Here is a 55,168-nt window from a genome sequence, read left to right on the forward strand (position 1 = left end):
CATCGCGCCAGCGTCTCCGCCGCTCCACGCCGGTGATGATCTCCATCCCGCCCCGTCCTTAGCGTCGCCCTTACGAGCGTCACTAAGGTCACCCACCATCAACTCAGGGAAGGCGGCCCTCGCCGGATGGGTACCTGCGGGCCGGGGACGCGGTCGCGTTTCTATCCCTAGCGGGAATCCTAAACGGGTAGGATGGCGCCCGTGCTCCTTCGTTGCCGCGGCGGTTTCGCCAGGTTTCGGAGGGCAGGGACTCCGGTGTTGCGTTCGGGTGTTTGGCAGCCTCTGGTCGATAGCCGCCTATCCGCTTCGGAAGGTGAGGCAGGGCAAAGCGGACCCTCCCTGCTGAAGGTCTCGCGATGGATGCCCTGCCGATGGCATGCGCCCCCAGTAAGTCCGCGGGCGCCGCACAAACACCATCAGCGCGCGGGCTGCAGCACCGGCGCAGAGGGTGCCGGAGGGTTGGCCTCCAGTTCGGCAATCAACTGCTTCATCTCGCCGATCTCCCGCACCTGGGCCGCGATGATGCTGTCGGCCAGTTGCCGGACGTGCGGGTCCCGGATCCGCGCCCTCTCGCTGGTCATGATGGCGATGGAGTGGTGCGGGATCATCGCCTTCATGTAGGCCACGTCGCCCACCGTCTGCTGGCTCCTGACCAGCCACAGCGACCCTGCGAACACCAGGACGCTGGCGCCGAGGATGGCCATGTTGGCGGTCCGGTTCCGGTACATGCCGAGCATAAACAGCAGCATGATGACGGCCATGGTCGCCCCCATCACGAGGGCCATCCAGGTCCGGGTCTGGCTGTAGAAGACGTGCTCCAGGGCATAGGTGTTCAGGTACATCAGGCCGAACATGACCACGGTCGACACCAGGATCATCAAACCGAAACGTGCGTAGCTCATGGCGAAGCCCTTTCTGGCCGCTGGCCGGGATGGCCCGGCTTCAGCGACAGGTCTCGATTGGCAGGAGCGCGACCGGTGCCCGCAGGCACCGGTCGCATTGGAGGCGGTGAGCCTGGCTAGACAGCCCCCGCTTGAACTCAGGCGATCGGGCCGCCGCTCTCCGGGAAGACGTACCAGGAGCCGAAGTCGCCAATGCCCTCCACGAAGCCCGGCGCCTCGGCGAACATGAAGTCGCTCTGCCGCAGGTCGTCCTTGGCGATGCCCTCGAGGAGGATGGACCCCGCGAAGGTGTCGTCCTCGCCCATGCCCCAGCCGACCAGGGCGCCCCCGGCTGTGTCCTGAATGACGACATCCGCAGGCTGGATGCCCTCCATGAAGGCGATGTGGTCGAAGGCGCCTTGGGCCTCGCCGGTCGCCTCGAAGTCCAGGACCACGTCGTGGCCGCTGTCCATCGACACCATGAAGGCGTCGGCGCCGGTGCCGCCGACCAGGGTGTCGTCGCCCATGCCGCCGTTCAGCATCCCGTGCGCGGCGCCCTCGTCGAGGTAGTCGTTCCCGTCGCCGCCCATGAGCTCGTCGGACTCCGCCCCGCCGAAGAGCCTGTCGTCGCCAGCCTCCCCCGTCAGGCGGTCCATGCCGTCGCCGCCCGCCATGGTGTCACGGTCGTCGCCACCCTGGAGATGGTCGTCCCCGGCCAGGCCTGAGATGGTGTCGTCTCCCGCCAGTCCGAAGATGGTGTCCGATTCCGACGACCCCGTCAGGGTATCGGCACCAGCGGTGCCGCGGAGGACGGCGTTCCCCTCGATGTCGAAACTCAAGGTGCGGTTATCGAAGACGTGGTCGGCCAAAAGGTCGAAGATGGCACCGGCCTGTGGCTCACCGGATACCTCGGGGCCCGCAACGCTGGGCGTCGGTGCCTCGTCGGCTGGGCCGTCAGGCACCCGCAGGCCGGGAGGCAGGTCGGCCGCGTCGCCGAACATGAAGTCGTCCTGCGCCAGGTCCGCCTTGAAGACGCCTTCCAGCAGGACTGAACCCCCGTCCCAACTGACCTGGACCCCATCTGCGGTGTCCGCAAAGGCAAGGTCTGTCCACTGGAGGCCGTCCATGACCGCCAGGTGGTCGAACATGCCGGGACCGGCGGTGAAGTCCTTGATGACGTCGTGGCCGCTCATCCGGCCGATCATGAAGGCGTCCGGGCCGCCTCCGCCAACCAGGGTGTCGTCGCCCATGCCGCCGTCGACGGTGCTGTGCCCCTCACCCTCGTCCAGGTGGTCGTTCCCGGGGCCGCCGCGCAGCGTGTCGGCGCCAGGGCCGCCGTAGAGGGTGTCATTGCCCTCGCCACCTTCGACCTCGTCGTCGCCCATGTTGCCGGAGACCACGTCGGCGCCCGCACCGCCGTGGAGGACATCGTCCATGCCGCCCCCGCCAATGCGGTCGTCGCCTTCGAGGCCCCAGGTGAACTCGGCGCCGTCGGTGCCGCCCAAGGTGTCGGCGCTCTCATCGCCGAAGGTGACGTTGTGGACGTGGCCACCGGCCTCGAAATCGAAGTGAAGCCCGCCCAGCGTGCCGTGCAGGGTGTCAGCCAGCCGGTCCGTGAGGTTCGTGAGCAGGCTGCTGAGATGTTGATTCTGGCTCATGCCGACGCTCCGTCAGAACGTTTTGATCTGCACGGGAAGCGTTTGCTTCCGGTGGAGGTGACAAGGACCGGACCCGCTGTCCGGTCCTTGTCCCGGCGTCAGGCGCTCATCTCGCGGCAGGACGCGGCGCACTTGCGGCACTGCGCGACGCAGTCCTCCATGCCACCCACGGCCTCGCAGCTTTTGGCGCACTCCTCGCAGATCTCGGCGCACTCGGCACAGGTGTGCTTATGGTGGGGCGTGCCGATCAGCATCATGTCGGCAGAGGTCTGGCAGATGGTGGCGCAGGCCATCATCAGCCTGAAGTGATGCGGCTCCACGTGCTTGCCGCCCGCTTCCAGGCAGTGGTTCATGGCCGTGCCCAGGCAGGTGGAGTGGCAGCGCAGGCATTCCTCGATGCAAGCCTGCATGGCGGGGGTCATCTGATGCATCTTTCTTCTCCGTTAGGATGTCCGTGAGGCGGGGTTCGCCAGCCTGCTCGGCAGGTCGGCTGCCCAATTGAGGTGACGAGCGTGGGTGCGGGCGCCCGTTGGACGGAGGGCTCGGCCATGCTCCGCCTTCCGCAGGCCCTGGGGCTCTGCGGAGACGCTCAGGACGCCTTATCGGGGTGGTGGAGAAGGAAGGTCGGAGAAGATGCCCGCGATCGAAGGTGGCGGCATGGCAAAGAAATCGCTGCCGCTGACCAGGAGCGTGACCTGCGGGCTGACCGGCGGCAGGAGGGCAGCGCCGCTCCCGCAGTGCCCGATGACGCAGCAGCCTGGCCGGACGGCATCGCCGTCGCAGTTCGGGCAGCACTTCTTGCCTGCCGTCCTTGCCTTCGCAGCCGGACCAGACATCCGGGCATGGTGGGGAGCGGGCGTGGCGTGACCAGCGTACGCGGACGCCTGGGTGAGGGCCGCAGGGGGGGACGTCGGGGACATGGCGTTATGTGCCACCGCAGGCACAGCAAGGATGGACACGCATATGGCGAGCACCAAAGCAGTCACAGCCTGGATCGCGCTTTCCGTCCAGCGCATCGGTTCATCCGCCCTACGAGCCTTCGCCAGTAAGCGTCCGTCTGCCGGATGGTTTCCTATTCGGCTTGCGAAGAACGCGGCACATCGGAGATTTCCGCACCTGCGCTGCCTCGCTTAACCTCGCTTCGAATGCGACCACGACGCCTGGAGCTGCGGGGCATCGCAGGCCGGATGTCATTGCTGTCGCCTTGCAGCACCGGCGTGCTCGCCCTGGCGGCCGGGGGCGAGCACGCCGATGCCTTCACAGGACCAGGCGGGCCTAATCCTGCAAGCGGACGGCCCGCAGGCGCAGCGCGTTGCCGATGACCGAGACAGAGCTCAGCGCCATGGCCAGGGCCGCCACGATCGGGCTGAGCAGCAGGCCCAGGACCGGGTACAGCACGCCCGCCGCCAGGGGCACCCCGGCCGCGTTGTAGACGAAGGCGAAGAACAGGTTCTGCCGGATGTTGCGCATCACCGCGCGCGACAGGAGCCGCGCCCGCGCGATGCCCGCGAGGTCGCCCTTCACCAGGGTCACGCCCGCGCTCTGCATGGCGACGTCCGTCCCGGTGCCCATGGCGATGCCGACGTCGGCCTCCGCCAGCGCCGGGGCGTCGTTCACGCCGTCGCCCGCCATGGCGACGACCTTCCCCTTGGCGCGGAGCTCCCGGACGATGCGGTGCTTGTCCTCGGGCAGGACGTCGCCCTGGAAGTCCTCGATGCCGAGCCTGCGGGCCACCGCCTCCGCCGTCGTGCGGTTGTCGCCCGTCAGCATGACGATGTGGATGCCGCTGGCGCGCAGGCTCTCCAGCGCGGCGGGCGTGCTCTGCTTGACAGGGTCGGCCACCGCGATGACGCCGCCCGGCCTGCCGTCCACGGCCAGGAAGAGCGCCGTGCCGCCCTCACGCCGGAGCTCGTCGGCCCGGGTGGCGAGACCACCCAGGTCGACACCAAGCTCCTGCATCAGCCGCGCGTTGCCCAGCGCGACTTGGCGCCCCCCCACCGTGCCGGTCACGCCCTTGCCCGTGACGGACGCGAAGTCGGCAGGCTCGCGGAAGGCCATGCCGCGTTCCTTGGCGGCGGCCACGACCGCGGCCGCCAGCGGGTGCTCGCTGGACCGCTCCAGGCTGGCGGCCAGCGGCAGCACCTCGGCCTCGGTCAGGCCGGGTGCCGGGACCACGGCCACGACCTTGGGCTTGCCCTCCGTCAGCGTGCCGGTCTTGTCCACGACCAGGGTGTCGACCTTCTCCATGTGCTCGAGCGCCTCGGCGCTCTTGATGAGCACGCCCGCGGACGCGCCCTTGCCGACGCCGACCATTATGCTCATGGGCGTTGCCAGGCCGAGCGCACAGGGGCAGGCGATGATGAGCACCGAGACGGCCGCGATCAGCCCGTAGGAGAGCGCGGGACTCGGGCCCCAGAATGCCCAGGCGACGAAGGCCAGCGCCGCCACGGCGATGACCGCCGGGACGAAGTAACCGGAGACCGTGTCGGCCATGCGCTGGATGGGCGCCCGGCTGCGCTGCGCCTCGGCGACCATGGCGACGATGCGGGAGAGCATGGTGTCGGAGCCGACCTTGTCCGCACGCATGACCAGCGCGCCGGTGCCGTTCACGGTGCCACCGATGACCTTGGACCCCGGCGCCTTCTCGACCGGCAGGGATTCGCCGGTGACCAGGGACTCGTCCACGGCGCCGCTCCCTTCCAGCACCGCGCCGTCCACCGGCACGCTCTCGCCCGGGCGCACCCGCAGCCGGTCACCGACGCTCACCTCGGCCAGCGGGATCTCCTCGTCCTCGCCGTTTTCCTTGAGGCGCCGCGCCGTCTTGGGCGCCATGTTCAGCAGGGCGCGGATGGCGCCGCCAGTCTGCTCGCGGGCGCGCAACTCCAGCACCTGGCCGAGCAGGACGAGCACCGTGATAACGGCGGCCGCCTCGAAGTAGACGGCGACGGTGCCGTCCATGCCGCGGAAGCCCTCGGGGAAGACGCCGGGCGCGAAGGTCGCGACCAGGCTGTAGAGGTAGGCGGCGCCGGTCCCGAGGGCGATCAGGCTGAACATGTTCAGGCTGCGGTTCCTGAACGACTGCCAGCCGCGCACGAAGAAGGGCCAGCCCGCCCAGAGCACGACAGGCGTCCCGAGCAGGAACTGGACCCAAACGGAGACCCTGGGCGGCACCAGGTGGTGCAAGTCGAGGCCAGGAATGTGCGAGCCCATCTCCAGGACGAGGACGGGCAGGGTCAGCACCAGGCCGATCCAGAACCGCCGCGTCATGTCGGCGAGTTCCTCGTTGGGCGCGGCCTCGGCAGTAATCTCCAGCGGCTCCAGGGCCATGCCGCAGATGGGGCAGTTGCCCGGGCCCTGCTGCCGGATCTCCGGGTGCATGGGGCAGGTGTAGATGGCGGCCTTCTGCGCAGCCGTCGGCGCGACAGCCTTCTCCGGCTTCAGGTACCTGTCCGGGTCAGCCTCGAACTTCGATTTGCAGCCTGCCGAGCAGAAGTGGAAGGCAGTGCCGTGATGTTGGGCGTGGTGCGGCGTCTTGGCAGGGTCAACCGTCATCCCGCAGACCGGGTCGCGCACCAGAGTCTGGTCGTCGTTAGCTGGCGTATGAGCGCCGTGACCATGGTGATGGTGGTGATGCTCTCCCATCTGCGGGACTCCTCCAAGACTGCTGTGCTCGACGTTCGGTGCTCTAGGAGGTGGGGTTTCCCATTGTGGGAAGGTCAAGGGCGCCGATCGGACACCCTGCTGGCCTTGACCTTCCCATAGTGGAAAGCCCCACCTGTTGGACGGTCATTGAGGAGGAGAGCACGATGTACCGCTTCGACGTTCCCGGCATGAAGTGCAGTGGCTGCGCCAAGAAGGTAGAGGGCGCCATCAAGGCCAAGGACACCGCTGCCGAGTTCAGCGCTGACGTGGAGAACAGGCGGGTGACCGTGATCTCCTCGGTATCCCAGACGGAGCTCGCCGCGGCCATCCAGGAAGCGGGCTACGCCAACCAGCCCGTGCCCGCCTGAGCTTCCCGGCAACGAGCTGCGCCGGACACCGTAGCCGGAGCAGGCTGCTCCGGCGACTGTGATGCCGTCCTGCGCCAGCGTCGGCCGGTGCTACATGTGATGCCGGACGTGCGGGTTGCTCATCACCTCGGCCGTCTTCGCACCGTAGTGGTGGTCGGGCTGGATGTAGGCGACGCCGCTCGATTCTCCGCCAGTCGGAACCGGAACGCCGGGGACCGGGTGCGCGGCGCCGGGATCGAGGTAGCGAATCCTCAGGTTTTCCCCGCCCCCGGCAACGGCGACACGCCCGCCACCCACGACGTTCTCGTCATGGCCGGGCGGGTAGACCACGGCAAAGTTCTCGCCCTGCCCAACAACCTCGATGGGCCCGTTGGCGTGCGCTACCGCGGCGGAAGTGCCGATCGCCGCAAACAGGGAGAGGGCGAAAAGCGCGGATTGGAAGCGGGGTGTCATAGCGAGATCCTCAATCAGGTTTGCCGTTTCTCGTCCGGCACCTGGAGAGGATGGGCCGCCACTGTGTCAGCCCGCTTACGCCATCTTATCAATTGGTGTCAGCGGAACTGCACCCCGGCTTCCGTGCGGGGCGGGGCACCCCCGGGGACGCCCCGCCTCCATCTCGTCAGTGGTTCATCATCTGACAGTGCTGCATCATCTGCTGCATCTGCGGCGACAGCGAGCCCTGCTGGGCCTGCGCCCGCATCTGCTGACAGTGCTGCATCATCTGCTGCATGTTCATGCCCCCCATGTTGTGACCCTGCATGGAGCCCATGCTGCCCTGGGCGGCGGACGAGCCCGGCGGCGTCGTGGATGTCGGAGGCAAGGACATCTGAGACGAAGTCGGGGTCGCCGCAGGCGGGCCGCCGGGCTGCGCGCAGGCGGCCACGCCGAGCAGCAGCGTTGCAGCCAATGCGACCTTCCCGATCGCCTTTGAAGTCATTTGGACCATGTGTCCTCCTTGAGATGGCAGGGGTTCGGCAGGCGCCCCGGTCCGCCGCGGCGGGCTGGAGCGACGACGTTGCACGGCGAGCAGGCGTTCACAGGGGGTGACCGGCGCGCCTTGCATGACGTGGAACGGCAGCATGCTTCGAGGCAGCATGTTGCAGTGGAGATGGCGGAAGGTGTGCTCATACGACCTCCAGTCCTCGGAAGCGCATCCAGGGCCGCCAAGCGCCGTCACGTGTGAAGGCGACGACGTCGTAGGTGGATGGCTGCTCTCCCGGTACTTCCATACCCGGAACACCGATCGGCATGGCGGGCACGGAAAGCCCAGCAACGGCTTCGGGCCTTTCCTTGAGCAGGCGCCGAATTGCCGCGGCGGGGACATGCCCTTCCATGGCGTAACGACCAATCTTCCCGGCATGGCAGGAGAGCAGATCCGAGGGTGTGCCGAGCGCCTGCCGGTATGGCCCGACCGCATCCACGACCTTGTCGTCGACCTCGAAGCCCTCGGCCCGCAGGTGCTCGACCCAGCCGCCACAGCAGCCGCATGTGCGGTCCCGCCAGGCTTCCACCTTGGGCGGGCCGCCGCAGGCCGCTGGCAGCAGGGCTGCCGACATCGAGACGAGCATCAGTCCGCGACGGGTGGTGAGAGTGTGCATGCTCGCGCTCCTAGGCTGGCCTGGGCAGGCGGATGCTGGCCCGCAGGCCTCCGCCCGCGAGGTTCTCGAGGGTCACCGACCCGCCATGGCGGCTGACCGCCTGCCGGGCGATGGCCAAGCCGAGGCCCGAGCCGCCGGTCCCACGGTTGCGGGACTGCTCCAGCCGGTAGAACGGCTGGAAGACGCTCTCCAACTGCTCCTCGGGTACCCCGGGCCCCGCATCGTCGACGTGGACCACGAGTTCCCGTCCCAGGTCGGTGAGTGCCACCCGGACTGAGGTGCCGTACTTGACGGCGTTGTCGATGATGTTGGCGAATGCGCGCTTGAGCGCGATAGCCCGGCAGGGCAGGCGCGCCTGGGACGGCCCCTCGTAGCTCGCCGTCTTGCCCATGTCCTCGGCGTCGCCGCAAAGCGTCTGGAGCATCGCCGCGATATCGGCGGAACGGACCTCCTCCTGCTCCTCGTCGCCCCGCAGGTAGGCCAGCGTGGAGGCAATCATGGCATCCATCTCGTCGAGGTCGGCGTCGATCTGCCGTTGCGCCTCGGCGTCGTCCAGGAAGCCCGCGCGCAGGCGCAGCCGTGCCAATGGGGTCCGGAGGTCATGACTGACGGCCGCGAGCGCCTGTGTCCGGTCGGCAATGAGGCGGTCGATGCGCGCCTGCATGCGGTTGAAGGCCTGCGCCGCCTGCCGGACCTCGCGAGGTCCCTCCTCGGGCACGGTGACCGTCTGCCCGGGCCTGCCGATGCGGTCGGCCGCATTTGAAAGTTCCCGCAACGGCCGCGCGATGAGGCGCACCACCAGCAGCCCCAACACCAGGATGCCCAGGGCCATGGCAGTGGTGGAGAGCAGCGTCGCATGCTCCGGCTGCGCTTGCAGCGGGTCGGCGTGGTACCAGAGATGGCTGCCGTCCGGCAGGCTGACCGCGCCTTCAGCCTCCAGATGGCCCGTATGGGGGAGGTCCTGGATGCCAATGGCCCCTGTGGCGGGGCCTGCCTGCCAGCGCACCTGGAACCCCGGTGAAGACAAGGCCTGCGCCACGGCACCGCGGGCATGCGGCGGCACCATGCCGACAGCGCGGGCGGCGGCGCCGACCCGCTCGCTGGTCACCTTCTGCTGCGTGCTGCCAAGGAGGATGTCGCTGCCAGTCTGGTGCAGCCACAAGCTGCCGACATGGAAGGCCATCAGGCCGACCAGCAGCACCAGGATGATGCGGCCAGCCAAAGTGCTGGGCAGCAGCCGCCTCATTGGCGCGTCACCGCTGGCACGAACATGTACCCGGCGCCCCGGACCGTCTTGATGATGGCGGGGCTGTCCGGCAGCGGTTCCAGCTTGCGGCGGAGGCGGCTGACCATCACGTCCACCGAACGGTCGATGCTGTCCGAGATGCGGTTGCGGGCGAGGTCCAGCAACTGGTCCCGCGACAGGACGCGCTGCGGGTGCTCACAGAAGGCCAGCAGCAGGTCGTACTCGCCGCTGGACAGGTCGACCGCCGAGCCGTCGGGCGCCGCCAGTTCGCGCCTTCGCGTATCCAGCACCCAGTCGGAGAACACCATGCGGTCGCCGGTGACCATTCCCGTGCGGGCTGGACCGCCCTGGGCACGTCGCAGGACGGCCCGGATGCGGGCCAGGAGTTCCGGACGGCTGAATGGCTTGGGGAGGTAGTCATCGGCGCCGAGCTCGAGGCCCACGACCCGGTCGGTTTCCTCGCCGCGGGCGGTCACCATGATGATCGGGACCTCCGATTTGGCGCGGAGCATCCGGCACAGGTCGAGTCCCGATTGACCCGGCAGCATCACGTCCAGCAGCACGAGGTCCACTGGGGACAGCGACATGGTGTCCCACATCTCCGCGCCGTTCCGCGCGCCCGTCACCCGGAAGCCGTTCTGGCGCAGGAGCTTGGCGATGAGCGTGCGCATCTCCCCGTCATCCTCGACGACGAGGATGTGGGCCTCGAGGGGGAGCGTACTGCCCCGGCCCTCCCGCTCGCTGTCAGGACTGACCGGCGGCACCGGCGAGGACACCCAGCTTCGCCCGCGCCCTCGGCGCCAGGCCAGGGGCCGATGCAGCTTTCGCTGCGAACTCGGTCATGTCAGCGTCTCCCACCACAATCAGGGCCACCATGCCCAACCCAGTGTGGGGTGTGCATTGCACGGGGTAAACGCCGGGCCGCTCGAAGGTCACCGTTGCCTCGCTGTTGAACGGCACGGTGAGCGGCGGCGCGCCCGCAGGCCAAAGCGACTGAATGGCGGCGACGTTGTGACCCTTGTCGGTGGGCTCGAAGCGGACGGAGCCGCCCACCGGGACCCGCACCAGGGCGGGGTCGTAGGCGAAGGTGTCGCCTGCCGCGGGTCCCCGGTTCAGCTCCCGGACTGTCACGGCGGGATCCGCGGCGGCGGCCGTCCCGGTCATCATCAGCAGCGCGGCGAGGGTCGTGCGGATCATCATGGTTGGCCTCAGAAGAACAGACGGATGCCGGTCATGAAGGTCCAGCCGCCGACATCCTCGCCTTCGTTGCGCGCGTACCGAGCCGTGTCGCCGAGCTTCCGCTCGTAGCCGACGCCGATATACGGTGAGATCTCACGGGTGACCTCGTAGCGCAGGCGCAGCCCGGCCTCGACGTCGTTGATGCCGCTGCCGACGTGAAGTTCGGGCACCTTCTGGAGCGCGAAATTGGCCTCGATGTTGGGCTGGAGCACCAGGCGCTGCGTGATGTAGGCGTCGTAGGACACCTCCGCGCGTGCCGACAGGTCGCCGCGCTCGCTGACAAAACCCTGGAGGTCGACCTCGAACATGCCGGGCGCCAGCCCTTGCAGGCCGATGACGCCGTAGAAGCGGTCCGGCTGGGGACGTATGTCGTAGCGGACACCGGCCTGGAAGTCCCAGTAGTAGCCGACCAGGCGCGAGTAGAGCAGTTGGATCTCGGCACTCTCGACCCGGCCGTTCCGCGCCATCTCGCCCTCGGTCTTCAGCCAAACCCGGTTGACGTCGCCGCCATACCAAGCCTGCCCGTCCCAGCGGCCGATGTTGGGGCCGTCCAGCCCCCAGCCGTACTCCAGCTTCTCGAACAGCACGGCGCCGGTGAACACCTCGTGGCTGAACGGGGGCTCCGTGCTGTGCTGCATCGCCTGCGCGTACGCCGGTGCGGCCTGGAGGGCGGCCAAGCTCAGGACGGCCAGGGCGGCGGCGGTCTGGATGCTCTTGGTCTTCATGGCCATCACCGCGCCGAGACCGACTGCCGCGCCGCGACGACCGACACCTTGCGCATCATCCCGGTCTCCATGTGGTAGAGCATGTGGCAGTGGAAGGCCCAGCCGCCGGGCGCATCCGCTTCGATGTCGACATCGACCGTCGAGCCGGGCTTGATGTTGACCGTGTGCAGCAAGGGGTTCTCGGCCCCGTTGCCGACCTGCGGGATCATCCACATGCCGTGCAGGTGCATCGGGTGGTTCATCATGGTCTCGTTGACGAAGCGGAAGCGGGCCCGCTCGCCGAGATGGAGTTGGATGGGCTGCGCCTGGCTGAAGCTGTTGCCGTTGATGGACCAGAAGTACCGTTCCATGTTGCCGGTCAGCCGGATCTCGATGACGCGGGTGGGCTCGCGCACCGGGTAGAGCGGCTTGGCGGCCCGCAGGTCGCGGTAGGACAGCACGCGGGCGCCCGGCAGGGCGCCGACGTCGTTCACCAGGGGGTCCGGCATCGCCATGCCGCCATGGCCCATGGCACCGTGGTCCATGCCGCCCGTCGCACCGGCGCCCGTCGAACCATGGTTCCTGCCGGGCATGCTGCTGTGGTCCATGCCCGGCATGCCGCCCATGGCGCCATGGTTCATGCCAGCCATCCCGGCATGGTTCATCCCGGCCATGCTCGAGTGTTCCATCCCCGCCATGCTTCCATGGTTCATGCCGCCCATGGAACCTTGCTGCATGCCCGCGGAGCCCCCGGCGGGCACCTGCATGGAGGAGTGGTCCATGCCACCCATGTCCATCGGCGCGACATGGCCAGGCGCGTCCACCTCCGGCAGCGGCGTGCCGCGGTCGAGGCCGCTGGGCCCGTAGTTCACGCCCATGTCGGCCATGGTCAGGACAGGGCGCGGGCGGTGCGGCGGCAGCGGCAGGGCGGGCAGGCCTTCCCGCGTGGCCAGGCTGAACTGCGCGAAGCCCTGGCGGCCCATGGATTCCGCCAGCACCTGGTACTGGCGCCCGTCGCGGGGACGCACCAGCACGTCGAAGGTCTCGGCCGGGGCGATGCGGAACTCGTCCACAGCGACGGGGCGGACGTTGTTGCCGTGCGCCTGGACCACGGTCATCTCGAGCCCGGGGATGCGCACGTCGAAATGCGTCATGGCGCCGCTGTTGATGAAGCGCAGGCGGACCGTCTCGCCCGGCCGGAACAGTGAGGTGAAGTTCTGTGCCGGGGTGTGGCCGTTGACCAGATAGGTGTAGCCGCCGACATCCTCGATGTCGGTCGGGTCCATCCGCATGTCGCCCCACATGATGCGGTCGGAGACGATGGCCGAGCGCGCGGCGCCGTCCGGCGCGCGGCGGAGCTCGCCGACCAGGCTGGCCAGGGTGCGCTTGTTGTAGTTGTAGTAGCCGGGATCGCGCTTGAGGTTGGCGATGACGTGGCTCGGCGTCTCGTCCGTCCAGTCCGACAACTGGACGATGTAGTCGCGGTCGTAGCCGAAGGGTTCCGGCGTCGCGGGGTCGATGACGATGGAGCCGTAGATGCCGGACTGCTCCTGCACGCCCGAATGGCTGTGGTACCAGTAGGTGCCAGCCTGGACGAGCGGGAAGCGGTACTGGTGCGTCCCGCCCGCGTCGATGCCCTGGAAGCCGTCGCTGATGCCCGGCACGCCGTCCTGGCCGCTCGGCAGGATCAGGCCGTGCCAGTGGATCGAGGTGTGCTCGCGCAGCCGGTTGGTGACGTTGATCACCACCTCCTCGCCCTCGCGGAAGCGCAGGACGGGACCCGGGATCTGCCCGTTGATGGACATTGCCGGGCGGCGGCGCCCGGTGATGTTGGCCGTCACGTGCGACAGGGTCAGGTTGAACTCGCGCGGCATCGCCCGGCCGACGGCGGGCTGCGCCAAGGCGCCGGGCGCGGCCGGGAACGCCAGGGCGGCGACCCCGAGGCCCAGGGCCCGCCGCCTGCTCAGCTTGTCATTGGTCATCGTTCGGTCCCCTTGGCCACGTCCACTGCGGGCTGGTCTTGCCGGTCAGCGCGAGAAGGTGACGTTGCCCACCATTCCGGACTCGTAGTGGCCCGGGATGTTGCAGGCGAACTCCAGGCTGGTGGCCCTGGTGAACTTGAAGACCATCTCCCCCGTCTTGCCGGGGTCGACCAGAACGGCGTTCGGGTCATCGTGGCGCATCGCGCCGTGATCCATGCCGCCGTGTCCCATGGCGCCATGGTTCATGCCCGGCATCCTGGAGTGGTCCATGCCAGCCATGGCATCCTTGCTGGTCGCCGACATCATGCCGCTGTCGAACATGGCCCGCATCTCGCGCTGGTGCTGCTGGTGCATGACGGCGGTGCCGATGTTGAACTCGTGCAGGAGCTCGCCAGCGTTGCGCACCCGGAAGCGGACGGTCTCCCCGGCCCGGACCTGGATGCGCTGCGGCTGGTAGCTGTTGTCCCGCATGACGATGTCGATCGTCCGCCTGACGTCCTGGGCACGGCCACGGGTGCCGAATGCCTGGTAGGCCGAGTCCGCAGAGGCAGGCTGAATCTGGGCCGCAGCGATGGCGGCCAGGATGGCGGCCGCGATGGAGGTGGCAAGGCGCATCGGTGAGCTTCCCCGGTCTGTGCAAGCAGGGGCAGGTCGGTGGCCTGCCGCGTGAACTCGATGCGGCCAAGATGGCCTCCGAGTGCGAGCCCGAGATTGCCCAAGTGTGACAAGATATTTCAGGTGAGGGAGCGCAGCGCGGTTCGTGACATGGGCCTGCCCACAGCGGCACGGTGTCCAGCCTGCCACTCAAACCTTCACCGTGAGGGGGACAGATCGCGCTACAGGTGACCGGGCTAAGGCGGGGTTGATCCAGGAAGCGACCTGCCCACCCAATCCCTGAACCTCGACAATCTGGGTGCAGCCAGCCTGGCGGTAGGCTCTGTTCAGGCACCCCCCCTGAAAGTGGAGGAGGCTCAGATATCAACTTGTAGTGACGATTCCGTCGTGTATTTTCCGCGGCCAAGTTCGTCTTCCGACCAAGGTGCAAGGCCGCTGGCTTTGCTGATAACGGCTGAGTCCCTGCTGTCAGGCGCCGTTTGCCCGAGGGTTTAGGGAAACGTCGTCGACGGAGCGCACCTTGTCGCAGCCTATGCCTTATTGGCAGAGCCAGCCGAGATACGATGGAGGGGTCTACGACCTGACCCATCTCCAGCCATGGAACACCACCATCTTGGCGCCCGGCTCACCCGGCCCTGAAGGTTCGGCGGGCAGTGAGAAGGTTCGGATGCCCATTTGCTTCAAGTTCAGCTATCACTGCTGCACGGACAAGGATTCGACAAGGCTTGGCTTGGGAGACCTTGTGGTTGAAAGCGAGCGGCCGGAAGAGAGGCGGCGCCTGTGTCCAGTTCGCTGGTTTGCCAGCCGGAACCTGAAGGAAACGTTGAGAAGCGCCATGAGCGGGCGCTTGGCGCCCATCAACAACTATCAGTGGGTACTCCACACAAAGCTGCCTGGCATTTCGCACACTTGGATCGTTTTCCTGAAGTTCATGCCTGGCCCGCCCAACGGCTGCGCTATCGCTAGCGTGGAAACGTCTTACCTCACCGGCGACCCGATAAAGGGCGGGAGAGAGGAGAACTTCGCGTACATTGCTCATAGGACGCGTCAGACGGGACAGCTCTACGGCGTCAGATAGCCCGAAAAAGCTTTGGGGCCAGACCCGTCGGCCTGACCCCTCCGCAACACTTCCGTGTAAATAGATACCCAATTTGATCCGCGATAGTGCCGCAGATACCTGCTTCCACAGGCTGGGGCACCCGTTAGGATTGAACCAAGTGGCTCAAACCAGCGTTCCAAGTGCAGTCTGAAGGTATGTTCAGTTAGCCTCAGCGTCAAGAGGTGAGGCCCCCAAGCGCAAGTAATCCCCCTTAAACCCGTATGAACGCGGGTACCTGTGGTCCTTGCTTGAACTGCGTCTGCCTCCCCAGGAGAACCACGCGAGCACCATGGCTCCGTTGGGCCTGGGGCGTGGCGCTCGGTGGCTCCGGCGTGGCGACATGCTTGAGTGGCGGCACTTCCCGCTCATCGTCCTGGAGCGCCGTCCCTCCGCCCCGAAGGCGTTCGTGCCGGTCAGGGTGAGCCATGTCGGTTTCTGGGAAGTGGCTTGCACTGAAGGTCCGGCTGCTGTGGGCGCACAGCCGTCATGGCCGGGTCTGGCCGGGCACGGACAGGCCGCTTCCGGGGTAGGCTCGCCTGGGAAGCAGACACCTGCTTCATGCGGCGAAGCACTCCGCATGAGCTTGACTGCGCCAACATATCGGCGATACTCGATATATGGAATCGGAAGACGCCCTCGCGTGCCTTGGCGCCCTGTCACAGTCGACCCGGCTGGAGACCTTCCGGTTGCTGGTGCGCCATGAGCCCGAGGGCCTGCCTGCGGGCGAGGTCGCCCGACAGCTCGAGGTTCCCCAAAACACGATGTCCACGCACCTGGCGGTGCTGACGCGCGCTGGCCTGCTTCGTTCCGAGCGCCACAGCCGGTCCATCGTCTACCGGGCCGATGCCGAGCGCCTGCGGGAGATGATGCTGTTCCTCGTCAAGGACTGCTGCGGCGGACGCGCCGACCTGTGCCAGCCCCTGGTCGCCGACCTGCTTCCCTGCTGCCCGCCCGAGAAGGCCACCCCATGAGCGACGTCACCATCTACCACAACCCGGCTTGCGGGACGTCCCGCAATACGCTGGCCCTCATCCGCAACAGCGGCGAGGAGCCGAAGGTTATCGAGTACCTGAAGACGCCGCCGACGCGGGAGGTGCTGGCCGACCTCATCCGGCGCATGGGCGTCCCGGTGCGCGACGTCCTGCGCCAGAAGGGCACACCCTACGAAGAGCTTGGCCTCGGTGATCCGTCCCTGACCGATGACCAGTTGCTCGACGCCATGGTGGCGCACCCCATCCTCATCAACCGTCCCATCGTGGTGACACCGCTCGGCGCGAAGCTGTGCAGGCCGTCCGAGGCGGTGCTCGACATCCTGCCGAACCCGCAGCAGGGCGCCTTCACCAAGGAGGACGGCGAGAAGGTCGTCGGTGAACCGGGCCACCGCCTGATCTGAGTCGGGCGCCCGCGCCCTCCCATTCCGGGGACCGACGAGCCAAGCCGCTGACCATCGCTGACAGCGGATGGTCCGGCGCGCCCTGACGCCCGAGAGAACACGCCCTTCATGCTGGCCCTGGCCATCTTCGTCCTCACTCTCGTCCTGGTCATCTGGCAGCCACGCGGTATCGGCATCGGCTGGAGCGCCATGGGCGGCGCCGTGCTGGCGCTCCTGACGGGCGTCATCGGCTGGGCCGATGTCCCTGTGGTCTGGGACATCGTCTGGGACGCCACCTTCACCTTCGTGGCGCTGATCATCATCTCGCTTCTGCTGGACGAGGCCGGGTTCTTCCAGTGGGCCGCGCTGCACGTGGCGCGCTGGGGCGGCGGAAACGGGCGGCGGCTGTTTCCGCTTGTCGTGGTGCTGGGCGCGCTCATCGCTGCCTTCTTCGCCAATGACGGCGCCGCCCTGCTGCTGACGCCCATCGTCATGGCCATCCTGCTGCGGCTGAACTTCTCCGCAGGCGCCACGCTCGCCTTTATCGTCGCCTGCGGCTTCGTGGCCGACACCACCAGCCTGCCGCTGGTGATCTCCAACCTCGTCAACATCGTCTCGGCCAACTATTTCGGCATCGGCTTCGACCGCTATGCGGCGGTGATGGTGCCGGTGAACCTGGTGGCGCTGGTGGCAACACTCGGCGTGCTCTGGGCCTACTATGGCCGCCAGGTGCCCGCGAGCTATGCGTTGGACCGACTGGAGCGGCCCGGCGCCGCCATCCGCGACCACCTCGTCTTCCGGGCGGCCTTTCCGCTGCTTGCGGTGCTGCTGCTGGCCTATTTCGTCCTGGCACCGCTCGGCGTGCCGGTGGCGGCCGTGACCGGCGCCGCAGCGCTCCTCCTGCTGGTGCTGGCCGGGCGCTGGCACCGGGGAGGGCAGGGCGCCCTTGTCTCCATCCGCAAGGTACTAGGCGAGGCTCCCTGGCAGATCGTCGTGTTTTCGCTCGGCATGTACCTGGTGGTCTATGGCCTGCGGAACGCCGGGCTGACGGACCATCTGGCTGGCGCACTGGAATGGCTGGCCGGGCATGGCCTCTGGGCCGCCACCATCGGCACGGGCGTCGGCGCCGCGCTGATCTCCTCCGTGATGAACAACATGCCGAGCGTGCTGGTGGGCGCCCTGGCTATCGAGCAGGCGCGGGGCATCCCGCTCGCCATCCGCGAGGCGATGGTCTACGCCAACGTCATCGGCTGCGACCTGGGGCCCAAATTCACCCCCATCGGCAGCCTGGCGACGTTGCTCTGGCTGCATGTGCTGTCGCGCAAGGGCACTACCATCACCTGGGGGCAATACATGAAGGTCGGCCTCGTCATCACGCCTCCGGTGCTTCTGGCCGTGCTGGCCGCCCTGGCGCTTTGGCTGCCCGTGGTGGGTACGCCGTGAGCAACACGACCAAGCGCGCCATCCGTCCGTTCCTGACGACGGGGAGACCCTAATGCCATCCGACCTCGACCTCACGCTGCCCAACGTTGCCGACGACCATCTGCAGATGCCGAATCTCACCCGGCTCGGCATTCCCGGCGCCAGCACGCACCCACCGCGCATCCTGCTGCTCTACGGCTCGCTGCGGGAGCGGTCCTACAGCCGGTTCCTGACGCTGGAGGCCGTGCGCATCCTCCGCCGCCTCGGCGCCGAGACGCGGGTCTTCGACCCCCGCGACCTGCCGGTGGTCGACAGCGTACCCGCCGACCACCCCAAGGTGGCGGAACTCCGAGAGTTGTCCCTGTGGTCCGAGGGCCAGGTTTGGTGCAGCCCGGAGCGGCACGGCGCCGTCACCGGCATCCTGAAGAACCAGATCGACTGGCTGCCGCTGGAGAGCCGCGGCGTCCGTCCGACCCAGGGGCGCATGCTGGCGGTGATGCAGGTCTCCGGCGGCAGCCAGAGCTTCAACAGCGTCAACACCCTGCGCCTGCTCGGGCGCTGGATGCGGATGATCACCATCCCCAACCAATCCTCCGTGCCCAAAGCGCATGAGCAGTTCGACGAGGCGGGACGCATGCTGCCGGGGCCGCTCTATGACCGCGTCGTCGACGTCATGGAGGAACTGGTGAAGTTCACCCTGCTGACTCGTGACATTTCGAGCCACCTGACCGACCGCTACAGCGAGCGCAAGGAGCGGGCGGAGAAGCAGGCCAAGGCGGACTTGGCTAAGCTCTCGGGCGCCGTCGGATAGGCGCTGGAGCTCTCGTGCGGACAGTAGGCAAGAGAGGACAACCTCTGCTCGTGAACGGATAAAGACGTTTCCACTGACACCAAGCCCACGAGAAGGCCGGGCTCAGGTAGCTGACAGGATTGTTGGTGCGGCGCGTTATTGTTAACGAGAGTTAATCTCAGCTACCCGTCCACCGGGAAAGGCCCGCCATGACAAACACGAACTCCGTCACCTATCCCGCCATGCCCACGCTTCGCCGCCGCCACGCGCTCGCGCTGCTCGGCGCGGCTGGCTTTGCCCTGCGGACTGCACCGGCGCGTGCCGCCGCGGTGGAGAAGAGCGTGAAGCTGGCGCCCGGCCTCTGCGAACTGGTTGTCAGCACCACCACAGGCCTTGTGCATGTGGCGAGCACCGGCCCGCGCGGCGCCGACGACGCCAAGATCCTTGGCCTGGATCCGCGTACCCTGGAGGTCCGCTCCACCATCGAGCTCGGCGCGAACACAGCTTTCGGCCTCGGCGTGAACGACAGCACCGGCATGCTGTTCGGCACCGGCACGCGCAAAGGCAGGGTGCTCGCCATTGACCTCCGCACCGGCAAGGTCAAGACGGAGATCGGCGAGGGCGAGAACAACCATCCGCGGCAGGTCGTCGTGGACGAGGCGCGCAACCGCGCCTTCGTCTCCAACTTCGGCTTCCGGGAGAAGCCGAGCGCCGTGTGGGTGGTGGACACGGCTGCCAACACCCTCGCCAGCGTCATCACGGAAGGGCTGGAAGGGGGTATCTCGGGCCTTACCCATGACCCTGCGGGAGACCGGGTCTTCGTGGCCGCCTTGCAGACGAACGAGGTGGTGGAAGTGAGCCTTGCCCGCCGCGCCGGGGTGCGCCGCTTCGCCTCCGGCGGGGACGGGCCAATCAACTTGGCCTTCCACGCCGCCAGCGGGCGCCTGTTCTGCACCAACCAGAAGAGCGGCCAACTGGCCGTGCTGGATGCCGCGTCCGGCCAGCCGGTCAAGGTGCTGGAGACAGGTGCGGGCGCGCTGGCCGTCACCTTCTCGACCGACGGTGCGCTGGCCTATGTCACCAACCGTGGGGCTGGCACGGTCAGCCTGGTGGACACGCGCGCGCTGACCGTGCTGGCGAGCCTGCAGACCGGCACGCACCCGAACACCGTGGCCGTGGATCGGCGCACGGGGCTCGCCTATGTCAGCAACAAAGCCCGCTCGGCGCCGCGTCCTGCCCAGGGCCAGCCTCCGGCCCCGGCGCCCGAGGACCCGAACGGTGACACGGTGAGCCTGATCCGCGCCTAAGATCATGGCCGTTCCGGCGGGCAACCGCTGAAACGGCCCGGAGTGGACACGGCTGGGAAGAGCCGTGTGAACGGTCAGGCGCCAGTGCTGGGACCGAGGGCTTCGATGATGCGGCACTCCGCCACCTTGCCGTGGCGGCACTGTCCGATGAGGGAATCCAGTTCGCGGCGCAGTGCCTGGAGGTCGGCAATCTTCCGGTCCACATCCTCCAGGTGCTCGCTGGCGATGACGTCCACCGCGTCGCAGGAGCGCTCGCGGTCCTCGGCCAAGTCGAGCAGTGTGCGGATCTGATCCAGCGAGAAGCCGAGGTCCCGCGCACGCCGGATGAAGCTCAGGCGGCCAAGGTGGGCCTCGCCGTAGGTCCGGTAGTTCCCGGCGCTGCGGGCCGGGGCCGGGAGCAGCCCCACACGCTCATACCAGCGAATGGTTTCCACCTTCGTCCCGGTCGCCCTGGCGAGAGCGCCGATGTTCAGCAAGTTCTCCAAAGACATCACCTTGACCCTGTAGCGACTACAGGGTCTATATAAGACGTCATCAGTTCCCCGCAACCAGCGGGGACCCACCTGCGAAGGAGGCAAGCGATGGCGAATGGTGACACGGCAGCAGGAACATCGGTCGACCTGCGTTACCGGGTGGAGGGCATGGATTGCTCCGGCTGCGCCCTGAAGATCGAGGGTGCGGTCGAGCAGATCGGCGGCGCCGAGGACATCCAGGTCAACTACAAGACGCAGACCCTGGAGTTCCGCCTGAATGAGGCGACCACGCCACGCTCGGCCGTCGAGGAGAAGATCCGCGGTCTGGGCTACGGTGTCGCGGCCCTGGCGTAACCAACAGGAACAGGATGACAGCCATGGCTGACGGCGGAACGGCTCAACTAGCCCCCAAGTCCAGGGCGGCCCTGCGATACCACGTGGAGGGCATGGACTGCCCGTCCTGCGCCTCGAAGATCGAAACTGCCGTTGGCCGCTTCGGCGGGGCCGAGGACATCCGGGTCAACTACCACAGCCAGGTCCTGGCCTTCCGGCTGGACGAGGCGGCGACCCCGCGTTCGTCCGTCGAGGAGGGGATCCGCAAGCTCGGCTACGGCGTCGCCCCGGTCGAGGCGCCGCGGGTGGTCGCGGGCGAGCCTGGCGCGGTCGCCGCCGACGTACCGCTCGTTCGCCCACGCCAGCCCTGGTGGAAGGGGAAGAAGGCGCGGCTTGCCGCGGCGATCAGCGCCCTCATGGTGGCCGGGTTCGCCGCTTCGCTCGCCGTCCCGTCGCTGGACCACTGGGCCTACGTACCCGCCGCCCTGATCGGGCTCGTCTTTTTCGGCAGGAAGGCCATCGCCGCGGCGCGCGCCGGTTCGCCCTTCAGCATCGAGATGCTGATGTCGATCGCCACTGTCGGCGCCATCGCCATCGGAGCAACCTCCGAGGCGGCCGTGGTGGTGTTCCTGTTCACTGTCGGCGAACTCCTGGAGGGCATCGCGGCCGGGCGCGCCCGCGCGGGGATCGAGGCGCTCGGCGCCCTGGTGCCGAGGACCGCGCTGCGCATCGAAGACGGCACGGCACGGGAGGTGCCCGCCGCCAGCCTCAAGGTCGGCGACCTCGTCCTGGTCCGCCCGGGTGACCGCGTCTCCGCCGACGGCGATGTGGCCGAGGGCGAATCCGAGGTCGACGAGAGCCCGGTGACCGGTGAGTCTATCCCCGTTCCCAAGGCGGAGGGCGCCCCTGTCTTCGCGGGCAGCATCAATGCCTCCGGTGCGCTCCAGGTCCGGGTGACGAAGCCTGCCTCCGACAACACAATCGCCCGCATCATCCGCCTGGTGGAGGAGGCGCAGGACGCCAAGGCGCCGACCGCCCGCTTCATCGAGCGGTTCTCGGCCATCTACACGCCGATCGCAGTTGCCGTGGCGGCCCTGGTTGTCGTCGCGCCGCCGCTTATCGTCGGCGCGGACTGGGACACCTGGATCTACCGCGGCCTGGCGCTGCTGCTGGTCGCCTGCCCCTGCGCCCTCGTCCTCTCGACGCCCGCGGCCATCGCCTCCGGCCTCGCCGTCGGCACCCGGCGGGGCCTGCTGGTGAAAGGCGGCGGCGCCCTGGAGACCATCGGCCGGATCCGCGCCGTCGCCTTCGACAAGACCGGCACCCTGACCGAGGGACGCCCGCGCGTGACCGACCTCCTCGCCCTGTCTGGCTCGGAACGCACGATGCTTGGCCTCGCCGCCGCGGTGGAGAACGGCTCCAGCCATCCGCTCGGCCGCGCCATCCTGGAGCGGGCGGACGCGGACGGCATCCCGCTCCGCCCGGCCAAGGAGTCCCGCGCCATCCCCGGCAAGGCCGTCGAAGCCGTCGTGACCGGCAAGCGCGTGACGGTCGGCTCACCCACCCACGCTGCCGCTCAGGCGCCGCTCACGGCTGACGCAACGCGGACGGTCGCCGAGTGGGAGAATCAAGGAAAGACCGTGGTCGTCGTCTCTGTGGACGGCGCGCCCACTGGCCTGGTCGCGGTGCGCGACGAGCCCCGGCCGGACGCGGCCGCGGGCATCCGGGCGCTCGACGCCCTCGGCGTCGAGGCCGTCATGCTGACCGGCGACAACGTCCGCACGGGTCAGGCCATCGCCGGAGCGCTCGGCCTCAAGGTGAAGGCGGGGCTGCTGCCGGAGGACAAGCTGCGCGAGATCGGCGCCCTCAAGGCAAAGGCGCCCGTGGCCATGGTCGGCGACGGCATCAACGACGCGCCCGCGCTCGCCGCCGCCTCGGTCGGCATCGCCATGGGTGGCGGGACCGACGTGGCCTTGGAGACCGCCGACGCGGCGCTGCTGAACAGCCGTGTCGTGGACGTGGCCGCCCTGGTCGGGCTGTCGCGCGCGACTCTGGCCAACATCCACCAGAACGTGGCCATCGCCCTCGGCCTCAAGGCGGTCTTCCTGGTGACGACGGTGGTCGGCATCACCGGCCTCTGGCCCGCCGTGCTGGCCGACACCGGCGCCACGGTGCTGGTGACCCTCAACGCCATGCGCCTGCTCGGGTACCGCTTCAAGGGCATGGCGCATGGCTGAGGGCCTGCTTAGGGCGCGGCTCGCCTGGACCTGGGGCGCGGGGACGGCCGCGCTGGCCTTCGCGCTGGACCAGGCGACGAAGTGGTGGGTGCTGGCCCATCTCATGGATCCGCCCCGCGTCATCCCCGTCACCCCGTTCTTCAACCTGGTGCTGGCATGGAACCGGGGCGTCAGCTTCGGCCTGCTGTCGGCGGACCACCCCGCGACGCCCTGGCTCCTGTCCTCCCTCGCGCTCGCCGTCATCGCAGGCCTCGTCGTCTGGACGACGCGCGACCGGCGCCCCGGGATGGCGGCTTCGATCGGGTTCATCGTCGGTGGCGCCCTGGGAAACGTCGTCGACCGGCTGCGGCACGGCGCCGTGACGGACTTCCTGGACTTCCACGTGGCTGGCTACCACTGGCCCGCCTTCAACCTCGCCGACAGCGCGATCTTCGTCGGCGTTGCGCTCCTGCTCCTCGTCAGCGGGCGGCGCGAACCGGCGGGCGCGCCGACCTCCGTGGCGCGACCCTGAGGGCGGGACCGGCGTGAACCCGCTCCTCCAGATGTCCGGCCTCCTGACCGCTTTCCTGGCGGGGATGGTTTCCTTCCTCTCGCCCTGCGTGCTGCCGCTGGTGCCCGGCTACGTCTCTTATGTCGCCGGGCGCTCGGTCGCCGCCGAGCGCACCGCGCCGGATCGCCTCGCCACGGTCGGCCTCGGCCTCTGCTTCGTCCTGGGCTTCGCGACCGTCTTCGTGGCGATGGGCGCGGGCGCCTCGGCGCTGAGCCAAGCCCTGCTGCGCTACCGCTACGAGGCTGGGATCGTGGGCGGGGTGGTCGTTATCCTGTTCGGCCTGATGACTGCGGGTGTTCTGCGATTGATGCCGTTACAACGCGACCTCCGCTTCATGCCGACTCTCAGCGGCGGCACGCCGCTCTCCGCCTACGTGCTCGGGCTGGCCTTTGCCTTCGGCTGGACGCCCTGCATCGGTCCGGTGCTGGGCGCCATCCTGGCGCTGACCGCCACCAGCGAAATCAGCCACCTCGGCATCATGCTCCTGGCCGCCTATGCGGCCGGGCTGGGCGTGCCCTTCCTGCTGGTGGCCGCCTTCGCCGACGCCTTTCTACGCGGCCCGTTCCGCAGCCTGCGACGCGTCGGGCGCGTTCTTCAGATCGTGGCGGGTGGCATCATGGTGGCGATGGGGGTGGCAATGATTACCGGCCACCTGACTGACTTCGCCATCCTGATGCTCCAACTCTTCCCCTGGCTCGGGAGCATCGGATGAGCGGCGCCGCGGATTCTAAGAAGCGCGCCTAATACGCCGTCAGCCACACCGCGAAGCATGCAACTCCGCCCGGCTGGGTTTAGCGCTCCTCGGCCCTCGCCGGGTGCGCCCTTGCCGAAAGACATCGTGCTCGGTGTCCCAAGGTGGCCACCATCGCGGCTTCCGCGACACCGCGCAAAAACAGGGAGAACAGAATGCCGTCTCAGCCGATCGTACGGGGCTTTTACGATGATCAGACCGGAAGCGTCTCCTACGTCGTGGCGGATCCGCAAACAAAGAAATGCGCGGTTATCGATCCCTTGTTAAGCTTCGACCGCAATTCATGCAGCCTTGCGACCCAGCCAGCCGACGAGATTGCCACCCATATCCGGGAGCGCGGACTGATCCCGGAATGGGTGCTCGACACCCACCCGCATGCTGACCACCTTTCTGCCGTCGCCTACCTGGGCGAGCGCCTTGGCGTGCCAACAGGCATTGGCGAACAGACCCTCGCAGTTCAGGCGATCTGGTCGGACATCTATAACATCCCCGATCTCGAGGTCGGTGGCCGCGACTATTGGGACCACATGTTTGCAGATGGTCACTGCTTCAATCTTGGCGCCTCGGAAGTGAGGGTGATTTTTTCCCCAGGCCACACCGCGGCCTCGGTCACCTACGTCGTTGGCGACGCCGCGTTCGTGCATGACACCCTCTTCATGCCGGATGCGGGCACGGCACGAGCCGACTTCCCTGGTGGTAACGCGCGGGCCTTGTACCGCAGCATCCAGAGCATCCTCGCGTTGCCACCGACGACACGCCTCTTCACCGGCCACGATTACCGTCCGGGCGGGCGCGAACCGCGTTGGGAGTCCACCGTAGCGGAGCAGCGGGCAACCAACATTCACCTACGGGACAGCGGCGGAGAGGACGGGTTCGTTCGGCTGCGGGAGGAACGTGATCGAACGCTTCCTCTGCCAGCGATGATGCTCTTTGCATTGCAAGTGAACCTCCGCGGCGGACGTCTGCCGAAGCCGGAAGCGAATGGCACCTCATACCTGAAGCTGCCGATTGACCGCTTTCGAACGAGCGCTGCCAGGGCGATGGACGCAGAATGATCGGCCGGTTTTGGACGGCCTCTCCGAAGCGGCCAGCGATCCCAGCATTGAGCTCACGGTCATCTTGGGCCGTGCATCTGGGTGGCGGTGCTGAGGTCTTTCCAATGTACGAAAGGCGCCCGTCACCTCGTAGCACGCGACATCTTGATGGCCATGGGCGCCGCGCCGGTCCGCTATTTCAGATCCGGCACCCCCTGAACGTATCGGTACGGTCTTGGCTCGGGAGCATCGGATGAGCGACGACGACGACCTGCCCAAGGACCTCGCCCACATCACGCCCGCCTACCGCCGGGCGCTCTGGATCGTGGTCGGCCTCAATGTCGGTTATGGCCTGGTGGAGATGGTCGGCGGCTTCATCTCCGGCAGCCAGGCGCTCAAGGCGGACGCCCTCGACTTCCTCGGCGATGGCCTAATCAGCTTCCTTGGCCTGCTGGCGATCGGCTGGAGCCTCGCCTGGCGTGCCCGCTCCGCCCTCATTCAGGGCCTGTTTCTTGCCGTGCTTGGCGTGGGCGTGCTCGCCACCACCGGCTATCGGGTGCTGGTGCTGAACCAGCCCGAGGCCGAGCTCATGGGCCTCTTCGGCGCCGTCGCGCTGGTGGTGAACGTGGCCTCCGCAGCGGTCCTCATGCCGCACCGCGAGGGCGACGCCAACGTCCGGGCCGTCTGGCTGTTCAGTCGCAACGATGCCATCGGCAACCTGGCCGTGGTGGTCGCGGCGGGCCTGGTCTGGTGGACCGAAACTGCGTGGCCAGACCTCGCCGTGGCGTTCGTCATCGCCGGGCTGTTCCTGCAATCCGCCTGGGCAATCATCCGTGATGCTCGTAGCGACCTTGATAAGGCAGGCCAGGGAGAACAGCAGTCCGACCGATAGCCGCCATCAACTTATCAGCTTGCCTGCTTGGTGGTGCATGCAACAGGCATGATGATAACGGCGCTGCCCATCGTTGCTGCCCTTGGCAGGAGCAGCAGGTGGGCAGGCGCCACAGCGAGGGCGCGGCTTCCTGGGGTATGGCACGGCGGCTTGCGCCGGGGCCCGGCCAGCCGGTGCACCTTCCTGGAAGACCTTTCCGTTCCGGTCCTTGCAAAGCGGGCTGCCTGCTGCGGCTGGCGAGCCTAACCACGTCACCACACCCGCGGCGTGACATCGGTTGCCCGCTCACCACGGAGGAGCCGACAACTTGGCCATCACCCGCACCGGCCTGGAAGAGAACCAAGTCGCCATCTACTTCGCCGCCGTCGTGGCGGGCGCGATCGCGGCCGTCGCCGCGCCCGGCGCGGCGTGGGGGGCGGTCATCAACCCCGCCCTCGCGGCCCTGCTGTACGTGACCTTCCTCCAGGTGCCGCTGGCGGACCTGCGAAGGAGCCTGGCCAACGGGCGCTTCCTGCTGACGCTGCTGGCGGTGAACTTCGTTGCCGCGCCCCTGGTGGCGTTCGCCCTGGCTTCCATGCTGCCCGGCGAGCAATGGGTGCTGCGCCTGGGTGTCCTGATGGTGCTGCTGGCGCCCTGCATCGACTACGTGGTCGTGTTCACCCACCTCGGCCGCGGGGACGCCCGCCTCATCCTGGCGGCGACGCCGGTGCTGCTGGTGGCGCAGATGCTGCTGCTCCCCGTCTACCTCGGCCTGTTCATCGGCGAGCGGGCCATGGCGATGATGCAGCCCGGTCCCTTCATCGAAGCCTTCGTCTGGCTGATCGCCGTGCCCCTGGCTCTCGCCGCGGCCACTCAGGCGTGGGCGGCGCGCTTCGGCGCCGGGAAGGCGGTCGCGGACGCCATGGGATGGCTGCCCGTTCCCCTGATGGCCGTGGTGCTGTTGGTGGTCATCGCGGCCGTTGCCCCGAACGTGGCGGCCCAGGCAGGCTCCGTCGCCATGCTGGTGCCGGTCTACGTCGCTTTCGCCGCGCTGATGCCGGTCGTAGGTAGCGTCATCTCCAGGTATGCGGGCCTGGAGGCGGGCGCGGCGAGGGCGGTCACCTTCAGCGGCGGCACCCGGAACTCCCTGGTCGTCCTGCCGCTGGCCTTCGCTATCCCGGAAGCCGGTGCGCTGCTGCCTGCCGCGGTGGTGACGCAGACGCTCGTCGAACTCGTCGCCATGCTGGTCTACATCCGCTGGGTGCCGAGGCTGGTGCCCGCCAACCCCGGCCTTGCTGCGGAGTGACGGTCATCCCGCCGTTGCCGACCACGCGGGGAAAGGGTCAGCCAGCCGCTGGCGGCGGATCTTCCGCGTGGCAACAACCCTTCCCGTCCACCTGGACAGGCGGGCACGGCACCGTGCCGTAGGAGCAGAACACACAGCAGTCGCCCTGCTTGGGCCGGAGCAGCGTTCCGCAGCCGGTGCAGTCATAGAAGTACTGGCAGGCATCGGTCGGCATTGTCTCGGTTCTCGCCGTGCCGCAGTGCGGGCAGGTGATTGTCGACTCCAGGATCATCGGGTCCTCACACGTACGCATAACCGAGCACCAACAGGATGATCCCGACCGCCAAACCTGCCGGAACGACAAGCCGGAGGGCTGGGTTGGGGGAGCAGGCGGAGCCCGGCTCGCAGGCAACCGCTGCCCGCTGGCGCCAGAGCAGGACCGCTCCGCCAGCCAGGCACGCGGCTGCGGCGGCGAGCAGGATCGTGCGGTACGGCCCCAGAAGGACCGCCAGCCCGAAGAGCCAAGCGCTTCCCAGCCCGAGGGAGCCAAGAAGCATCGGCAGCGCACAGCAGGAGGCCGCACCGAAGGCTGCGGCGATGCCCGTCGTCGTCAGCACCATCGCACCGGCTTCCTGGACCGCCCCATGTGCCGGGGTAGCATTCACTTGGGTGTCGGACACGGTCGGCCTCCTTGTCTCAGCTATGCAGCCTACCTACCGTCTGTAGCGACTACAGACTCAAGTCCTTTCTGAGGAGGCGCATGGGATGGGGCAGAGCGGCGTTGCCATCGGTGAACTCTCGCGGCGGACGGGCTGCAACATCGAGACGATCCGCTATTACGAGCGGATTGGCTTGCTTCCAATACCGGCCCGCCGGGGGCGCTACCGCCTCTTCGGTGAGGAGGACATCAGGCGGCTGAGGTTCGTGCGGCGCGCGCGGGAGCTTGGCTTCACCCTGAACGAGGTGGGCGCGCTCCTCGAACTTGGTGCAGGCGCCTGCACCGAGGTCCATGGCATCGCCGCAGCACACCTCGCGGATGTCCGCTCCCGAATTGCCGACCTCCAGGCGATGGAGCGTGTACTGGATGGTGCCGTGCAGCAATGTCAATCCGGGGAGCAGGCCACATGCCCACTGATTGAGACCTTGTCGGGAACAGCGGCCACTACCTAGGCGCAGCGCAAGGAGGGCCATGGGCTAGCAGTCGATTGCTGTGAGTGGTCGTGGCGGCCATTGCGTCGGGCATAGCGGCCAAATCGGCAGCGTCGCCAAGCTGATCTGCATTTGCTGATGCGGAGGCTGGTTCCCACCATGCCGAGTACCGCCTTCGCCAGTTTGCTGGCGAAGGATGTCAGGGGGAAGGCCCTTACTCCACCTCGGGTGCCGTCTCGTCACCGTCCCCCAAAGCCAACTGCATCAGCACAGTATCCAGCCATCGCCCGTGCTTGCGGCCAACCGAGCGCAAGGTGCCGATCGGCTGAAATCCGAACGCCTTGTGCAGGCGGATGGACGCCTCGTTCGCGCTGTCGCCGATGACGGCCACCATCTGCCGGTAGCCGAGTGCGGCGCACTCCTGGATGAGGGCCTCGAGCAGGCGGCGGCCGATGCCGCGCCCTCGGGCCTCCTCGCTGATGTAGACCGAGTTCTCGAGTGTATTCCGGTAGGCAGGCCTGGGCCGATAAGCGCCCGCGTAGGCGTAGCCGAGCACGCGACAATCGGTGTCCTCGGCCACCAGGTAGGGCAGCCCGCGTTCGGTGATGGCGATGCGTCGCTGCCGCATATCTTCGGCCGTCGGTGCCTCTGTCTCGAAGGTGGCGGTGCCATGGAGCACGTGGTGCCGATAGATGGTGGCAACAGCGTCCATGTCGGCCTCTCTGGCAGGCCGGATGGTCACCTCGGCGGGCTGATTGGTGAGGGCGGTTGTGATCAGTTCAGGCACGGGAACCTCGTTTTCTTGGATGGAGGATGACTGTCAGGAACGCCGGAGCGCATTGGGCACGAGTGCCAGCACCATCAGGATGTTCAGCATCGCTGCCCCGCACAGGATAGCCAGCGTCGCCTGCGTGCCGAAGCTGTCCAGCAGCCAGGCGCCGAGAAAGGGCGAGGCTGCCTGCGCGATGAGGGTCGGCATGGCGATGCGGCCCATCAGCACGGCGTAGCCCTCCTTGCCGAACAGGGCCAAGGGCACCGTGTCGCGGGCGATGGAGCGGACGCCACTGCCCATGCCGTACATGACGATGCCTGCGGCCACGACGCCGGGCGCACCCACCAGCATGCCCAGGCCGACCGCCACCAGCACCGCGGACGCGACCAGGCTCCAGATGGGATGCGCCTTCTTGCCGAACAGCATCTCCAGCACGCGGGCGCCGACCTGCGCCGGGCCGATCAGCGTGCCCAAGGCGACGGCCGCCGCCAGCGCCAGCCCTTGCGACTGCAGCAGTGTCAGCAGGTGGACGGAGATGACGGTCATGATGACCGCCGCCAGGGTGAACCCCGCTGCCAGCACGACGAAGGCGTAGCGCTGGCCCGCCTGCACATGGCCTGGCGCCACGGCAGCCTTGGCGGCCGTGGGTGCCGCAGCGGGCTTGGCCAACTCGCGCGGCACGCCGAACAGGTAGAGCGGCAGCACCACGGCGAGGTGGATGGCGGCGTAGGTCAGGCAGGCGCCGCGCCAGCCCAGGTGGTCAACCAGGAAGGCACTGAGCGGCCAGCAGACCGTGCTGGCGAAGCCGCCGAACAGGGTGACGTGGGTGATGGCCGAGCGCGCCTGCTCGCCACAGAGACGCCCCAGCGTCGAGAATGCCGGGTCGTAGAGCCCGGCCCCCATGGCCAGCCCGAGCACCACCCAGGCGACTACGAACACCGGCAGGCTCGGCGCCAGCCCGAGCAGCAGCAGGCCCGCGGAGAGCAGGACGGCGCTGGCGGCGAGCACGGGGCGGCCGCCGTGCCGGTGAATCAGGTGGCCGATGCGCGGCGAAGCCAAGCCGGACACCAGCATGCCAATAGACAGGGCGCCCATGATCCAGGTGAGCGGCCAGCCGGTGTCCGCGGCAATCGGTCCGGCCAGGACGGCTAGCAGGTAGTAGGAGGAACCCCAGGCAAGGATTTGGCCGACGCCGATGGCCGAGACGACCGTCAGCCGGTTGCGGCCTGCTGCCGCACCGGCAAGGGCGCTTCCCGGTGTCGTGGCCTGGCTCATTCGGCGGGCTCGGACGGTACGGTCGCCCGCGCGGTGTTGGTCCCGCAGCACGTCGTTTCCTTGACCAGCTCCTGCTCCGGCCGCGAGGAGCAGCAGGCGACCGGGGGTGCCGCGGGAGCGCAGCAAGAGGACACCACGTCGGCGGCGCCGGGCAGCACGCGGCTCGAGCTGCAGACGCCGGTCTCCGGCAGATCGAGCTCGACACGGCGCGCGGCCTCGAGGTCGCCCGCGAGGAAGGCGGCGATGGAGCGCACCTGCTCGTGGCCGGTGGCCAGCAGGAAGGTGGGCGCCCGCCCGTAGCTGGCCATCCCGGCAAGGAAAAGCCCGCTGTCCGGCTGCTGGAGCTCGAAGGCGCCGTGCGGCCGGACGGTGCCGCAGGAGTGCAGGTTGGGGTCGATCAGCGGCGCCAGCAGGCGGGGGCACTCCAGCGCCGGGTCCAGGTCCAGGCGGACCTCGCCAAGGATTCCGAGGTCGGGCCGTAGGCCGGTGGCGACCACCATCTCGTCCGCCGCCACCGTCCTGCCTTCGAGACCCTTGACCTGCAGGGAACCACCGGTGCCCCGGCGAACCTCATCCACCGCGAAGGGCGCGAGCAGCTCGACGGCACCGGCCTCCACGAGGCGCCGCAGCCGTTGGCCGAGGGCGCCGCGCTCCGGCAGCTGGTCGGCGGCGCCACCGCCGTAGGCCCGCGTCAGGTCGGCGCCGCGGGCCGCCCACAGGACAGCCGTGCCCGGCGCCTGTTCGGCCAGGCGGGCGAGGTCGATGAGGGTGCCAACGGCCGAGTGGCCCGACCCGACGACGAGGACGCGCTTGCCCGCGTAGCGGCCGTGGTCGGCGCCCAGCACGTCCGGCATGCCGTGGCGGATTCGCTCGGCGGCCTCGCGTTCGCCCACGGCGGGCATACCGGAGGCACCGGCCGGGCTGGGACTGCCCCAGGTGCCGGTGGCCACTATGACGGCGCGAGCGAGGAGGCGGCCCTCGCGTCCGTCGGCCTGGAACCTGACCTCGAAGGGCTGGTCCTCGCGCCCGGCGTCGCGGACCTTGCCCACGCGTTGCCGGACGACGCCGGTCACCCGCGTGTTCAGGCGCAGGCGGCCAGCGATCTCCGGCAGCGCGGCGAGCGGCGCCAGGTAGTCGTCGGCGAGTTCGCGTCCGGTCGGGAAGCCATCGGCGTCAGGCGCCATCCAGCAGTGCCGCTCCAGCAGGGCTTGGGCCGCCCGGTCGATGTTGTAGCGCCAGGGGGAGAACATGGGGACGTGGCCCCAGGCAAGCGGCGCCGTGCCGACCGAGGGACCGGCTTCCAGGATGACCGGCTCGAGGCCACGCTCCAGCAGATGCGCTGCGGCGGCGAGGCCGACCGGACCGCCGCCGATGATGGCGACAGGTAGCGATCCGAGGGCGGCGTGGCCCTCAGAGGCCCTGTTCTGAGGGCGCGGCGTGGCGGAGCAGCAAGACGTCATTTGACGTTCCCCTTGGGTATGCCTCGGTGGGCGATGTATGTGGGCAAGCCAACGGTCAGCATCGGCAGGCACCCTTGGCCTGGTCGCGGGCAGCAGCGGCGCGGTCGGTCTCGGTCAGGGCCGCCGTGGCGTCCATCCATGCCTCCAGGCCGACCTTGAAGGCGTCGCGGCCCCTGTCGGTCAGCGTGTAGACCTTGCGCTCGCGACCGGAGACGATTTCCGAAGCGGATGTCAGGTAGCCGCCCTGCTCGAACTCGCGCAGCGTCGGGTAGAGGGCACCCTCGGAGGGCGAGCAGCAGCCGTTGGTGGTCCGCTCGACGGCACGGGCGATGTCGTAGCCGTGCGCCGGGCCGTCGTGCAGCACCTGGAGGACGAAGAAACGGCTGAGCGCCATCTTGATGGTCCCGGCCCAGTAGGCCCGGTCCGTGAAGTCCGGGGAAGGGCGGGCGACGGCGCGGAGGGTGGGTTCCTTCGACATGTCGGAACCCTATGCCTTGGAGGGCGAGGTATCAAGGCTACATTGGACAGTGATGGGCGACTCTGGCGCCTGGGATGGCGCGAGACACCGCTGAATCAGTCCTATACCTTGCACGCCCGTTACCGCCTGCGCCCGGAGTGGGGCTGCGGGGGAAGCCTCGCGGATGTCGTTTCAAGCCTTGGGGCGCACTAGGTTATCCGGCAACAGGAGCGGTAGATGACGGAAGCCCAGCGCAAGACCTTCGAGATCATGGCGAGGCGGTACACCGAGGTGAACACGACCACCCGTGCCGTTGCCCGTGAAGCGCTGGTCCGCGAGGGCATCCGGACGGCCGATGGTCGTCTTGCCCCCGAATACGGTGGCCCGGCGCCGAAGAAGCCGTCGAAGAAGCCAACCGCAGCTCGTAGTTGAGTCGCTACGCCACTTCCTTCGTATTGGGCTACCACGACTGCGATGAGAAGGTGGGCAGGAAGGCCCTTGCAGGTGAGGTGAACCTGCTGCGGAGTGAGAAAGATTATGATTGGCTCGGCCCCGGTGTTTACTTCTGGGAGGGCGATCCCGGACGCGCACTGGAGTGGGCCGAGGACAAGGTCGCCCGTGGCGATTACAAGAAGCCCTTTGTTCTGGGTGCCGTCATCGACCTGGGCAACTGCTTGGACCTTCTGGTCCGCGAGAACCTCAATCTCCTGAGAAACGCCTATGACAGTCTGGTGGCCACGCGGGAGAAGAGCGGGCAGGCGCTGCCTCGTAATAGGGATGTCAGGGGCAGCACGACCAACGACAAGCTGCTCCGCAACCTGGACTGCGCCGTGATCCGCCGCCTCCATGCCATCTTGGAGGAGGATTACGATCTGCCTGCCGGAAGCGAGAAGCCGGGCCCGTTCGACACCGTCCGCGGTCTCCTCACCGAAGGCGAGCCCGTCTACCCGGACGGAGGCTTTTACTTGAAGACCCATACCCAGATTGCCGTCTGCAATTCCGCCTGCATCAAGGGCCTGTTCCTGCCGCGTTGACTGCTACCTTCAAGGTGCGTTCGCCTGAGAGCCGGGCCGAATCGGAATCCGTGGATGACCGAGGGGTGGTGTGGAGGTGCAGTCGCCGCTTGCCAGCCAGACGACCCGCCAATCAGGTCGCGCCAGGCTAGGCCGGATCCTTGCGGTTACCCTTGCTCACGATGAGCATGTCGTTGTCCGGCAATGGTCGCTGCAGCTCGCGGGCGATCCCCCACGGCGCCTGCAGCCAAGTGTCTATCTCGTCCGGTGTCGTCAGCATCACCGGCATCGCCTTGAGGTGGATGGCGCCCTGGGATGTCGCCCAGCAACTCCAGAGGCCACTGCCGGATGCCGACATGCTCATTGTGTCGAGGGGGAACCGGGCGGATCCGGCGCCCGGATAGGCCGCACCGCACGCATCGGTCACCGATGCCTGGGTTCACTGCCCCACGCTGTTGAAGAGGCGCGAGCGAGGAGCACGAGCCGAGTACGAGGTCGTACCCTCCGGAAGCAGAAGGTGGCCCAGACTGGACCATGTGAAGACTTGCCCGTCGCGCACGTGTTCATTGAAAGCGCCAAAGCTGCCCCCCATCTCCATTGCTTGGGCTGAGCCGTTGGAAGGTGTAGATGCTGGACGTGATTGGGTCCCTCATGAAGGGCGAGGACAAGTATCCTCGGGCCTTCGCCGCTGCGAACGAGTTTTGGAGCGAGATCTTCGTGGTGCAGCGGGATGGTGACGACGCCACTTTGCAGGCGGCGATAGACGGCTCGCAGACAAGCTTTGAATGGCGCATGTCAGACGTCGGCGTCTCCCGCCCCTCTGCGAAGTCCATCATGGCCGTGACCGCGATTGGCGCGCTCTATCGGGACGGCTTCGAGGATGAGGAGTTTGCCAAGCGGGTCATTCGTTCCTTCGTGGCGAGCTCGAGGTTAAGCTTGGAGGTGAAGGCGTCCGCTAGGGATACGATGACGATGTACTCGCTTGATTGAGGGTGTGACCCTCGTCATCGGAGCCGAAGGCGCAAGCGTCTCGACTCGTTAGCGGCGGTGAACTTCCACAGCGGCAAAGCGTCCGCTGTCCCGTAGCAAGCTGGCGCCCGGGAAGCCTACCTCGAACGGCGCCATAACGGGGTTGGAGCGGTGCAGCCGGGCCAGATCGCCTCCGGCAACCGCAGCAACTGCGTGAGACCGCTACAGTCCTTCGCCGCCACGCCGAGTGGCACGGCGCCAAACTCGTCCTTTGGCCGCGCCACCCACCGACGGCTCGCCGTGAGGTGGCTCGCCACCATCCACACCGCGGCGGCGAGGGTGGCCGGGACCTCCCGGAGCTCGGCCTGCTTCGTACCTGGCAGGCGGACCAGTCGACCGGCGACGAGATCGTGCAGGACGGGATGGTCACGCCGCCAGACAAGGGCCTCGTCGGAGGTCAGGAAATCAGCGCTCGGGCGAGGCTGCCTTCTGAAGGAAGGCATCCGCACCACCCGCGACGAACCCCTGGCCATGCTGGGCAAGCCAGCGGTTGAAGTCGGCACCTGCCTCGGCCCTGAGCGCCCGCTGTCGGTCCTCGCGCCTATGGACGAGTTCCTCGTCGAGCAAGTTGGCCACGGTGCGTGCGGCGTATGGCCTGCCATCGGGACCATGATGGCCACGCTCGGCCAGCATCTCGGCGACGGCGCCAAGGTCACGGTCCAGGTCTTCGGAGGCGAGGCGCCGGGCCTCGGCTTGGATGGCTGGGTCACTTGGGTAGGGCGGCATGGGCGGTCCTCCTGCGGACCGAGCCTAGCCCCGGTGCCATGAGCCCTGGCAAGCGGCAATGAACCTCCTATGCTGCCCGGACGTTTCGATGCCAGGGGCAAGGGAGCGACCGATGGGGCTGGCAACCTACACACTGAAGATGGCGGCTGTGTCAGCGCTAGCCGCTGCGATTCTGGTCTTCGGCGGTGAGCCAATGCCTGCTGGCTGGCTGGACGGCATCGTGGATCCGGGCGCCACCGTGGGGCAGGCCGCGACCGTGGTGGTGTTCACGGTGGCCGGGTCGGCGGCGACGGCGGGCGGAATAGCCGGGCTGTTGTGGCTCGCCTGGGCGTACTGGCGCGAGTAGCGGGCCGGGCTGCGGCAGCGAAGATGGGACGAGGTGCAGTCACCACATGATTGAGGTGGCGCGTCAGGTTGTCCGGAGAACCTCAGGAACCGGGTTGCCGGTGCCATCTGTGCAACCCAAGGGATCCTGGCCACGTTCTGATGACGGTGCGACTAGGCGCTAAGACAAGAGGTGCCCCTACCTGGATGGTCAGATCCAGGTAGGGGTGCCTTCTTGCGTTCAGTCTGCGGCTACAGTCTGGATTTCAGGCGGGAAGGCCCGCCTTAGGTATTATAAACGGCGCACGCGCTCGCATGGCCATCATCTCCTTGCTCCGGTTGCGACGTGGGAAACGCCGGGCGGCGTCCCGCTGACAGACCGGTACGACTAGGCGACCGGGTCTGTTCCTCGGGCTCGGGGCTCAACAGGAAGTATGTCCCCCTGGAGTCGGAGCCGAATAGGTGGCCATTGCTGGCCAGAATTGATGCCAGTCGATTCATGGGGCGTTGCTCCGCACCCAGGAGACCGTCCGCCAGTACGACCTTGAGGAGCTCCGTCCGGTGTGTCGGGCCGCCTTCTGCAAGGATGGCGGCGACCCGATCTCGCACGCGGCTGTTCTTGCTGTCAGGCTTGCTCTTGGGCGACACCGACGATGGCGGCACAATGTGGTCGCGCCTGCGCTCGAGGTACGCTTGCAGCCGCAATAGGGTGCGGAGCCCCTCCATAACTCGTGCCTGTCGGGCATCCAGGACCGCAATCGCCGCAATGCATGCCACATCGTTACCGTCGTTGCGGATGCGTGCCTTCTCAAGCCACGCCGTCGCCTTCGCCCGCGCTGCAGCCAGTTGCTCCATCTCGAGCTCGACCACTTCATAAGCAAACGTCGAGATGCCCTCGGCGAACAGCGGGGGGACGCTGGCGAGCAGGGCGTCGAGTTCATTGGCGATCACGGCGCCGGGTTCAGAGCTGCTTCCCATAACGCAAGGTAAACGGGAGACTCTGGCGCAGGTTGCAGCGCGCGCAGGGTGAATCCTGTCGTTTTCCTTGGGCGGAAGGCCAGCGCCGGGTGACTCTGCTTGCGCAGGGTCTCGCCGCGTTTCGGCAAGCAAAAAGGGCGCGAGGATTCCGCGCCCTTTGTCAATGAAAGCAACGGGTTAGGAGAGCGCCAGTCTACTGAATGGCGCCGGAGTCTCCCGTTTGGTGCGCGCCTATAATCAGGCGTCCACCGCCTCCAGCTCCAGCCGCGCGGCATTCTCCTGGATGAAGCGGAAGCGCAGTTCGGGCTTGCGGCCCATCAGCGCCTCGATCAGCTCGGAGGTGGCGGCGCGCTCCTCGGGCGGCAGCACCACGCGCAGCAAAGTGCGCTTGCGCGGGTCCATGGTGGTTTCCTTGAGGGAGGCGGGCGGCATCTCCCCCAGGCCCTTGAAGCGGCTGACCTCGACGCGCTGGTTCGGCTTGAAGGCCTTCTTCAGCAGCTTCTCGCGCTCCGCGTCGTCCATGGCATAGACCGTCTTGCCGGCGGTGGCGAGGCGGTAGAGCGGCGGCTGGGCCAGATAGACGCGGCCCTGCCGCACCAGCTCTGGCAGCTCCTTGTAGAAGAAGGTCATCAGCAGGGCGGCGATGTGGGCGCCGTCCACGTCGGCATCCGTCATGATGACGACGCGGCCATAGCGCAGCCGCGCGATGTCGAACTTGTCGCCGGCGCCGCAGCCCAGCGCCTCGATCAGGTCCTTCAGCTCCTGGTTCTGCCGCAGCTTGTCGGCGCTGGCGGAGGCGACGTTCAGGATCTTGCCGCGCAGCGGCAGCACGGCCTGCGTCTCGCGGTCGCGCGCCTGCTTGGCGGAGCCGCCGGCGGAATCGCCCTCCACCAGGAACAGCTCGGTGCCCTCGGCCGCCTCGCGGGCGCAGTCGGCCAGCTTGCCGGGCAGGCGCAGGCGGCGCGTGGCGCTCTTGCGCGGTGTGTCCTTCTGCTCGCGGCGGCGGAGGCGGTCCTCGGCGCGCTCGATCGCCCAGGTCAGCAGGTTGCCGGCGGTGGCGGGATCGCCCGCCAGCCAATGGTCGAAATGGTCGCGCAGGCCCTGCTCGACGAGCTTCGCGGCTTCCGGGCTGGTCAGCCTGTCCTTGGTCTGGCCCTGGAACTGCGGCTCGCGGATGAACACCGAAAGCATCCCCGCCAGGCCGCCGAACAGGTCCTCGGCCGTGACATTGGCCGCTCGCTTCTCCTTGCGCAGCTCGCCATAGGCGCGCAGGCCCTTGACCAGCGCGTTGCGCAGCCCCGCCTCATGCGTGCCGCCCAGCGGCGTCGGGATGGTGTTGGCGTAGGTGTTGAGGAAGCCCTCGCCCTGCTCCAGCCAGCTCACCGCCCATTCGGCGCGGCCGGCGCCCTGGGGAAAGGTCGCCTCGCCGGCCCAGGGGGCGGGGATGACGGGGGTGCGGCCTTCCAGCGCGGCGGCCAGGAAGTCCGACAGGCCGCCCGGGAAGTGCAGCGTGGCCTGGGAGGGCGTCTCGGCTTCCTGGCCTTTCGGCACCAGCGCCGGATCGCAGCTCCAGCGGATCTCGACGCCGCGGAACAGGTAGGCCTTGGACCGGCACAGCCGGAACAGCCGCGCGGCCTGGAACTGCAGCGGCCCGAAGATCTCGGGGTCGGGCTTGAAGCGGATGGTGGTGCCGCGCCGGTTGTGCACGGCCCCCGCGTTCTTCAGCCTGGCGAGCGGCTTGCCGCGCGCATAGGCCTGGGTGAAGAGCGTGCGGTCGCGCGCCACCTCCACCTCCAGCCGCTCCGCCAGGGCGTTTACCACCGAGGAGCCGACGCCGTGCAGGCCGCCCGAGGTGTCATAGGCCTTGCCCGAGAACTTGCCCCCCGAATGGAGGGTAGTGAGGATCACCTCCAGCGCCGAAAGCTTGGGGAATTTCGGGTGCGGGTCGGTCGGGATGCCGCGCCCGTTGTCGCGCACGGTGAGCCAGTTGCCCTGTTCCAGCGTCACCTCGATGCGGTCCGCATGGCCGGCCACCGCCTCGTCCATGGCGTTGTCCAGCACCTCGGCCGCGAGGTGGTGCAGCGCGTTCTCGTCGGTGCCGCCGATATACATGCCGGGGCGCCGGCGGACGGGCTCGAGCCCCTCCAGCACCTCGATGTCCTTGGCGGAATAGGAAGCCGCCGCCGTGGCCTTGGCGCCACGGCCGCCGAAGAGATCGTTCATGTCTTGTTCACACCCTCAGCCCGCAAACTAGCCAAGGGAGGGGGTGCGCCGCAACCCTTCCTCACGACCCGAGGGGCCGGAAAGGCGCGGGCCGGCGGGGCTGGGAGAGCCGGCTCCCCCAGCCTTTCCAGTTACTTCTCCTCGAGATGGGCCTCGAGCATCCACAGCTTCTTGTCGAGGTCGCGGGACAGGCCGGTCAGCAGGTCGGCCGTGTCGGCATCGCCCGCCTCGTCCGTGCTGTCGATGCCCTCGCGCACCGAGCGCGCCAGGCTGGCGAAGCGGTCCGCCAGCTCCTTCACATGGTCCAGCGTATAGACGGTGGCCTGCGAATAGGCGGGCAGGCGGCTCTTCTCGGCCACGATCTGGCTGGTGCCATCCGGGGTGCCGCCGATCTGCACCAGGCGCTCGGCCACCTCGTCGGCGGTCGCGAACAGCTCGTTGTAGAAGGTCTCCAGCATCCCGTGCAGGCCGATGAAGTTCGGCCCCCGCATCGTCCAGTGCGCCATGCGGACGGAGTTGGTCAGGTCGATCATGTCGGTGAGCGTGCCGTTCAGCACGGTGACGGACACCTTCTTGGTGTTCTCGCCAAGGTCGTTGCGGGTGTTGCGCAGGGCCATTCTCAGTCCTCCTGATTCGGCGAAAGTAATGCTGACGCTTAGGATGGGGTTTCCCCTCCCGTTTGCCACCTCCCCGCGCGTCCTCACAGGGTATGGTGGATGTAGCGCGCGCTTCCGGGGCCGGTTTCACCGTGGTGCAGCGCGGCGGCGCGGGCGATGGCGGCGCGGTCGGCGGATTGAAGCCGGTCGTGCTCGCGCAGGTGCTCGGTCCAGCTTTCCACGGACCAGACCTCCATCCAGAGCTCGGGATGCGCCACATCCTCGTAGAGCCGCCAGGACAGCGCGCCGCTGCGCAGCCGGGCGCGGCGCAGATCGGCCATGGCGGCGAGGAAGGCGGCGCGGTCGGCGGGGTCGATGCGGTAGCGGACCATCTCCAGCACCTGGCCGCGGTCCTGCGCCAACAGGGGCGCCAGCTCGGCGGCGGGCGCCTCGGGCTGCGGCATGGCGGGGGCGGGGGCCTCGGCGGGGCCGGGCTGGCTGAGCCGCCAGCGGCGCGCCACCAGCGCCGCCACCGCGCCACAGGCGCCGAAGCCGCCGAGCGCCCAGCCCACCCCCGCCACGGTGCCGACCCAGCCCGCCAGTGCCGAGCCGAAGGCCAGAGCGCCGAAGAAGGAAAGCTGATAGATGCCGATGGCGCGCGCCCGCACCCAGGCCGGCGAGGCAAGCTGCGCCGATGCCTGGAGGGTGCTGGCCGCGCCGATCCAGGCCGCGCCGTAGATCACCATGCCCACTCCGGCCGCGGCCCAGTGCGGCACCAGCCCCAGCAGCAGCAGCGCGCCCGAGGCGAGGAGCGAGGCCGCCACGATCAGCCCGTTCCGGTCCAGCAGCGCGCGGGCACGCGGCAGCAGCAGCCCGCCGCCCACGGCGCCCACCCCCATGGCGGCCAGCAGCAGGCCGAAGGCTTCCGGCCCCAGCCCCAGCCCCTGGCGCACCAGCAGCGGCAGCAGACCCCACATGGCGGCGCCGAAGAAGAAGAAGACCACCGCCCGCAGGATGATGACCCGCAAAGCCGGCGAGGCGCCGACGAAGCGCACGCCCGCGCGCATGGCGGACAGGAAGTGCTCCTTCGGCAGCCGCGTGGCGGGCGCTTCCCGCCGCCAGAGCACCAGCGCCACAATCAGCACCAGAAAGCAGGCGGCGTTGAAGGCGAAGGCCGCCTGGGTGCCGGCGAGGCCGATGATGAAGCCGCCCAGCGCCGGCCCCACGGCGCGCGACAGGTTGAAGCCGATGCCGTTGAGCACGATGGCCTGGGTGAGGTCGGCGCGCGGCACCAGCTCCGGCGTGGTGGCGGCCCAGGCGGGAAAGTTCATGGCGCTGCCGGCGCCGATGGCGAAGGTCAGCGCCAGCAGCCCCCACGGCCCCAGCGCTCCCGCCGCCGTCAGCAGGCAGAGGATGAGGCCCATCAGGCACATCCAGGCCTGCGCGAAGATCAGGTAGCGGCGGCGGTCCACGATGTCGGCCATGGCGCCGGCCGGCAGGGCCAGCAGGAAGACCGGCAGCATGGAGGCCGCCTGCACCAGGCTGACCATGATCGGCGAGGGGTCGAGGCTGGTCATCAGCCAGCCGGCGCCGGTGTTCTGCACCCACATGCCGGTGTTGCTGGCCAGGTTGGCCAGCCAGAGCAGGCGGAAGGCGGGGTGGCGGAGCGGCGAGAAGGCGGAAGGGGGAGAGGGATTCGGCATGGTGGCGGGCAAGGTGCCGGAAACCGCCCCCTCCCGGCATGACCCTTTCGTCATCTCGCCGCGGCGCCCGCCCTCAGGCGAAGTCCCGCTCGCGCTGGCGCACCAGGGCGGTGACGGTGGCGTTGACCGGCGCCTCCCGCCCGGCCAGCGCCGCCTCGCGCGGGATGGCGCCGTTGATGGCGTCGATCTCGCTGCGGCGGCGGGCCATGTGGTCGAGCAGCAGGGAAGGGCGGGCACCGGGGATCTTGCGGCCGAAGGCGGTGATGTGCGCCACCGGGTCCTCGACCGAGAGCCTCACCCCGCGCGCCTTCGCCACCTCCCACGCCTCCATGCCGCAGGCGCGGGCCAGGGGCCAGAGGTCGGGGTCGTCCATGACCTGCCCGATGGTCAGGCCGGTGAGGGCGCAGGGGCCGGAGAAGGTGACGTTGCAGATCAGCTTCTCCCAGGTCAGCGCCTGGATGTCGTCGCAGGCCTCGGCGCGGAAGCCGGCGCCCCGCCACAGCGCGGCGATGGCGGCGAGGCGCGGTGTCGCCGGCCCGTCCAGCTCGCCGATCCGCACCACCTCCATGCCGTTGTGGTGGGCATGGCCCGGCCCGCGCAGCGAGGCGCCGAAGCCGCCCGCGATCCCCGCCACCACGCGCTCCCGGCCCAGCGCGGCGGCCAGCACGGCGCTGCTGCCAAGGCCGTTCTGGATGGTGAGCACCGTGGTTCCGGGGCCCAGCAGGGGCGGGATGGCGCGGGCGGCCTCCGCCACGTCCCGCGCCTTGGTGGCCAGCACCACCAGGTCCACCGGCGCCTGCCCCTCGGTGCTGGTCGCGGCCGTCAGGCGCACGGTGCGGTCGCCCGAGGCGCCCTCCAGCCGCAGCCCGTCTCGGTTCATCGCCGCGACATGCGCCTCCCAGGCGTCGATGGCCAGGACCTCATGGCCGGCGGCGGCGAACAGCCCGGCATAGACCGAGCCCATGGCGCCGCAGCCCAGGATGGCGATTCGTGACATGCGTTTCCCTCCATGCACGGCGCTTCCTGCCGCGCCGGGGAGATGGTCCGGCCGCGCGGGCGCCTTCAGCCAGGCAGCCTCCCCCGCATCAGCGCCGCCACGCAAGCCTCGAAGCCCTCGAGATCCCGCCAGCGGCTGGCCTCCGGCACCTCGCGCGCCACCAGGACGCCGCCGGCGGCGGCGATGCCGCCATCGATCATCAGGTTGTCGTGGCAGCCGAAATCCTCGAGCGCGAGGCCCTCCGAATCGGCCCAGCCGCCCTCGGCCCCAGGCCGCAGCCCGGCGCCCAGGAAGTGGCGGGTGCGCTGGAGGAAGCCCTGCCCGCTGTTGCTGTAGCCCGCCACTGGCCGCCCCAGCGCCCGCATGAAGCCGAGCTCGTAGAGGGTGCCCGCATCGGCCGAGGGGCCGCGGAAGGGGGTGAGGTTGGCCACCAGTGCGTCGCAGGCGCGGATATGCGCCTCGTTGCGGAGGTAGATCTCGAGCCAGCGCTCGGTGGCCGCATCGGCGGCGGCGCTCTCGATGGGATCGGTGGGAAACACGCCGATGGCGCCGTGGCGGGCGCAGATGGCCTTCTTGGCGGCCGCCATGGCCGCGGCATCGGGGAGGAAGACGTCGGGTCCGGCGAGGTAGATGCGCATGGCGCGCAATCTGCCCCGCCGGGCGGGCGCTGGCCAGGAGGAGCGCTGGCCAGCAGGGCTCAGGCGGCGCCCCGTTCCCCCGTGGAAAGGGCGCGCAGGTCGTCCACGAAGCGGTCGCGCCAGCGTTCCAGGCTGTTGTGGCGCATCACCCGCAGCATGGCGGCGTGGCGCTCGCGGCGCTCCTCCAGCGGCATGGCCAGCGCCCGGGCCAGGGCGGCGGCGACGCCCGCCTCGTCATGCGGGTTGACCAGCAGGGCGGCGTCCAGCTCGCGCGCCGCGCCGGCGAATTGCGAGAGCACCAGCGCGCCCGGATCGGCCGGATCCTGCGCCGCGACGTATTCCTTGGCCACGAGGTTCATGCCGTCGCGCAGCGGCGTCACCAGCCCGACCCGCGCGGCGGCGTAGAGCGGCATCAGCGCGCGGCGGGGGAAGGAGCGGTTGAGGTAGCGCAGCGGCATCCAGTCCAGGTCGGCGAAGCGGCCATTGATGCGGCCGGCCTCCCCCTCCAGCTCCCGCCGGATGGCCTGGTAGGCCTCCACATCCGTGCGCGAGGGCGGCGCGATCTGGAGGTATTCCACCCGCCGGTGCCATTCGGAGTGCCTGGCCAGGAAGCGCTCATAGGCGGCGAAGCGCTGGCGCAGACCCTTGGAATAGTCCAGCCGCTCCACGCTCATCATCAGGGCGCGGCCGGCGAGGCCGGAGCGCAGGGCGGCGAGCTGCGGCTCGCCCGCGCCGGCCACCGCCTCGGCCCGCAGCGCATCGACATCGACGCCGATCGGGTAGACCCCGGTGCGGACCAGCCGGCCCTCGACGGAGACCGCGCCGCCCTCCAGCGCCGTCCCGCCCAGCTCGCGGCAGGCATAGTCGGCGAAGGCGGTGCGGTCGCCCTCCGTCTGGAAGCCGATCAGGTCGTACTGGCAAAGGGCGCGCACCAGCTCGGCATGCACCGGCACCGTCATCAGCACGGATGGCGCCGCGAAGGGGGTGTGCAGGAAGATGCCGATGCGGTTTTGCAGGCCGAGGTCCCGCAGCGCCCCGGCCAGGCAGAGCAGGTGGAAGTCATGCGCCCAGATGACGTCGTCCGGCGCCACAAGGTCGGCGAGGTGACGGGCGAAATGGGCGTTGACGCGGCGGTAGCCCTCGAATTCCTGCCAGTCGAACCGGGCGAGGCCGGTCTGGTGGTGCAGGATCGGCCAGAGCGTGCCGTTGGCGAAGCCGCGGTAGTAGTCGTCGTAGTCCCGCTGCGTCAGGTCGGTGGTGTAGAGCGTGACGGGGCCGCTGCGCGCCACGGCGGGGGGCAGGCCCGGCGGCAGGCTCTCGGGCGGCACCACGTCCGGCACCGTCTGGCCGGACCAGCCGAACCACAGGCCGCCCGTGTGGCGCAGCGCGTCCATCACGCCGGCCGCCAGGCCGCCCGCGGTGGCCTCGCCCTCGGTGATGGGGGCCACACGGTTGGAAACCACGACCAGTCGCGACATGCGCGCAACACCCCTTCACGCCGCCTCCGGCAGCTCCGGCAGGTTCCCGGAGTGCTGCTGGCGCAGCAATTCGCGATACGGGCCGTGGCGGCGGGCCAGCTCGGAGGGCGGTCCGTCCTCCACGATCCGGCCGTGATTCATCACGATGATTCTGTCGAAATTTTGCAGGGTCGAGAGGCGGTGCGCGATGGCGATGACGGTGCGGCCGCGCATCAGGCTGTCGAGCGCCGCCTGGATGGCCCGCTCGCTCTCGCTGTCCAGCGCCGAGGTGGCCTCGTCCAGCAGCAGGATGGGCGTGTCCTTCAGCAGCGCGCGGGCGATGGCCAGGCGCTGCCGCTGGCCGCCCGAGAGCTTCACGCCCCGGTTGCCCACCACCGTGCCGAACCCTTCCGGCAGGGCCTCGATGAAGGCGCGGCAATGTGCCATCCCGGCGGCGCGCAGCACCTCCTCCTCGGTCGCGCCGGGGCGGCCGTAGCGGATGTTCTCCAGCACGCTGCGGTGGAACAGGGCGGTGTCCTGCGGCACCACGGCAAGCGCCGTGTGCAGGCTCTCCAGCGTCACGTCGCGCAGATCCTGGCCGTCGATCAGCACGCGGCCCGAATCGGGGTCGTAGAAGCGTTGCAGCAGGGACAGCACGGTGGACTTGCCCGCGCCCGAGAAGCCCACCAGCCCGACCCGCTGGCCGGGCGGCACCACCAGGTCGAACGCCTCCAGCACGGCGCCGCGGCCGGGATAGGCGAAGCGCACCGCCTCGAACCGCACCTCGCCCGCGCCGGGGACGAGCGGCACGGCGCCGGGGCGGTCCTCCAGCGCGTGCGGCACCAGCAGGGCGCCGGTGGCCTCCTCCAGCCGGGCGAGCTGCTGGGTCAGCTCGACCAGCGCCACCGCGATGTCGCGCGTGCCGTGCAGGATGGTGAGCGAGAGGGTGGCCAGCAGCGCCACGTCCCCCACCGAGGCCTGGCCGCGCTGCCACAGCAGCAGCGCCGCCGCCAGCACGGCGCCCGCCATCAGCACGGTCAGCACGGCGTGGATCGTCCGCAGCTTCTCCATGTAGAGCAGGCTGCGCCGGTGCGCGCCGATCTCGGCGCCCACCGCCTCGGCGATCCGGGCGCGCTCGCGCAGCGTGGCGCCGAAGGCGCGCATGACGCCGATATTGCCCACCACATCCACCAGCTCGCCATCGATGGCGGCGGCGCTGCTGGCGTGCTGGCGGTGCAGCGACACGCCGCGCCGCGCCAGCCGGTGCATCAGCAGCCCGATGGCCAGCGCCACGACCGAGAGGACCAGCGCCAGCGGCAGGTGGATGATGCCGGTGAACAGGATGGCGCCGATCACGGCCGCGCTGGGCGGCACCACGTTCCAGGCCAGGGTGTTCTCCACCGTGAAGGCGGCCTGGGCGGTGGCGGAGACGCGGGCGGCGAGCGCCCCGGGCAATCGGTCGGCGAAGTAGCCGGGGGTGTGGCCGGCGAGATGGGCGAAGAGGTCGCGCCGGATGTCGCCGGTGACGGCGGTGAAGCTGCGCGCCGCCGCCCAGCCGCCGACGCGCCACAGCAGGTTGTCCGCCGCGATGATGGCGCAGAGCAGCAAGAAGGCTGGCCAGACGCGGCCGGCCGCCGCCTCCGGCCCCGCCGCCACGATGTCGATCAGGTGCTTCAGCCCGTATTGCGCCGAGATGGAGCACAGCACCGCCAGCAGCACGGCGCCGAACACCACCGCATGGCCAAGCGGCCGGCGCCGGGCATAGCGGAAGAGGAAACCGAAGGCGGAGGAAGATGGCGCGGGGGTTGCGGTCAAAGCAGCCTACTTTTCGCCATAATGGATTTGTACAAGCACGGTCGAAGTAAAGGCGCCGACCGGATTTTTCAATATCAACGGCCCTGCACTCAAATAAAACTTGTGATCTGCCTGAGAAAAGGGATCGCGTTCATGCGTATCGCGCAAATTTCGCCGCTGTTCGAGGCGGTTCCGCCGAAGTTGTATGGCGGGACGGAACGCGTTGTCTCCTCCCTGACCGAGGAGCTGGTGGCCATGGGCCACGACGTCACGCTCTTCGCCAGCGGCGACTCCGTGACCGCCGCCCGGCTCGCCGCGATGCGCGACCAGGCTCTGCGCCTCGACCCCACCGTGAAGGACTGGGTGGCGCACTACTACAAGATGGTCGAGCAGATCGCCCAGCGCGCCGGCGAGTTCGACATCATCCACTCCCATATCGACTATTTCCCGCTCGGGCTGCTGGACCGGCAGGCCACGCCGTTCCTCACCACCCTGCATGGTCGGCTCGACCTGCCGGAATTCAAGATGATCTACGAGACCTACGGGCACACGCCCTTCGTCTCGATCTCCGACAACCAGCGCCTGCCGATCCCCCGCCTGAACTGGGCGCGCACCGTGCTGCACGGCATGCCGGCCGACCGGCTGACGCCGCAGCCGGTGGAGCAGAAGTACTTCGCCTTTCTCGGCCGCGTCTCGCCGGAGAAGGGGCTGGACCGCGCCATCCGCATCGCCGCCCGCGCCGGCGTCAAGCTGAAGGTCGCCGCCAAGATCGACGACGCGGACCGCGCCTACTACAACCGCGAGATCTCGCCGCTGATGAACCAGCCGCATGTCGAGTATATCGGCGAGATCAATGACAGCCAGAAGCCGGAGTTCCTGTCCGGCGCCCATGCCCTGCTGTTCCCGATCGACTGGCCGGAGCCCTTCGGCCTGGTCATGATCGAGGCGATGGCCTGCGGCACGCCGGTCATCGCCATGCGCCGCGGCTCGGTGCCGGAGGTGCTGGAGAACGGGCTGACCGGCTTCATCATCGAGAACGAGGACGAGGCGGTGGCCGCCGTGCCGCGCATCGCGGAGCTGGACCGCGCGCGCATCCGCAGGCGGTTCGAGGAGCGCTTCACCGCCCGCCGCATGGCGGAGGACTACGTCTCCGTCTACCAGCAGCTGATCGAGGCGGCCAAGAAGCTGCGCCTGCGGGCGGTCAACGCCTGAGGCGGGACGCGGGGGACGGGCGTTCCCCCGCGCGGCTTCCTCCCGATCGGCCGGCGGGCGGTGCCCGCCGGCCTTTTCTCATCCTCCCCGCCGCATGGCCCGGACCAGGACCAGCACGGGAACCAGCCCCACCGCCACGATCAGCAGCGCCGCCGTGGAGGCTTCGGCCAGGCGCTCGTCGGATGCCAGGTTGTGCACGCGCACGGCCAGCGTATCGAGGTCGAAGGGCCGGACGATGAGGGTGGCGGGCAGCTCCTTCATCGTGTCCACAAACACCAGAACGGCCGCGGCGAGCAGCGCGCCGCGCGCCAGCGGCGCCTCCACCCGGCGGATGGCCGCGCCCGGGCCGCAGCCCAGCGTGCGCGCGGCCTGGAACAGGCTGGGCTTCAGCCGTGCCAGCCCGCTTTCCACCGCCGACTGCCCCACCGCCAGGAAGCGCACCAGATAGGCGAAGACCAGCGCCACCATGCTGCCCGAGAGCAGCAGCCCGGTGGAGACGCCGAATTGCGCCCGCATCCAGCCATCCAGCGCGTTGTCGGCCAGCCCGAAGGGCACCAGCGTGCCGACGGCGATGACCGAGCCCGGCACCGCGTAGCCCAGCCCCGCCACCCGGTTGGCGATGCCGGAAAGGCGGGAAGGGTAGAGCCGCAGCCCCCAGCCCAGCAGCGCCGCCAGCGCCACGCCGATCAGCGCCGTGGTGCCGGCCAGCAGCAGCGAGTTGCGGGCGAAGGGCAGATAGCGGTGGGGCGCCAGCGCGTCGCCCTGCTCCAGCATCAGCCAGAGCAGCCCGCCCGCCGGAATGGCGAAGCCCACCAGCACCGGCAGGGCGCAGAAGGCGGTGGCGGCCCAGGCCTTCATGCCGCGCAGCTCCACCGGGCGCAGCGGCGGCTGGCGGGTGGTGGTGGAGTGGAAGCGCCGGCCGCCGCGCGAGGCGTGCTCGGCCAGCAGCAGCAGCGCCACCACGCCCAGCAGGCAGGCGGCAAGCTGGCTGGCGGCGCCGCGATCCCCCATGCCGAACCAGGCCTCGTAGATGCCGGTGGTGAAGGTGCGGACGGCGAAGTAGTCCACCGTGCCGAAATCGGCCAGCGTCTCCATCAGCACGAGGCCGGTGCCGGCGGCGAGCGCCGGCCGCGCCAGGGGCAGCGCCACGCGCAGGAAGGCGCGGGGCAGCGAAAGCCCCAATGTGCGGGAAGCCTCGATCAGGCAGGTGCTCTGCTGCAGGAAGGCGGCGCGGCAGAGCAGGTACACGTAAGGGTAGAGCACGGCGGCCAGCATCAGCGCCGCGCCGGGCAGGCTGCGGATCTCGGGGAACCAGTACTCGCCCCAGCGCAGCCCGGTGGCGCCGCGGAGGGCGGTCTGCACCGGGCCCGCGCCATCCAGCAGCCAGGTGTAGAGATAGCCGCACACATAGGCCGGCATGGCCATCGGCAGCAGCAGCGCGATCTCCAGCGAGCGGCGGCCGGGGAAGCGGCAGGCCGTGACCAGCCAGGCGCAGGCCACCCCCGTGACCGCCGCCATCAGCGCCACCAGCGCGCCGAGCTGCAGCGAGTTGCCCAGATAGGGCAGCAGGCTGGTCCGCAGGATGTGGTGCCAGACCTGGCTTCCGCCGCCGCCGAAGATCGGGGCCACGGCATCGGCCAGCACCGCCAGAACCGGCAGCGCCACCAGCAGCGCCACCAGCCAGCCCGCGCGCGCCCAGGGCGGCACGCGGCCGCGGGATGGCTGCGGGGCCGGAGCGGCCGCTTGCGTGGCCGGACGGGAAGAGGGGAGGGTGGTGACTGACACGCGAATGCGACTGCCTTTCAGCCGCGATTAGCACCACTGCCCCTCCGGCGCAAAGCAAACCCGCCCCTCTTTTGGCGCCCCCTGGCGCTTCCGGGGCGGGTCCGTGGCCGCGCCCTATTCGGTGGCGCCGGCCTTGCGCGCTTCCCACTGCGCCACGGTGGTGCGGGGGATCTCCAGCCGGTCCCGCGTGCGGGTGTACCAGGCGCTGCCATGCATGCGGCCGAGAAGCTCGAGCTTCGGCGTGTCGATGTAGTACTTCTCGGGGTTCAGCACGCAATCGTCCCGGACGTGCAGGGCCAGCACCCGGCCCAGCACCAGCGTGTGGTGGCCGACGGGCACGAGCTGGAAGGTCTCGCACTCCATCGCCGCCGGGCTCTCCGCGATGCGCGGCGGCGCCACGCGCGTGCTGGCCGCCTTCTCCAGCCCCACCTCGTCCAGCTCGTCCACGCCGGGGGGGAAGTCGGTGGCGGTGGCGCTCATGGCCGGGCCCAGCGCCTCGTTCACCAGGCAGACGACGAACTGGCCGGTGGCGCGGATGTTGGCCAGCGTGTCCTTCACCGGCGCGTCCTTCTCCGGGCGCGGGCCGCAGGAGAAGCCCACCACCGGCGGCTTGTCGCCGAAGGCATTGAAGAAGGAATAGGGCGCGGCGTTCACCACGCCCGCTCCATCCTGCGTCACCACCCAGGCGATCGGGCGCGGCACGATGGTGGACACCATCAGCTTGTAGGCCTCGCGGGTCGGGATCGTCTCGAAATCGAACAGCATGCGGGATTGTTTCCGGAGAAAGGGAGGAGGGGCTGTCTCAGCCCACCTTGTGCGGGGCGGGCTCGCCGCGCAGCAGCACGGCGTCGAGGTTGTCGAGGCAGCGGAAGCCCATGGCATCCCGCGTCTCCACCGTGGCGCTGCCGAGATGCGGCAGCAGCACCAGGTTGGGCGTGGTGTGGTAGCCCTCGAAGATGTTCGGTTCGCCGTCGAACACATCGAGGCCGGCGGCGCGCAGGTGGCCCGATTGCAGCGCCGCGCAGAGCGCCGCGTCATCCACCGTGGTGCCGCGCCCGGTGTTGACGACGATGGCGCCCCGCCGCAGCAGGGCGATGCGCCGCGCATCCAGCCAGTGCCGCGTGGCCGCGCCGCCGGGGATGTGCATGGAGAGCACGTCGATGGCGCCGAGGAACGCCGTGTCGTCGGCGTGGTAGGTGGCGCCCTGCTCCTCCGCCTCGGGCAGGCGGTTGCGGTTGCGGTAGTGGATCTCCATCCCGAAGCCGCGCGCCATCCGCGCCAGCGCCTGGCCGATCCGGCCCATGCCGAGGATGCCGAGGCGCTTGTTCTCCAGCGTCACGCCCATGAGCTGGGTGGGCGCCCAGCCGGTCCAGCCACGGGCGCGCACCAGCCGCTCCGCCTCGCCGCCGCGCCGGGCGGCGGTCAGGATCAGCAGCATGGCGATCTCGGCCGTGGCCACGCTCAGCACGTCCGGCGTGTTGGTCACGGTGATGCCGCGCGCCGCCGCCGCCGCCAGGTCGATATGGTCGGTGCCGACGCTGAAGGTGGCGATGACCTTCACGCTGTCCGGCAGGGCCGCGATGCTCTCGGCCTTCATCGGGTCGCCGGCGGCGCAGAGGATGCCCGCCGCGCCTCCCTCCGCCGCCGCCCCGGCGATCTGCGCGCCCGTCATCGGCACGTCGGCGGGGTTGGGGATGGTGATGTAGTCCCGCTGCGCCCGCGCCTCGACGGCGTCCGGAAAGCGGCGGGTCAGCAGGAGGGCGGGCTTGCTCATGCGGATCAGCTCCAGATCGGGTCGATGGGCGGGCGGCCGCCGAGCACGGCCGCGATGTTGTCGAGGCAGCGGTGGCCCATGGCGTCGCGCGTTTCCACCGTGCCGCTGCCGACATGCGGCGACAGCGCCACGTTGGGCAGCTCGATGAAGCGGCGGTCGAAGCGCGGCTCGCCCTCGAACACGTCGAGGCCGGCGGCGGCGATGTGGCCGTCGCGCAGCAGCGCGATCAGCGCCTCCTCGTCGATCAGCCCGCCGCGCGCGGCGTTCACCACCACCGCGCCGCGCGGCAGCAGGCGCAGCGTCTCGCCGTTCAGCACATGGCGGGTGGCGGGCGTCAGCGGCGAATGGAGCGAGAGGAACTGGCTCTGCCGCAGCAGGTCGTGCAGCGATGCCACGTAGTGCGCGCCTTCCTCCATGGCGGGCGGCAGCGGGGCCACGTCATGGTAGAGCACGCGCATGTCGAAGCCGCGCGCGCGCCGCGCGACCGCCCGCCCGATCCGCCCCATGCCGAGGATGCCGAGCGTCTTGTCCCAGACGCGCACGCCCAGGAAGTCGCCCATGCTGCGTGGCCCCCAGGCGTCTCGCCGCATCAGCGCATCGGCCTCCGGCAGGCGGCGGGCGGCGGAAAGCAGCAGGGAGAAGGCGAGGTCGGCGGTGCAGCCGGTCAGCACGTCCGGCGTGTTGGTGACGATGAGGCCGCGCGCCTTGGCCGCCGCCACGTCCACATGGTCGAACCCCACCGAGCAGGTGGCGGCCACCTTCACCTGGGGCGGGAGGGCGGCGATGTATTCGGCATCGAGCCGGAAGCCGGAGCTGAACAGCAGGGCCTCGGCGGCGTGGCCGCGCAGCAGGTCGAGCGATTCCTCGCGCCCGAAATCCCGCTCCACCGCGATGGCACCGTCATATTCCGCCGCCGCCCGGGCCGTGATGGCGGGCGGCATGCGCCGGACCGAGACGAGGCGATGGCGCGCTGCCGCGCTCTGTGCGGACATGGCTTCCTGAACTCCCGTGTTTTGCGGGTAGCTTAACCGCGTCCCCGGCCCTGGCCAGACCCCCCTTCCCAGGAATGCCCCACCCTGCCCGGAATGGCCGTCTTGCCAGGGGCGGGGGAAGGGTTCACCGTCCGCGCCCTTTCCTGTCGGGAGTGTGTGGACCATGGATCTGGGCCTGAGCGGGCGTCGCGCCCTGGTGATGGGGGCCTCGAAGGGCCTCGGCCGTTCGATCGCCGATGCGCTGGCGGCGGAGGGGGTGGCCGTCGCCGTCTCCGGCCGCAACCAGGAGAGCCTCGACCGCGTGGCGGCCGAGCTGCAGGCGCTCGGCGCGCCGAAGGCGGTCGGCATCCCGGCGGACGTGGCCGAGGGCGCGCAGATGGACCGCCTGGCCGATGCCGCCGTGGCGGCGCTGGGCGGCGTGGACATCCTGGTGCTGAACCATGGCGGCCCGCCGACCTGCTCGGCGCTGGAGATGAAGCAGGAGGACCTGGTCACCTGGTTCCAGCGCATCGTGCTCTCCCCCATCCGCATCGCCAACCGGCTGATCCCCGGCATGCGCGAGCGGAAGTGGGGCCGCATCCTGGCGGTGGGCTCCACCGGCATGGTGCAGCCGCTGCCCGGCCTGGCGCTGTCCAACACGCTGCGCGCCTCCATCGTCGGCTGGAACAAGACCCTCTCGGCCGAGCTGGCGGGCGAGGGCATCACCTGCAACATCCTGGCCCCCGGCGCCTTCGCGACCGACCGCACCGCCGAGACCCTGGCCGCCGCCGCCGCCAAGACGGGCAAGAGCATCGAGGCGCTGGTGGCCGAGCGTTCCGCCGCCATTCCCGCCGGCCGCTATGGCGAACCGCCGGAATTCGGGCCGATGGCCGCCTTCCTTGCCTCCGACAAGGCCGCCTACACCACGGGCCGCATCCACATCATCGATGGCGGGGCCGTCCGCTGTGTCTGAGATGGCCACCCGCCTGAACCTGGTGCCGGATGTCGAGCTGGCCGCCCGCATGTTCGACGAGCTGCGGGAAAGGAGCCGCGACGGCGAGGGCGTGACGCGCGAGGCCTATGGCCCCGGCGAGCGCATGGCCCACGCCCTCGCCCGGCGCGAGGCCGAGGCGCTGGGGCTGGAGGTGAGCGCCGACCCGGTCGGCAACCTCTACATGACCCTGCCCGGGCGCGACCGGGCGGCGCCGCGCGTGCTGCTCGGCAGCCATCTCGACTCCGTGCCCAATGGCGGCAACTACGATGGCGCGGCCGGCGTGCTGGCGGGCCTCGCCGCCGTCTCGGGCCTGAAGCGGGCGGGCTTCACGCCGGGGCGCGACATCGTGGTGATGGCGACGCGGGCGGAGGAGGCGGGGGCCTGGTTCCCCACCTCCTATCCCGGCAGCCGCGGCGCGCTGGGCCGGCTGAAGCCCGAGGAGCTGCAGGTGCGGCGCCAGGACAGCGGCCGCACGCTGGCCGAGCACATGCGCGAGGAAGGCTTCGACCCCGACTTCGCCGCGCGCGGCGAGCGCGTGCTGACGCCGGAGAACACCGCCGCCTTCCTGGAGCTGCATATCGAGCAGGGGCCGGTGCTGGACGCGGAGCGCATCCCCGTGGCCATCGTCACCGGCATCCCGGGCAGCCGGCGGCTGCGCCAGGGGCGGGTGCTCGGCGAGTACAACCATTCGGGCGGCACGCCGCGCCGCTACCGCCGCGACGCCGCCATCGCGCTGGCCGAGCTGGCGGTGGCGCTGGACGAGGAATGGGCGCTGCTGGAGGCGCGCGGCCACACCCTGGTCGTCACCTTCTGCACGCTCGCCACCACGGCGGAGGCGGGCTTCACCAAGATCCCCGGCGAGGCCACCTTCATGCTGGACGTGCGCAGCGTGAACCCGGCCAGCGTCGATGCCATCTTCGCGGCGCTCGCGCGCAAGGTGCCGGAGATCGAGGCGCGGCGTGGCGTGCGCTTCGATCTGGGGGCCGAGACCGGCTCGCTGGCCTCGCCCATGGATGCGGGCCTCCGCGCCGCCCTCGCCCGCGCGGCGGAAGCGGCAGGGGTGCGGCACCGCGAGATGGCCTCGGGCGGCGGGCATGACGCGGCGGCCTTCGGCGCGGCCGGCATCCCGGCCGCCATGCTGTTCGTGCGCAACCAGAATGGCAGCCACAATCCGCACGAGGCGATGCGGATGGAGGACTTCGCGGAAGCCTGCGCCGTGGTGACGCACTGGCTGGCCGAGGCCGCGGGCTGAAAGCGTGGGCCGGGAAGGCATCCCATCCCGGCCCACGCCTTCTCAGACGATGCTGACGGGCGCGCCGAAGGCCACGTTGTCCAGCCACAGGTCGGCGAGGCCGAACACGGGCGCTTCCTCCTCGCTGAAGATCACCGCGGCGAAGCCGAGCTGGTAGGTGCCGCTCTCCTCCACGGTGAAGTAGAGGTTGCTCCAGTCGCCGCCCGTTTCCGCGACCACGTAGATCTGGGCGTGGTCGTCATTCTGGAGCGAGATCAGGCCCAGGGTCTCGTAGCCGCCGGGTACGTCGTTCGCGAGCCAGAGATCGAAGGACACGGTCTGCCCCGCCTCGAGCTGCACCGTCGTCTTGACGGCGGAAGCCTCCAGATGGAGAGGCGCCGGCACGACGATCTCGGTGCCGCCCAGGAAGGCCGTCAGCCCCGCGAGATCGGCGCCCGGCACGAGGCCCGGAATGGCCGACATCAGCACTTCCCCGGCTGGAAGGTCGTTGGCGTCCATCACGGTGCCGAAGCTTTCCCAGCCCTGCAGCCCGTCCTCGAAGGTGAAGTCGATGCCCGGCGCCTCGTCCGTGCCGGCGATGGTGATGGCGATCTGCGTCTCGGTGCCGTCCGCCGCGCGGACGGTAACGGTGTCGGTCAGGCTGTCGCCTTCCTCCAGCGCCTGCACCTCGGGGCGGTCATGGCCGGCGAAGGTGTAGATCCAGTCGCCCTCGCGGGAGATGTAGAGGCTGCCATACGCGCTCTCCACGACATCCTCCTGGAAATAGGACTGGCAGCGGTCCGGGTCGTGGATGGTCAGCGTGCCGAAGGCGGTGGCGATGTCGTCCTCGACCACCGTGCCGGTGCTGAGGCCGCCGAAGGTGGGCGCCTCCGGCAGGTCGCTCACGCTGAGGGTGAAGGGGGTGACGACGGAAAGCCCGTGCCCGCCACGGTCCGTCGCCGTGACGTTGAGGCTGACGGTCGCGGCCTCCTCATGGTCGAGGGCGATCCCGTCCCGCAGCTTCAGCAGGTTGCCCACCACCTCGAAGCGGCCGTCATCCACGCTGAAGGCATGGGTGTCCCCCGCATCCGGGTCGATCGCGGCGAGGGTGCCGACCACCGCGCCGGCGGCGTTCTCCCACAGGTTGTGGCCG

General features: G+C 69.3%; 57 protein-coding genes (1 of these 57 cut by a window edge). 22 read left to right on the top strand and 35 right to left on the bottom strand.

Annotation, left to right across the window (positions count from 1 at the left end; all coding sequences use genetic code 11):
• Positions 1–416: 416 nt before the first annotated feature.
• From CR162_RS12565 to CR162_RS12575, 3 genes are all read right to left on the bottom strand, one after another.
• A complete protein-coding gene (locus tag CR162_RS12565; RefSeq protein WP_099095892.1) occupies positions 417–902 on the bottom strand; it encodes a DUF305 domain-containing protein in 486 nt (161 codons plus the stop codon).
• Between the two features lie 137 nt (positions 903–1,039).
• Positions 1,040–2,539, bottom strand: a complete 1,500-nt coding sequence (locus tag CR162_RS12570; RefSeq protein WP_244311088.1) for a calcium-binding protein — start codon at positions 2,537–2,539, stop codon at positions 1,040–1,042.
• Positions 2,540–2,637: 98 nt separating this feature from the next.
• Entirely contained in the window at positions 2,638–2,970 is a 333-nt protein-coding gene (locus CR162_RS12575; protein WP_099095893.1) for a four-helix bundle copper-binding protein, read from the bottom strand.
• A gap of 202 nt (positions 2,971–3,172) precedes the next feature.
• Between CR162_RS12575 and CR162_RS12580 the strand changes: the two genes are divergently transcribed.
• On the top strand, positions 3,173–3,406 hold the full coding sequence (locus CR162_RS12580) for a hypothetical protein (protein WP_099095894.1): 234 nt from the start codon (positions 3,173–3,175) through the stop codon (positions 3,404–3,406).
• 408 nt (positions 3,407–3,814) lie between these two features.
• Here CR162_RS12580 and CR162_RS12585 read toward each other — a convergent pair whose 3' ends face one another.
• A complete protein-coding gene (locus tag CR162_RS12585; RefSeq protein WP_099095895.1) occupies positions 3,815–6,181 on the bottom strand; it encodes a heavy metal translocating P-type ATPase in 2,367 nt (788 codons plus the stop codon).
• A 164-nt stretch (positions 6,182–6,345) separates the two neighbouring features.
• Between CR162_RS12585 and CR162_RS12590 the strand changes: the two genes are divergently transcribed.
• Positions 6,346–6,549 carry a heavy-metal-associated domain-containing protein gene (locus CR162_RS12590; protein ID WP_099095896.1) on the top strand — a complete coding sequence of 68 codons (204 nt, stop codon included), beginning with the start codon at positions 6,346–6,348 and terminating at the stop codon, positions 6,547–6,549.
• A gap of 90 nt (positions 6,550–6,639) precedes the next feature.
• Here the strand turns inward: CR162_RS12590 and CR162_RS12595 are convergent, their stop codons facing one another.
• The 9 genes from CR162_RS12595 to CR162_RS12635 form a co-directional block, all read right to left on the bottom strand.
• On the bottom strand, positions 6,640–7,002 hold the full coding sequence (locus CR162_RS12595; RefSeq protein WP_099095897.1) for a hypothetical protein: 363 nt from the start codon (positions 7,000–7,002) through the stop codon (positions 6,640–6,642).
• Between the two features lie 166 nt (positions 7,003–7,168).
• Complete coding sequence (locus CR162_RS12600) at positions 7,169–7,495, bottom strand: hypothetical protein (RefSeq protein ID WP_099095898.1); 327 nt, start codon at positions 7,493–7,495, stop codon at positions 7,169–7,171.
• Between the two features lie 178 nt (positions 7,496–7,673).
• A complete protein-coding gene (locus tag CR162_RS12605; protein ID WP_099095899.1) occupies positions 7,674–8,147 on the bottom strand; it encodes a DUF411 domain-containing protein in 474 nt (157 codons plus the stop codon).
• Between the two features lie 10 nt (positions 8,148–8,157).
• The gene (locus CR162_RS12610) at positions 8,158–9,393 is read right to left on the bottom strand and encodes an ATP-binding protein (RefSeq protein ID WP_099095900.1); all 1,236 of its coding nucleotides are present in this window, start codon (positions 9,391–9,393) and stop codon (positions 8,158–8,160) included.
• Entirely contained in the window at positions 9,390–10,157 is a 768-nt protein-coding gene (locus CR162_RS12615; RefSeq protein ID WP_099095901.1) for a response regulator, read from the bottom strand. The genes CR162_RS12610 and CR162_RS12615 overlap by 4 nt, the downstream gene beginning before the upstream one ends.
• Positions 10,138–10,593 carry a plastocyanin/azurin family copper-binding protein gene (locus tag CR162_RS12620; RefSeq protein ID WP_099095902.1) on the bottom strand — a complete coding sequence of 152 codons (456 nt, stop codon included), beginning with the start codon at positions 10,591–10,593 and terminating at the stop codon, positions 10,138–10,140. Before CR162_RS12620 ends, CR162_RS12615 begins: the two co-directional genes overlap by 20 nt.
• 8 nt (positions 10,594–10,601) lie before the next feature.
• A complete protein-coding gene (locus CR162_RS12625; protein ID WP_245870332.1) occupies positions 10,602–11,270 on the bottom strand; it encodes a copper resistance protein B in 669 nt (222 codons plus the stop codon).
• A 92-nt stretch (positions 11,271–11,362) separates the two neighbouring features.
• Positions 11,363–13,318: a copper resistance system multicopper oxidase gene (locus CR162_RS12630; RefSeq protein WP_099095903.1), complete on the bottom strand. Its 1,956-nt coding sequence runs from the start codon at positions 13,316–13,318 to the stop codon at positions 11,363–11,365.
• A 45-nt stretch (positions 13,319–13,363) separates the two neighbouring features.
• Positions 13,364–13,933, bottom strand: coding sequence for a cupredoxin domain-containing protein (locus CR162_RS12635; protein ID WP_099095904.1), 570 nt, complete (start codon positions 13,931–13,933; stop codon positions 13,364–13,366).
• A 1,716-nt stretch (positions 13,934–15,649) separates the two neighbouring features.
• On the opposite strand from CR162_RS12635, the gene CR162_RS12645 reads away from it, so the two are divergent.
• The 5 genes from CR162_RS12645 (at position 15,650) to CR162_RS12665 (ending at position 19,923) form a co-directional block, all read left to right on the top strand.
• Positions 15,650–16,003 carry an ArsR/SmtB family transcription factor gene (locus CR162_RS12645; protein ID WP_099095906.1) on the top strand — a complete coding sequence of 118 codons (354 nt, stop codon included), beginning with the start codon at positions 15,650–15,652 and terminating at the stop codon, positions 16,001–16,003.
• A complete protein-coding gene (arsC, locus tag CR162_RS12650; protein ID WP_099095907.1) occupies positions 16,000–16,425 on the top strand; it encodes an arsenate reductase (glutaredoxin) in 426 nt (141 codons plus the stop codon). Before CR162_RS12645 ends, arsC begins: the two co-directional genes overlap by 4 nt.
• A 108-nt stretch (positions 16,426–16,533) precedes the next feature.
• Positions 16,534–17,847, top strand: coding sequence for an arsenic transporter (locus CR162_RS12655; protein WP_099095908.1), 1,314 nt, complete (start codon positions 16,534–16,536; stop codon positions 17,845–17,847).
• Positions 17,848–17,899: 52 nt separating this feature from the next.
• Complete coding sequence (gene arsH, locus CR162_RS12660) at positions 17,900–18,637, top strand: arsenical resistance protein ArsH (RefSeq protein WP_099095909.1); 738 nt, start codon at positions 17,900–17,902, stop codon at positions 18,635–18,637.
• 188 nt (positions 18,638–18,825) lie between these two features.
• Complete coding sequence (locus CR162_RS12665; protein ID WP_007002456.1) at positions 18,826–19,923, top strand: YncE family protein; 1,098 nt, start codon at positions 18,826–18,828, stop codon at positions 19,921–19,923.
• 74 nt (positions 19,924–19,997) lie between these two features.
• On the opposite strand, the gene CR162_RS12670 is transcribed toward CR162_RS12665, so the two are convergent.
• Positions 19,998–20,414, bottom strand: coding sequence for a MerR family transcriptional regulator (locus CR162_RS12670; RefSeq protein WP_007002455.1), 417 nt, complete (start codon positions 20,412–20,414; stop codon positions 19,998–20,000).
• A 90-nt stretch (positions 20,415–20,504) separates the two neighbouring features.
• Here CR162_RS12670 and CR162_RS12675 point away from each other — a divergent pair, with 90 nt between their 5' ends.
• The 7 genes from CR162_RS12675 to CR162_RS12705 all read left to right on the top strand — a co-directional run bounded on the left by CR162_RS12675 (position 20,505) and on the right by CR162_RS12705 (position 27,478).
• A complete protein-coding gene (locus CR162_RS12675) occupies positions 20,505–20,750 on the top strand; it encodes a heavy-metal-associated domain-containing protein (protein WP_007002454.1) in 246 nt (81 codons plus the stop codon).
• Positions 20,751–20,773: 23 nt separating this feature from the next.
• Positions 20,774–22,966: a heavy metal translocating P-type ATPase gene (locus CR162_RS12680; RefSeq protein WP_456316214.1), complete on the top strand. Its 2,193-nt coding sequence runs from the start codon at positions 20,774–20,776 to the stop codon at positions 22,964–22,966.
• Complete coding sequence (gene lspA / locus CR162_RS12685) at positions 22,959–23,477, top strand: signal peptidase II (protein ID WP_007002452.1); 519 nt, start codon at positions 22,959–22,961, stop codon at positions 23,475–23,477. Before CR162_RS12680 ends, lspA begins: the two co-directional genes overlap by 8 nt.
• Positions 23,478–23,490: 13 nt before the next feature.
• Entirely contained in the window at positions 23,491–24,228 is a 738-nt protein-coding gene (locus tag CR162_RS12690; protein ID WP_007002451.1) for a cytochrome c biogenesis CcdA family protein, read from the top strand.
• A gap of 143 nt (positions 24,229–24,371) precedes the next feature.
• Entirely contained in the window at positions 24,372–25,322 is a 951-nt protein-coding gene (locus CR162_RS12695) for an MBL fold metallo-hydrolase (RefSeq protein WP_306302903.1), read from the top strand.
• A 232-nt stretch (positions 25,323–25,554) separates the two neighbouring features.
• On the top strand, positions 25,555–26,193 hold the full coding sequence (locus CR162_RS12700) for a cation diffusion facilitator family transporter (RefSeq protein WP_007002449.1): 639 nt from the start codon (positions 25,555–25,557) through the stop codon (positions 26,191–26,193).
• A gap of 307 nt (positions 26,194–26,500) precedes the next feature.
• A complete protein-coding gene (locus tag CR162_RS12705) occupies positions 26,501–27,478 on the top strand; it encodes an arsenic resistance protein (RefSeq protein WP_007002448.1) in 978 nt (325 codons plus the stop codon).
• Positions 27,479–27,515: 37 nt separating this feature from the next.
• Here CR162_RS12705 and CR162_RS23115 read toward each other — a convergent pair whose 3' ends face one another.
• Together CR162_RS23115 and CR162_RS12715 are read right to left on the bottom strand one after the other, a co-directional pair.
• Complete coding sequence (locus CR162_RS23115; protein ID WP_081798710.1) at positions 27,516–27,749, bottom strand: GDCCVxC domain-containing (seleno)protein; 234 nt, start codon at positions 27,747–27,749, stop codon at positions 27,516–27,518.
• A 7-nt stretch (positions 27,750–27,756) separates the two neighbouring features.
• Positions 27,757–28,077 (bottom strand): mercuric transporter MerT family protein, encoded by a 321-nt coding sequence (locus tag CR162_RS12715; protein WP_007002446.1) that lies wholly within the window; start codon positions 28,075–28,077, stop codon positions 27,757–27,759.
• A 145-nt stretch (positions 28,078–28,222) separates the two neighbouring features.
• Here CR162_RS12715 and CR162_RS12720 point away from each other — a divergent pair, with 145 nt between their 5' ends.
• On the top strand, positions 28,223–28,627 hold the full coding sequence (locus CR162_RS12720; protein WP_007002445.1) for a MerR family transcriptional regulator: 405 nt from the start codon (positions 28,223–28,225) through the stop codon (positions 28,625–28,627).
• 193 nt (positions 28,628–28,820) lie between these two features.
• Here CR162_RS12720 and CR162_RS12725 read toward each other — a convergent pair whose 3' ends face one another.
• The 4 genes from CR162_RS12725 to CR162_RS12740 are packed head-to-tail and all read right to left on the bottom strand — an operon-like array spanning position 28,821 to position 32,591.
• Positions 28,821–29,393: a GNAT family N-acetyltransferase gene (locus CR162_RS12725; RefSeq protein ID WP_007002444.1), complete on the bottom strand. Its 573-nt coding sequence runs from the start codon at positions 29,391–29,393 to the stop codon at positions 28,821–28,823.
• Between the two features lie 33 nt (positions 29,394–29,426).
• Complete coding sequence (locus CR162_RS12730) at positions 29,427–30,653, bottom strand: MFS transporter (protein ID WP_176559832.1); 1,227 nt, start codon at positions 30,651–30,653, stop codon at positions 29,427–29,429.
• Entirely contained in the window at positions 30,650–32,113 is a 1,464-nt protein-coding gene (locus tag CR162_RS12735) for an FAD-dependent oxidoreductase (RefSeq protein ID WP_099095911.1), read from the bottom strand. Before CR162_RS12735 ends, CR162_RS12730 begins: the two co-directional genes overlap by 4 nt.
• Before the next feature lie 55 nt (positions 32,114–32,168).
• Positions 32,169–32,591, bottom strand: a complete 423-nt coding sequence (locus CR162_RS12740; protein ID WP_099095912.1) for a PadR family transcriptional regulator — start codon at positions 32,589–32,591, stop codon at positions 32,169–32,171.
• A 216-nt stretch (positions 32,592–32,807) separates the two neighbouring features.
• Between CR162_RS12740 and CR162_RS22045 the strand changes: the two genes are divergently transcribed.
• A complete protein-coding gene (locus CR162_RS22045) occupies positions 32,808–33,002 on the top strand; it encodes a hypothetical protein (protein WP_141563147.1) in 195 nt (64 codons plus the stop codon).
• Positions 32,999–33,604: a hypothetical protein gene (locus tag CR162_RS12745; protein WP_099095913.1), complete on the top strand. Its 606-nt coding sequence runs from the start codon at positions 32,999–33,001 to the stop codon at positions 33,602–33,604. The genes CR162_RS22045 and CR162_RS12745 overlap by 4 nt, the downstream gene beginning before the upstream one ends.
• 127 nt (positions 33,605–33,731) lie before the next feature.
• Here the strand turns inward: CR162_RS12745 and CR162_RS22840 are convergent, their stop codons facing one another.
• A complete protein-coding gene (locus CR162_RS22840) occupies positions 33,732–34,010 on the bottom strand; it encodes an SOS response-associated peptidase (RefSeq protein ID WP_232477424.1) in 279 nt (92 codons plus the stop codon).
• 200 nt (positions 34,011–34,210) lie between these two features.
• On the opposite strand from CR162_RS22840, the gene CR162_RS12760 reads away from it, so the two are divergent.
• Positions 34,211–34,573: a hypothetical protein gene (locus CR162_RS12760; protein ID WP_099095914.1), complete on the top strand. Its 363-nt coding sequence runs from the start codon at positions 34,211–34,213 to the stop codon at positions 34,571–34,573.
• A gap of 444 nt (positions 34,574–35,017) precedes the next feature.
• Here the strand turns inward: CR162_RS12760 and CR162_RS22050 are convergent, their stop codons facing one another.
• Positions 35,018–35,338 carry a hypothetical protein gene (locus tag CR162_RS22050; protein ID WP_141563148.1) on the bottom strand — a complete coding sequence of 107 codons (321 nt, stop codon included), beginning with the start codon at positions 35,336–35,338 and terminating at the stop codon, positions 35,018–35,020.
• A 112-nt stretch (positions 35,339–35,450) separates the two neighbouring features.
• Between CR162_RS22050 and CR162_RS12775 the strand changes: the two genes are divergently transcribed.
• The gene (locus CR162_RS12775; protein WP_099095917.1) at positions 35,451–35,684 is read left to right on the top strand and encodes a hypothetical protein; all 234 of its coding nucleotides are present in this window, start codon (positions 35,451–35,453) and stop codon (positions 35,682–35,684) included.
• A 263-nt stretch (positions 35,685–35,947) separates the two neighbouring features.
• Here the strand turns inward: CR162_RS12775 and CR162_RS12780 are convergent, their stop codons facing one another.
• From CR162_RS12780 to CR162_RS12815, 8 genes are all read right to left on the bottom strand, one after another.
• Entirely contained in the window at positions 35,948–36,613 is a 666-nt protein-coding gene (locus tag CR162_RS12780) for a hypothetical protein (protein ID WP_099095918.1), read from the bottom strand.
• A gap of 264 nt (positions 36,614–36,877) precedes the next feature.
• Positions 36,878–38,863: a DNA topoisomerase IV subunit B gene (gene parE, locus CR162_RS12785; RefSeq protein ID WP_099095919.1), complete on the bottom strand. Its 1,986-nt coding sequence runs from the start codon at positions 38,861–38,863 to the stop codon at positions 36,878–36,880.
• Positions 38,864–38,994: 131 nt separating this feature from the next.
• A complete protein-coding gene (gene dps, locus CR162_RS12790; protein ID WP_099095920.1) occupies positions 38,995–39,480 on the bottom strand; it encodes a DNA starvation/stationary phase protection protein Dps in 486 nt (161 codons plus the stop codon).
• 83 nt (positions 39,481–39,563) lie between these two features.
• Positions 39,564–41,216 carry an MFS transporter gene (locus CR162_RS12795; protein ID WP_245870334.1) on the bottom strand — a complete coding sequence of 551 codons (1,653 nt, stop codon included), beginning with the start codon at positions 41,214–41,216 and terminating at the stop codon, positions 39,564–39,566.
• 19 nt (positions 41,217–41,235) lie between these two features.
• Positions 41,236–42,159: a ketopantoate reductase family protein gene (locus CR162_RS12800; RefSeq protein ID WP_099095921.1), complete on the bottom strand. Its 924-nt coding sequence runs from the start codon at positions 42,157–42,159 to the stop codon at positions 41,236–41,238.
• 65 nt (positions 42,160–42,224) lie between these two features.
• Positions 42,225–42,797, bottom strand: a complete 573-nt coding sequence (locus tag CR162_RS12805) for a nucleoside 2-deoxyribosyltransferase (RefSeq protein WP_099095961.1) — start codon at positions 42,795–42,797, stop codon at positions 42,225–42,227.
• A gap of 59 nt (positions 42,798–42,856) precedes the next feature.
• Positions 42,857–44,275: an alpha,alpha-trehalose-phosphate synthase (UDP-forming) gene (locus CR162_RS12810; RefSeq protein ID WP_099095922.1), complete on the bottom strand. Its 1,419-nt coding sequence runs from the start codon at positions 44,273–44,275 to the stop codon at positions 42,857–42,859.
• A gap of 15 nt (positions 44,276–44,290) precedes the next feature.
• Positions 44,291–46,069 carry an ABC transporter ATP-binding protein gene (locus tag CR162_RS12815; RefSeq protein ID WP_099095923.1) on the bottom strand — a complete coding sequence of 593 codons (1,779 nt, stop codon included), beginning with the start codon at positions 46,067–46,069 and terminating at the stop codon, positions 44,291–44,293.
• A 132-nt stretch (positions 46,070–46,201) separates the two neighbouring features.
• On the opposite strand from CR162_RS12815, the gene CR162_RS12820 reads away from it, so the two are divergent.
• Positions 46,202–47,260 (top strand): glycosyltransferase family 4 protein, encoded by a 1,059-nt coding sequence (locus CR162_RS12820; RefSeq protein WP_099095924.1) that lies wholly within the window; start codon positions 46,202–46,204, stop codon positions 47,258–47,260.
• 78 nt (positions 47,261–47,338) lie between these two features.
• On the opposite strand, the gene CR162_RS12825 is transcribed toward CR162_RS12820, so the two are convergent.
• The 4 genes from CR162_RS12825 to CR162_RS12840 form a co-directional block, all read right to left on the bottom strand.
• Entirely contained in the window at positions 47,339–48,967 is a 1,629-nt protein-coding gene (locus CR162_RS12825; RefSeq protein ID WP_245870335.1) for an ABC transporter permease, read from the bottom strand.
• Between the two features lie 192 nt (positions 48,968–49,159).
• Positions 49,160–49,810: a flavin reductase family protein gene (locus CR162_RS12830; protein WP_099095926.1), complete on the bottom strand. Its 651-nt coding sequence runs from the start codon at positions 49,808–49,810 to the stop codon at positions 49,160–49,162.
• 37 nt (positions 49,811–49,847) lie between these two features.
• Positions 49,848–50,819: a 2-hydroxyacid dehydrogenase gene (locus CR162_RS12835; protein WP_099095927.1), complete on the bottom strand. Its 972-nt coding sequence runs from the start codon at positions 50,817–50,819 to the stop codon at positions 49,848–49,850.
• A 5-nt stretch (positions 50,820–50,824) separates the two neighbouring features.
• Positions 50,825–51,811 carry a 2-hydroxyacid dehydrogenase gene (locus tag CR162_RS12840; RefSeq protein ID WP_099095928.1) on the bottom strand — a complete coding sequence of 329 codons (987 nt, stop codon included), beginning with the start codon at positions 51,809–51,811 and terminating at the stop codon, positions 50,825–50,827.
• Positions 51,812–51,974: 163 nt separating this feature from the next.
• Here CR162_RS12840 and CR162_RS12845 point away from each other — a divergent pair, with 163 nt between their 5' ends.
• A complete protein-coding gene (locus tag CR162_RS12845; RefSeq protein ID WP_099095929.1) occupies positions 51,975–52,763 on the top strand; it encodes an SDR family oxidoreductase in 789 nt (262 codons plus the stop codon).
• Position 52,764: 1 nt separating this feature from the next.
• A complete protein-coding gene (locus tag CR162_RS12850; RefSeq protein ID WP_245870336.1) occupies positions 52,765–54,036 on the top strand; it encodes a hydantoinase/carbamoylase family amidase in 1,272 nt (423 codons plus the stop codon).
• Positions 54,037–54,078: 42 nt separating this feature from the next.
• Here the strand turns inward: CR162_RS12850 and CR162_RS12855 are convergent, their stop codons facing one another.
• A protein-coding gene (locus CR162_RS12855) for a VCBS domain-containing protein (RefSeq protein WP_099095931.1) crosses the window boundary here: on the bottom strand, positions 54,079–55,168 show its end. The gene runs 1,469 nt beyond the window's last position; 1,090 of the gene's 2,559 nt are visible here — the last part of the coding sequence; its start codon lies beyond the right edge, outside the window — the gene reads right to left on this strand; it ends in the stop codon at positions 54,079–54,081.

It is taken from the genome of Teichococcus rhizosphaerae, from assembly GCF_002631185.1.
Classification (GTDB): Bacteria; Pseudomonadota; Alphaproteobacteria; order Acetobacterales; family Acetobacteraceae; genus Pseudoroseomonas; species Pseudoroseomonas rhizosphaerae.

Bases quoted from the DNA above. Each gene is read 5' to 3' on its own strand.
- CR162_RS12565 (WP_099095892.1), bottom strand. From the start codon at position 902: ATGAGCTACGCACGTTTCGGTTTGATGATCCTGGTGTCGACCGTGGTC.
- CR162_RS12570 (WP_244311088.1), bottom strand. From the start codon at position 2,539: ATGAGCCAGAATCAACATCTCAGCAGCCTGCTCACGAACCTCACGGAC.
- CR162_RS12575 (WP_099095893.1), bottom strand. From the start codon at position 2,970: ATGCATCAGATGACCCCCGCCATGCAGGCTTGCATCGAGGAATGCCTG.
- CR162_RS12580 (WP_099095894.1), top strand. From the start codon at position 3,173: ATGCCCGCGATCGAAGGTGGCGGCATGGCAAAGAAATCGCTGCCGCTG.
- CR162_RS12585 (WP_099095895.1), bottom strand. From the start codon at position 6,181: ATGGGAGAGCATCACCACCATCACCATGGTCACGGCGCTCATACGCCA.
- CR162_RS12590 (WP_099095896.1), top strand. From the start codon at position 6,346: ATGTACCGCTTCGACGTTCCCGGCATGAAGTGCAGTGGCTGCGCCAAG.
- CR162_RS12595 (WP_099095897.1), bottom strand. From the start codon at position 7,002: ATGACACCCCGCTTCCAATCCGCGCTTTTCGCCCTCTCCCTGTTTGCG.
- CR162_RS12600 (WP_099095898.1), bottom strand. From the start codon at position 7,495: ATGGTCCAAATGACTTCAAAGGCGATCGGGAAGGTCGCATTGGCTGCA.
- CR162_RS12605 (WP_099095899.1), bottom strand. From the start codon at position 8,147: ATGCACACTCTCACCACCCGTCGCGGACTGATGCTCGTCTCGATGTCG.
- CR162_RS12610 (WP_099095900.1), bottom strand. From the start codon at position 9,393: ATGAGGCGGCTGCTGCCCAGCACTTTGGCTGGCCGCATCATCCTGGTG.
- CR162_RS12620 (WP_099095902.1), bottom strand. From the start codon at position 10,593: ATGATGATCCGCACGACCCTCGCCGCGCTGCTGATGATGACCGGGACG.
- CR162_RS12625 (WP_245870332.1), bottom strand. From the start codon at position 11,270: ATGCAGCACAGCACGGAGCCCCCGTTCAGCCACGAGGTGTTCACCGGC.
- CR162_RS12630 (WP_099095903.1), bottom strand. From the start codon at position 13,318: ATGACCAATGACAAGCTGAGCAGGCGGCGGGCCCTGGGCCTCGGGGTC.
- CR162_RS12635 (WP_099095904.1), bottom strand. From the start codon at position 13,933: ATGCGCCTTGCCACCTCCATCGCGGCCGCCATCCTGGCCGCCATCGCT.
- CR162_RS12645 (WP_099095906.1), top strand. From the start codon at position 15,650: ATGGAATCGGAAGACGCCCTCGCGTGCCTTGGCGCCCTGTCACAGTCG.
- arsC (WP_099095907.1), top strand. From the start codon at position 16,000: ATGAGCGACGTCACCATCTACCACAACCCGGCTTGCGGGACGTCCCGC.
- CR162_RS12655 (WP_099095908.1), top strand. From the start codon at position 16,534: ATGCTGGCCCTGGCCATCTTCGTCCTCACTCTCGTCCTGGTCATCTGG.
- arsH (WP_099095909.1), top strand. From the start codon at position 17,900: ATGCCATCCGACCTCGACCTCACGCTGCCCAACGTTGCCGACGACCAT.
- CR162_RS12665 (WP_007002456.1), top strand. From the start codon at position 18,826: ATGACAAACACGAACTCCGTCACCTATCCCGCCATGCCCACGCTTCGC.
- CR162_RS12670 (WP_007002455.1), bottom strand. From the start codon at position 20,414: ATGTCTTTGGAGAACTTGCTGAACATCGGCGCTCTCGCCAGGGCGACC.
- CR162_RS12675 (WP_007002454.1), top strand. From the start codon at position 20,505: ATGGCGAATGGTGACACGGCAGCAGGAACATCGGTCGACCTGCGTTAC.
- CR162_RS12680 (WP_456316214.1), top strand. From the start codon at position 20,774: ATGGCTGACGGCGGAACGGCTCAACTAGCCCCCAAGTCCAGGGCGGCC.
- lspA (WP_007002452.1), top strand. From the start codon at position 22,959: ATGGCTGAGGGCCTGCTTAGGGCGCGGCTCGCCTGGACCTGGGGCGCG.
- CR162_RS12700 (WP_007002449.1), top strand. From the start codon at position 25,555: ATGAGCGACGACGACGACCTGCCCAAGGACCTCGCCCACATCACGCCC.
- CR162_RS23115 (WP_081798710.1), bottom strand. From the start codon at position 27,749: ATGATCCTGGAGTCGACAATCACCTGCCCGCACTGCGGCACGGCGAGA.
- CR162_RS12715 (WP_007002446.1), bottom strand. From the start codon at position 28,077: ATGGTGCTGACGACGACGGGCATCGCCGCAGCCTTCGGTGCGGCCTCC.
- CR162_RS12720 (WP_007002445.1), top strand. From the start codon at position 28,223: ATGGGGCAGAGCGGCGTTGCCATCGGTGAACTCTCGCGGCGGACGGGC.
- CR162_RS12730 (WP_176559832.1), bottom strand. From the start codon at position 30,653: ATGAGCCAGGCCACGACACCGGGAAGCGCCCTTGCCGGTGCGGCAGCA.
- CR162_RS12735 (WP_099095911.1), bottom strand. From the start codon at position 32,113: ATGACGTCTTGCTGCTCCGCCACGCCGCGCCCTCAGAACAGGGCCTCT.
- CR162_RS12740 (WP_099095912.1), bottom strand. From the start codon at position 32,591: ATGTCGAAGGAACCCACCCTCCGCGCCGTCGCCCGCCCTTCCCCGGAC.
- CR162_RS22045 (WP_141563147.1), top strand. From the start codon at position 32,808: ATGACGGAAGCCCAGCGCAAGACCTTCGAGATCATGGCGAGGCGGTAC.
- CR162_RS12760 (WP_099095914.1), top strand. From the start codon at position 34,211: ATGCTGGACGTGATTGGGTCCCTCATGAAGGGCGAGGACAAGTATCCT.
- CR162_RS22050 (WP_141563148.1), bottom strand. From the start codon at position 35,338: ATGCCGCCCTACCCAAGTGACCCAGCCATCCAAGCCGAGGCCCGGCGC.
- CR162_RS12775 (WP_099095917.1), top strand. From the start codon at position 35,451: ATGGGGCTGGCAACCTACACACTGAAGATGGCGGCTGTGTCAGCGCTA.
- parE (WP_099095919.1), bottom strand. From the start codon at position 38,863: ATGAACGATCTCTTCGGCGGCCGTGGCGCCAAGGCCACGGCGGCGGCT.
- dps (WP_099095920.1), bottom strand. From the start codon at position 39,480: ATGGCCCTGCGCAACACCCGCAACGACCTTGGCGAGAACACCAAGAAG.
- CR162_RS12795 (WP_245870334.1), bottom strand. From the start codon at position 41,216: ATGACGAAAGGGTCATGCCGGGAGGGGGCGGTTTCCGGCACCTTGCCC.
- CR162_RS12800 (WP_099095921.1), bottom strand. From the start codon at position 42,159: ATGTCACGAATCGCCATCCTGGGCTGCGGCGCCATGGGCTCGGTCTAT.
- CR162_RS12805 (WP_099095961.1), bottom strand. From the start codon at position 42,797: ATGCGCATCTACCTCGCCGGACCCGACGTCTTCCTCCCCGATGCCGCG.
- CR162_RS12810 (WP_099095922.1), bottom strand. From the start codon at position 44,275: ATGTCGCGACTGGTCGTGGTTTCCAACCGTGTGGCCCCCATCACCGAG.
- CR162_RS12820 (WP_099095924.1), top strand. From the start codon at position 46,202: ATGCGTATCGCGCAAATTTCGCCGCTGTTCGAGGCGGTTCCGCCGAAG.
- CR162_RS12830 (WP_099095926.1), bottom strand. From the start codon at position 49,810: ATGCTGTTCGATTTCGAGACGATCCCGACCCGCGAGGCCTACAAGCTG.
- CR162_RS12835 (WP_099095927.1), bottom strand. From the start codon at position 50,819: ATGAGCAAGCCCGCCCTCCTGCTGACCCGCCGCTTTCCGGACGCCGTC.
- CR162_RS12840 (WP_099095928.1), bottom strand. From the start codon at position 51,811: ATGTCCGCACAGAGCGCGGCAGCGCGCCATCGCCTCGTCTCGGTCCGG.
- CR162_RS12845 (WP_099095929.1), top strand. From the start codon at position 51,975: ATGGATCTGGGCCTGAGCGGGCGTCGCGCCCTGGTGATGGGGGCCTCG.
- CR162_RS12850 (WP_245870336.1), top strand. From the start codon at position 52,765: ATGGCCACCCGCCTGAACCTGGTGCCGGATGTCGAGCTGGCCGCCCGC.